The sequence below is a fragment of the Marseilla massiliensis genome, from assembly GCF_016899955.1.
GTDB lineage: Bacteria > Bacteroidota > Bacteroidia > Bacteroidales > Bacteroidaceae > Prevotella > Prevotella intestinigallinarum.
Genome location: NZ_JACJJL010000010.1, coordinates 57,672 through 113,874, shown reverse-complemented (window position 1 = coordinate 113,874; position 56,203 = coordinate 57,672). Strand labels below are relative to the sequence as shown.

At 51.4% G+C, this 56,203-nt stretch carries 57 protein-coding genes and 2 pseudogenes (2 of these 59 only partly in view); 14 read left to right on the top strand and 45 right to left on the bottom strand.

Features of this window, described 5'->3' with window-relative positions; all coding sequences use genetic code 11:
* The 7 genes from H6B30_RS07660 to H6B30_RS07630 form a co-directional block, all read right to left on the bottom strand.
* Window positions 1–1,884, bottom strand: partial view of a TraG family conjugative transposon ATPase gene (locus H6B30_RS07660; RefSeq protein WP_205109264.1) — the 5' portion only. 627 nt of this gene lie to the left of the window's left edge; 1,884 of the gene's 2,511 nt are visible here — the first part of the coding sequence; it begins with the start codon at window positions 1,882–1,884; its stop codon lies off the left edge, out of view.
* Window positions 1,881–2,213 carry a DUF4133 domain-containing protein gene (locus H6B30_RS07655; RefSeq protein ID WP_205109262.1) on the bottom strand — a complete coding sequence of 111 codons (333 nt, stop codon included), beginning with the start codon at window positions 2,211–2,213 and terminating at the stop codon, window positions 1,881–1,883. Before H6B30_RS07655 ends, H6B30_RS07660 begins: the two co-directional genes overlap by 4 nt.
* A gap of 42 nt (window positions 2,214–2,255) precedes the next feature.
* Window positions 2,256–2,567, bottom strand: a complete 312-nt coding sequence (locus H6B30_RS07650; protein WP_055220740.1) for a DUF4134 domain-containing protein — start codon at window positions 2,565–2,567, stop codon at window positions 2,256–2,258.
* Window positions 2,568–2,740: 173 nt separating this feature from the next.
* A complete protein-coding gene (locus H6B30_RS07645) occupies window positions 2,741–3,430 on the bottom strand; it encodes a conjugal transfer protein TraD (RefSeq protein ID WP_205109260.1) in 690 nt (229 codons plus the stop codon).
* A 2-nt stretch (window positions 3,431–3,432) separates the two neighbouring features.
* Window positions 3,433–3,786: a DUF3408 domain-containing protein gene (locus H6B30_RS07640; RefSeq protein WP_071148922.1), complete on the bottom strand. Its 354-nt coding sequence runs from the start codon at window positions 3,784–3,786 to the stop codon at window positions 3,433–3,435.
* A gap of 27 nt (window positions 3,787–3,813) precedes the next feature.
* Window positions 3,814–4,224, bottom strand: coding sequence for a DUF3408 domain-containing protein (locus H6B30_RS07635; RefSeq protein WP_071148921.1), 411 nt, complete (start codon window positions 4,222–4,224; stop codon window positions 3,814–3,816).
* A gap of 4 nt (window positions 4,225–4,228) precedes the next feature.
* Complete coding sequence (locus H6B30_RS07630; protein WP_205109258.1) at window positions 4,229–4,990, bottom strand: ParA family protein; 762 nt, start codon at window positions 4,988–4,990, stop codon at window positions 4,229–4,231.
* A 928-nt stretch (window positions 4,991–5,918) separates the two neighbouring features.
* Between H6B30_RS07630 and mobA the strand changes: the two genes are divergently transcribed.
* The 3 genes from mobA to mobC are packed head-to-tail and all read left to right on the top strand — an operon-like array spanning window position 5,919 to window position 9,631.
* Window positions 5,919–6,359: a conjugal transfer protein MobA gene (gene mobA / locus H6B30_RS07625; protein ID WP_071148919.1), complete on the top strand. Its 441-nt coding sequence runs from the start codon at window positions 5,919–5,921 to the stop codon at window positions 6,357–6,359.
* Window positions 6,338–7,585, top strand: coding sequence for a conjugal transfer protein MobB (mobB, locus tag H6B30_RS07620; protein ID WP_205109256.1), 1,248 nt, complete (start codon window positions 6,338–6,340; stop codon window positions 7,583–7,585). The genes mobA and mobB overlap by 22 nt, the downstream gene beginning before the upstream one ends.
* Window positions 7,586–7,621: 36 nt before the next feature.
* The gene (gene mobC / locus H6B30_RS07615; RefSeq protein WP_205109254.1) at window positions 7,622–9,631 is read left to right on the top strand and encodes a conjugal transfer protein MobC; all 2,010 of its coding nucleotides are present in this window, start codon (window positions 7,622–7,624) and stop codon (window positions 9,629–9,631) included.
* Between the two features lie 54 nt (window positions 9,632–9,685).
* Here mobC and H6B30_RS07610 read toward each other — a convergent pair whose 3' ends face one another.
* The 31 genes from H6B30_RS07610 to H6B30_RS07460 all read right to left on the bottom strand — a co-directional run bounded on the left by H6B30_RS07610 (window position 9,686) and on the right by H6B30_RS07460 (window position 42,044).
* Window positions 9,686–10,096, bottom strand: a complete 411-nt coding sequence (locus H6B30_RS07610) for a hypothetical protein (protein WP_204433019.1) — start codon at window positions 10,094–10,096, stop codon at window positions 9,686–9,688.
* A gap of 170 nt (window positions 10,097–10,266) precedes the next feature.
* The gene (locus tag H6B30_RS07605) at window positions 10,267–11,220 is read right to left on the bottom strand and encodes an Abi family protein (protein WP_205109252.1); all 954 of its coding nucleotides are present in this window, start codon (window positions 11,218–11,220) and stop codon (window positions 10,267–10,269) included.
* 212 nt (window positions 11,221–11,432) lie between these two features.
* A complete protein-coding gene (locus H6B30_RS07600; RefSeq protein WP_239483747.1) occupies window positions 11,433–12,056 on the bottom strand; it encodes an RteC domain-containing protein in 624 nt (207 codons plus the stop codon).
* A 200-nt stretch (window positions 12,057–12,256) separates the two neighbouring features.
* Window positions 12,257–12,676: a bifunctional DNA primase/polymerase gene (locus H6B30_RS07595; RefSeq protein ID WP_205109250.1), complete on the bottom strand. Its 420-nt coding sequence runs from the start codon at window positions 12,674–12,676 to the stop codon at window positions 12,257–12,259.
* A 315-nt stretch (window positions 12,677–12,991) separates the two neighbouring features.
* Window positions 12,992–14,302, bottom strand: coding sequence for a sigma-54-dependent transcriptional regulator (locus H6B30_RS07590; protein ID WP_205109248.1), 1,311 nt, complete (start codon window positions 14,300–14,302; stop codon window positions 12,992–12,994).
* The gene (locus H6B30_RS07585; RefSeq protein WP_205109246.1) at window positions 14,277–16,727 is read right to left on the bottom strand and encodes an ATP-binding response regulator; all 2,451 of its coding nucleotides are present in this window, start codon (window positions 16,725–16,727) and stop codon (window positions 14,277–14,279) included. Before H6B30_RS07585 ends, H6B30_RS07590 begins: the two co-directional genes overlap by 26 nt.
* Before the next feature lie 96 nt (window positions 16,728–16,823).
* Window positions 16,824–17,669: a helix-turn-helix transcriptional regulator gene (locus H6B30_RS07580; protein ID WP_205109243.1), complete on the bottom strand. Its 846-nt coding sequence runs from the start codon at window positions 17,667–17,669 to the stop codon at window positions 16,824–16,826.
* Between the two features lie 132 nt (window positions 17,670–17,801).
* A complete protein-coding gene (locus tag H6B30_RS07575) occupies window positions 17,802–18,206 on the bottom strand; it encodes a hypothetical protein (RefSeq protein WP_205109241.1) in 405 nt (134 codons plus the stop codon).
* Window positions 18,207–18,236: 30 nt separating this feature from the next.
* Entirely contained in the window at window positions 18,237–18,650 is a 414-nt protein-coding gene (locus tag H6B30_RS07570; protein ID WP_205109239.1) for a hypothetical protein, read from the bottom strand.
* Window positions 18,651–18,735: 85 nt separating this feature from the next.
* Entirely contained in the window at window positions 18,736–19,614 is an 879-nt protein-coding gene (locus H6B30_RS07565) for a WG repeat-containing protein (RefSeq protein ID WP_083380899.1), read from the bottom strand.
* Between the two features lie 21 nt (window positions 19,615–19,635).
* Complete coding sequence (locus tag H6B30_RS07560; RefSeq protein ID WP_205109237.1) at window positions 19,636–20,208, bottom strand: DUF4948 family protein; 573 nt, start codon at window positions 20,206–20,208, stop codon at window positions 19,636–19,638.
* 229 nt (window positions 20,209–20,437) lie between these two features.
* Entirely contained in the window at window positions 20,438–20,887 is a 450-nt protein-coding gene (locus tag H6B30_RS07555) for a hypothetical protein (protein ID WP_205109236.1), read from the bottom strand.
* The gene (locus H6B30_RS07550) at window positions 20,863–21,294 is read right to left on the bottom strand and encodes a hypothetical protein (RefSeq protein ID WP_205109234.1); all 432 of its coding nucleotides are present in this window, start codon (window positions 21,292–21,294) and stop codon (window positions 20,863–20,865) included. Before H6B30_RS07550 ends, H6B30_RS07555 begins: the two co-directional genes overlap by 25 nt.
* 22 nt (window positions 21,295–21,316) lie before the next feature.
* Window positions 21,317–21,571: an immunity 17 family protein gene (locus H6B30_RS07545; RefSeq protein WP_071148906.1), complete on the bottom strand. Its 255-nt coding sequence runs from the start codon at window positions 21,569–21,571 to the stop codon at window positions 21,317–21,319.
* A 76-nt stretch (window positions 21,572–21,647) separates the two neighbouring features.
* Window positions 21,648–22,613, bottom strand: coding sequence for a hypothetical protein (locus H6B30_RS07540; RefSeq protein WP_071148905.1), 966 nt, complete (start codon window positions 22,611–22,613; stop codon window positions 21,648–21,650).
* Window positions 22,614–22,681: 68 nt separating this feature from the next.
* Window positions 22,682–23,344 carry a hypothetical protein gene (locus H6B30_RS07535; protein ID WP_205109232.1) on the bottom strand — a complete coding sequence of 221 codons (663 nt, stop codon included), beginning with the start codon at window positions 23,342–23,344 and terminating at the stop codon, window positions 22,682–22,684.
* Window positions 23,345–23,421: 77 nt separating this feature from the next.
* The gene (locus H6B30_RS07530) at window positions 23,422–23,799 is read right to left on the bottom strand and encodes a hypothetical protein (protein ID WP_205109230.1); all 378 of its coding nucleotides are present in this window, start codon (window positions 23,797–23,799) and stop codon (window positions 23,422–23,424) included.
* 75 nt (window positions 23,800–23,874) lie between these two features.
* Window positions 23,875–24,369 (bottom strand): SMI1/KNR4 family protein, encoded by a 495-nt coding sequence (locus H6B30_RS07525; RefSeq protein ID WP_087339918.1) that lies wholly within the window; start codon window positions 24,367–24,369, stop codon window positions 23,875–23,877.
* Window positions 24,370–24,446: 77 nt separating this feature from the next.
* The gene (locus H6B30_RS07520) at window positions 24,447–24,881 is read right to left on the bottom strand and encodes a hypothetical protein (protein ID WP_087251719.1); all 435 of its coding nucleotides are present in this window, start codon (window positions 24,879–24,881) and stop codon (window positions 24,447–24,449) included.
* An 80-nt stretch (window positions 24,882–24,961) separates the two neighbouring features.
* Entirely contained in the window at window positions 24,962–25,573 is a 612-nt protein-coding gene (locus H6B30_RS07515; protein ID WP_205109228.1) for a DUF6707 family protein, read from the bottom strand.
* A gap of 67 nt (window positions 25,574–25,640) precedes the next feature.
* A complete protein-coding gene (locus H6B30_RS07510; protein WP_032952384.1) occupies window positions 25,641–25,904 on the bottom strand; it encodes an Imm32 family immunity protein in 264 nt (87 codons plus the stop codon).
* Between the two features lie 79 nt (window positions 25,905–25,983).
* Window positions 25,984–26,472, bottom strand: a complete 489-nt coding sequence (locus H6B30_RS07505) for a DUF2004 domain-containing protein (RefSeq protein WP_032952383.1) — start codon at window positions 26,470–26,472, stop codon at window positions 25,984–25,986.
* A gap of 84 nt (window positions 26,473–26,556) precedes the next feature.
* A complete protein-coding gene (locus H6B30_RS07500; RefSeq protein WP_205109226.1) occupies window positions 26,557–27,450 on the bottom strand; it encodes an immunity 22 family protein in 894 nt (297 codons plus the stop codon).
* Between the two features lie 78 nt (window positions 27,451–27,528).
* Window positions 27,529–27,963, bottom strand: coding sequence for a hypothetical protein (locus tag H6B30_RS07495; protein WP_205109224.1), 435 nt, complete (start codon window positions 27,961–27,963; stop codon window positions 27,529–27,531).
* A 96-nt stretch (window positions 27,964–28,059) separates the two neighbouring features.
* Window positions 28,060–28,629, bottom strand: a complete 570-nt coding sequence (locus H6B30_RS07490) for a DUF4274 domain-containing protein (protein WP_205109222.1) — start codon at window positions 28,627–28,629, stop codon at window positions 28,060–28,062.
* 69 nt (window positions 28,630–28,698) lie between these two features.
* Window positions 28,699–29,814 (bottom strand): tyrosine-type recombinase/integrase, encoded by a 1,116-nt coding sequence (locus tag H6B30_RS07485; RefSeq protein ID WP_071148900.1) that lies wholly within the window; start codon window positions 29,812–29,814, stop codon window positions 28,699–28,701.
* A gap of 595 nt (window positions 29,815–30,409) precedes the next feature.
* The gene (locus H6B30_RS07480; RefSeq protein ID WP_205109220.1) at window positions 30,410–36,466 is read right to left on the bottom strand and encodes a helicase-like domain-containing protein; all 6,057 of its coding nucleotides are present in this window, start codon (window positions 36,464–36,466) and stop codon (window positions 30,410–30,412) included.
* Window positions 36,453–36,905, bottom strand: coding sequence for a DUF1896 family protein (locus H6B30_RS07475; protein WP_205109218.1), 453 nt, complete (start codon window positions 36,903–36,905; stop codon window positions 36,453–36,455). The genes H6B30_RS07480 and H6B30_RS07475 overlap by 14 nt, the downstream gene beginning before the upstream one ends.
* A 313-nt stretch (window positions 36,906–37,218) precedes the next feature.
* Complete coding sequence (locus H6B30_RS07470; RefSeq protein WP_205109216.1) at window positions 37,219–39,321, bottom strand: type IA DNA topoisomerase; 2,103 nt, start codon at window positions 39,319–39,321, stop codon at window positions 37,219–37,221.
* Window positions 39,322–39,666: 345 nt separating this feature from the next.
* A complete protein-coding gene (locus H6B30_RS07465) occupies window positions 39,667–41,376 on the bottom strand; it encodes a DUF4099 domain-containing protein (RefSeq protein WP_205109214.1) in 1,710 nt (569 codons plus the stop codon).
* A 176-nt stretch (window positions 41,377–41,552) separates the two neighbouring features.
* Window positions 41,553–42,044 (bottom strand): helix-turn-helix domain-containing protein, encoded by a 492-nt coding sequence (locus tag H6B30_RS07460; RefSeq protein WP_205109212.1) that lies wholly within the window; start codon window positions 42,042–42,044, stop codon window positions 41,553–41,555.
* Between the two features lie 436 nt (window positions 42,045–42,480).
* Between H6B30_RS07460 and H6B30_RS07455 the strand changes: the two genes are divergently transcribed.
* The 4 genes from H6B30_RS07455 to H6B30_RS07440 all read left to right on the top strand — a co-directional run bounded on the left by H6B30_RS07455 (window position 42,481) and on the right by H6B30_RS07440 (window position 45,234).
* On the top strand, window positions 42,481–43,032 hold the full coding sequence (locus H6B30_RS07455; protein WP_205109210.1) for a hypothetical protein: 552 nt from the start codon (window positions 42,481–42,483) through the stop codon (window positions 43,030–43,032).
* Between the two features lie 213 nt (window positions 43,033–43,245).
* Complete coding sequence (locus tag H6B30_RS07450; RefSeq protein WP_205109208.1) at window positions 43,246–43,758, top strand: hypothetical protein; 513 nt, start codon at window positions 43,246–43,248, stop codon at window positions 43,756–43,758.
* 167 nt (window positions 43,759–43,925) lie between these two features.
* Window positions 43,926–44,606, top strand: coding sequence for a hypothetical protein (locus H6B30_RS07445; RefSeq protein ID WP_205109206.1), 681 nt, complete (start codon window positions 43,926–43,928; stop codon window positions 44,604–44,606).
* 214 nt (window positions 44,607–44,820) lie between these two features.
* Window positions 44,821–45,234 carry a hypothetical protein gene (locus H6B30_RS07440; protein WP_239483745.1) on the top strand — a complete coding sequence of 138 codons (414 nt, stop codon included), beginning with the start codon at window positions 44,821–44,823 and terminating at the stop codon, window positions 45,232–45,234.
* A 145-nt stretch (window positions 45,235–45,379) separates the two neighbouring features.
* Here H6B30_RS07440 and H6B30_RS07435 read toward each other — a convergent pair whose 3' ends face one another.
* Entirely contained in the window at window positions 45,380–47,263 is a 1,884-nt protein-coding gene (locus H6B30_RS07435) for a P-loop NTPase fold protein (protein WP_239483743.1), read from the bottom strand.
* Window positions 47,264–47,276: 13 nt separating this feature from the next.
* Window positions 47,277–48,224: a ComF family protein gene (locus tag H6B30_RS07430; protein ID WP_205109202.1), complete on the bottom strand. Its 948-nt coding sequence runs from the start codon at window positions 48,222–48,224 to the stop codon at window positions 47,277–47,279.
* 420 nt (window positions 48,225–48,644) lie between these two features.
* Between H6B30_RS07430 and H6B30_RS07425 the strand changes: the two genes are divergently transcribed.
* Window positions 48,645–48,959: a helix-turn-helix domain-containing protein gene (locus tag H6B30_RS07425; protein WP_205109200.1), complete on the top strand. Its 315-nt coding sequence runs from the start codon at window positions 48,645–48,647 to the stop codon at window positions 48,957–48,959.
* 51 nt (window positions 48,960–49,010) lie between these two features.
* On the top strand, window positions 49,011–49,313 hold the full coding sequence (locus tag H6B30_RS07420; RefSeq protein ID WP_205109284.1) for a helix-turn-helix domain-containing protein: 303 nt from the start codon (window positions 49,011–49,013) through the stop codon (window positions 49,311–49,313).
* A gap of 128 nt (window positions 49,314–49,441) precedes the next feature.
* Here the strand turns inward: H6B30_RS07420 and H6B30_RS07415 are convergent, their stop codons facing one another.
* The 3 genes from H6B30_RS07415 to H6B30_RS07405 all read right to left on the bottom strand — a co-directional run bounded on the left by H6B30_RS07415 (window position 49,442) and on the right by H6B30_RS07405 (window position 52,418).
* A complete protein-coding gene (locus H6B30_RS07415) occupies window positions 49,442–49,825 on the bottom strand; it encodes a virulence RhuM family protein (protein WP_071148885.1) in 384 nt (127 codons plus the stop codon).
* Window positions 49,826–49,850: 25 nt separating this feature from the next.
* Window positions 49,851–51,059, bottom strand: a complete 1,209-nt coding sequence (locus H6B30_RS07410; RefSeq protein ID WP_204434980.1) for a site-specific integrase — start codon at window positions 51,057–51,059, stop codon at window positions 49,851–49,853.
* Window positions 51,060–51,188: 129 nt separating this feature from the next.
* Window positions 51,189–52,418, bottom strand: a complete 1,230-nt coding sequence (locus tag H6B30_RS07405; RefSeq protein ID WP_205109198.1) for a site-specific integrase — start codon at window positions 52,416–52,418, stop codon at window positions 51,189–51,191.
* Between the two features lie 288 nt (window positions 52,419–52,706).
* Here H6B30_RS07405 and H6B30_RS07400 point away from each other — a divergent pair.
* A pseudogene (locus H6B30_RS07400) lies at window positions 52,707–52,889 on the top strand (tyrosine-type recombinase/integrase); the annotation flags it as partial.
* Between the two features lie 5 nt (window positions 52,890–52,894).
* Window positions 52,895–53,268, top strand: a pseudogene (locus H6B30_RS07395) (virulence RhuM family protein).
* 93 nt (window positions 53,269–53,361) lie between these two features.
* On the opposite strand, the gene H6B30_RS07390 reads toward H6B30_RS07395, so the two are convergent.
* Both H6B30_RS07390 and H6B30_RS07385 read right to left on the bottom strand, forming a co-directional pair.
* Window positions 53,362–53,664, bottom strand: coding sequence for a helix-turn-helix domain-containing protein (locus H6B30_RS07390; protein ID WP_205109197.1), 303 nt, complete (start codon window positions 53,662–53,664; stop codon window positions 53,362–53,364).
* Window positions 53,665–53,712: 48 nt separating this feature from the next.
* Window positions 53,713–54,024: a helix-turn-helix domain-containing protein gene (locus tag H6B30_RS07385; protein ID WP_205109194.1), complete on the bottom strand. Its 312-nt coding sequence runs from the start codon at window positions 54,022–54,024 to the stop codon at window positions 53,713–53,715.
* A gap of 549 nt (window positions 54,025–54,573) precedes the next feature.
* On the opposite strand from H6B30_RS07385, the gene H6B30_RS07380 reads away from it, so the two are divergent.
* The 3 genes from H6B30_RS07380 to H6B30_RS07370 form a co-directional block, all read left to right on the top strand.
* Window positions 54,574–55,005: a DUF3408 domain-containing protein gene (locus tag H6B30_RS07380; protein WP_205109192.1), complete on the top strand. Its 432-nt coding sequence runs from the start codon at window positions 54,574–54,576 to the stop codon at window positions 55,003–55,005.
* Between the two features lie 192 nt (window positions 55,006–55,197).
* On the top strand, window positions 55,198–55,563 hold the full coding sequence (locus H6B30_RS07375) for a MobC family plasmid mobilization relaxosome protein (protein WP_205109190.1): 366 nt from the start codon (window positions 55,198–55,200) through the stop codon (window positions 55,561–55,563).
* Between the two features lie 9 nt (window positions 55,564–55,572).
* Window positions 55,573–56,203: the 5' portion of a relaxase/mobilization nuclease domain-containing protein gene (locus tag H6B30_RS07370; RefSeq protein ID WP_205109188.1), read on the top strand. The gene runs 320 nt beyond the window's last position; only the first 631 of its 951 coding nucleotides appear in the window; it begins with the start codon at window positions 55,573–55,575; its stop codon lies off the right edge, out of view.

Sequence of the window (56,203 nt, the reverse complement as noted above, 5' to 3'; positions counted from 1 at the left end):
GTGCAGCAGGTCGATGTTCTCCGTGGAGTTGAGCAGGAAGTCGTACCGTCCGCCCTTGTAATACTGCCGGAGCGTGGTCAGGAGGTTGTCGATGTTGAAGTCCGTCTTCGCCACCTTGATGTAGCGTTCCTCCATTTCCTTGCGGTACACGTCCCTCATGTACTCGTAGAACGAGTTGAACGACGGCGCGATGCTCCTGTCCTGCTGGATTTTCAGGATGTATGCGTTCACCGCGCTGCCCAGTTCCGCCGACTCCGTTTTCGTGGCGGGTTCGTTCTCGCTTTTCCACAGGGTGAGCAGCAGCGTCTTGATGCTGTCCTTCTTCTCCACATCAAACACCCCGTCGTCCGTGTAGAACGGGTTGAACGAGATGGGCTTTTCCTCCGTGTAGGTGAAGTAGATGCCGTCCTTTCCTTTGGTCTTGCGGTGTATCATCTCGCACAGCCCTTGGTAGGAGTTGCCCGTATCGACCAGCACCACGTGGGATCCTTGTTCGTAATACTGCCTGACAAGGTGGTTCATGAAGAATGACTTGCCGCTTCCCGAAGGGCCCAATACGAACTTGTTTCTGTTCGTTGTCACGCCCCGCTTCATCGGCAGGTCGGAGATGTCGATGTGCAGCGGCTTGCCGCTGATACGGTCCGCCATGCGGATGCCGAAGGCGGAGGGCGAGTCCTTGTAGTTGGTCTCGCCGGCGAAGAGGCACACCGCCTGCCCGATGAACGTGTGGAACGCTTCTTCCGCCGGGAAGTCGGCGGCGTTGCCGGGGATGCCCGCCCAGAACAGCGTCGGGCAGTCCGTCGTGTTGTGGCGCGGCACGCAGCCCATTGAAGCCAGCTGGCTGCCCACGTCGTTCTTGATGCGTTTCAGCTCCTCCGCGTCGTCGCTCCACGCCATCACGTTGAAGTGGGCGCGGACGGACTTCAGCCCCTGTGAGTGCGCTTCGTTCAGGTATTCCTCCACCCACTCACGGTTGATGGCGTTCTGGCGGCTGTACCGCGAGAGCGACTGCATGTTCCTCGCCGTCTTCTCGAAGCGGCGCAGTTCCTCGTCGCTGTTGCCGATGAACACGTACTGGTTGTAGATGTGGTTGCAGGGAAGCAGCAGGCCCACGGGAGCGGCGAACGACAGGCGGCAGTCCGAGCGGTCGGTGGAGAGCCGCTCGTAACGGCAGTCCGTCGCCACCGCAGCGGGCAGGTCTTCCGTGTCCGACAGGGTGTGCAGGCACAGCCGGTTGTCGCCGATGCGCATCTCCCTTGCCGTCATTTCCATGTCCTCCAGACAGTCCACATTGCCCGGCGAGAGCGCGAAGTACCTGCCTATGATGCCCGTTTCCTTTTCCGTGCCCGTAAGCTCGTCATCGGAGAGCCGGCGCAGCCGGATGTTCCCCGAATCGTTCAGGATACGCGCGAACTGCTCCACCGCCTCGATGAACTTCACCGCCGTTTCCTTGTCCTGCATCTCCTTCGGCACGATGTGCCCCCGGCACAGGGTGTTCCAGTTGCTCTGCTGCCTCATGCGCTCCTTCGTCGTCTTCGTCAGGAACAGGTAGCACTTGTGGTGCAGGAACGGGCGCTCGTTGAAGTGCATCTCGTAGCTGCGGGCGAGGAAGCCCATGCCCTCCCTGCCTGTGCCGGGGCGGTACCGCTCCTTCACGTACCAGTCCTGCTTGTGCAGCACCGAGTAGTCGGGCAGCACCTTTATCGCCTTGCACCACGTGGCGTGGATGGCCTCGTACTCCTCCGCCGTGACGGTATAGACCTCCGGCAGTTCCACCTCGAAGGCGGCGGTAATGTCCGCGTCCTTCGAGACGATGCAGCCGTGCTCCACCGAGAGCAGCGGGAAGCGGCTTTCCAGCGTGGTGGCTTTCATTACATTTCTCATACGTTTTTTCCTTTCTTTTTTCGTCTTAACAGATTGGACACCCGTCTGCGGTGGAGCACATGGCGGGGGCGCATCCGTGCCGCGCCCAGCTTCATCAGCCCGTGTTCGCCGTACTTCGCGTTCAGCCGGAACGTGAGCCAGACGGTGGCGGAAGCCGACACCACACCGAAGCCGATGCAGAGCCACTGGCCCGCGCCTGCCATGTACAGGATGACAAAGAGGATGAAGGCGGCAAGCAGCCCGCCTGCGAAGATGAACAGGTATTGCGCCTTCAGTCCCTTGAACTCCACCGGACGGCCTATGCCCTTGTTGATAGGGTATTCAGCCATTGTCCTTACACCTTATTATATATGTATGGGAATGTCCGTTTATTAAAGGAAGAACGAACGGAGAATCGTCGCGCTCACAATCAGGAAGATGCACGCCCCGAACCAGCTTGCGGCGGTCTTCGAGGTGTCGGGGTCGCCCGACGAGAACTTGCCGTACACCTTGATGCCCCCGATAAGCCCGACGACCGCTCCGATGGCGTAGATGAGTTTCGTGCCGGGGTCGAAATAGCTGGTCACGAGGTTGGTAGCCTCATTGATGCCCGCCATGCCGTTGCCTTGTGCGGACGCTGAGATGTTTGCAGCCAGCAGAAGGGCTGCGAGAATGATTTGTTTTTTCTTCAATGTCTTTGTCATAATCGTTTCTTTTTTTGTGCCTCCGGGTTGGATAGTCCCTTTGGCGGTTGATACTTGTTTTTACTTCTTGCGGCTTTGGATGAAGCCGGCTTGTGGATTTAGTGGTTCGGTGGCAAGCCGAAATTTAGCCGTAGTCGATTTTCTTTTTTCGCATCATTGTTTCGTTTTACTTGTTATACAAAATCACGGATATTGAAATCCTCAATATTGTCCGGCACGTTTGGGACTGTAGTCCGTACCGCCATCGGGGTCGGTTCCTTCCGTATGGCGGCGGAAACGCTGTCCATATAGAAGTCCATCAGCTCGTTCAGCTTCCTGCGGGTCGCTTCCGAACTCTTTTCTATCATCGCGAACAGCTCGTTGCCCTTCATGTCGCAGAACACCATCCCGGCATGGCGACGTTCCTCCCTTGTGGCTGCCGGTTTCTTTACCGTCCGCATGGCAAGGTCGATGTCCTCGAAAGTCAATCCTCCCGCCTCATGGGGTTCACCGTCATATTCCTCGTCCTCGTCATATTCTGCCATGTCCGACACGCGGCTGTCTGCAAACACCTCGTCCAGTTCCCCGTCGGGCACTTGGCGAGGATGGCGTTCCGGTGTTTCGTCGGCAAAGGTAACGTCCTTTTCGTCCACATCTTCACTTTGGGCATCCGTGGCAGCATTTGGCTTCATTGTGGCAGCTTGTGGCTTCCTTTCCGCCATTCGGAACCGGCTTTTCCCCACAATATCGTCGGGCATTCCTTTCATTTCGCAGTCCTTCCCCTTGCCGTCTTCCGCCTTGTTGTCTTCCCGGCGTTCCCAAGTCAGGTAGATGACCATCCACAGGTTGAAGGCCATCATCAGCACAATCAACAGCTCGGCCATGATTAAAGCGGTTGAGAGGATTCACGGCGTATCAGGGCATTGATGTCGTCCCCGTAGGTCCGGAGGTGTTCCTCCAGCACGTTCTCGATATACCCGCCGATGGTACTGCCGTTCACGCCCAATGTCCGCACGATACGGGAGAGTTTCCCGTGCATCTCGCGGCTGAGGTAAATGCACTGGCGGTGGGTCCCCTGCCGGGGCTTCAGGTAGCGGAGGAAGCCGGCAGCCTTTTCCGTCCGGGCGTCGTCCACGATGTGGATGACCACATCCGCCGCTTCCGGGTTCTTCACTTGGGGTGTGTCCGCCTCCGGGCAGCCATTCCCCTTTTTCTTTGTTCTCGCATTAAAAAATCCCATCTTGTTTTCGTTTTTAAGGGTGAATAATCAATAAATGTCCTCGTAATTTTTCCGGTATAACCGGCGGATCACTTCCTCGTACTCGCGGAAGTGTTGCTCCAGCACGCGGTCCACATAGACCGACAGCGTTAGCCCGTTTTTCCCGATGACTTGCACGATGCGCTGTATCCGTTCATGGTAACTTTTGCGGATGTAAGCGGTCTTGCCCGAACACACGGGAACTCTCGGAGCGTATAGGAAGCGTTCCAGATAGGCCTCTTCTTTCTTCGCCTCTTCCTTTCTCGTCTTTGCCTGCGGCTTCTCCGCCGCGCTTGCCGCTTTCTCCGGGGCATTTCCTTCCGTCACGGCCTCTTCCGGGGCGGCGGGCGCGGGCATCTCCGGACGGAACGAGTCCAGGAACTTGCCGGGGTCAATATCGACATCGAGTTTCTTCGCCATCGGTTCAACGCTTTACGATGCCGAGTATTTCTTCCGCAAGGGCGTCGATGCCGCTCCCTTTTGCCAGCGCCTTGTCCGGCGGCAGCAATGTGGAGCGGAAAAACGGGCGGTCGCCTTCCTCCGAGCCTTCCTTGCGGAAACGCTTGCTGTCGGGCAGGCTGGTGTTCAGCACTTCAAGCCCCATCCCGGCTATCACCTTGTCGTAGATGTCGTACAGGTCGGTCTTCTCGCGCTTGTCCACCATGTTCCACAAGAGGCGGATGCCCTTGATGTTCGACTTGCCGGTGGTGATCAACGTGTCGTTGATGATGCTTGCATATTTCAGCGAGCTTTCCATGATGAAACGGTCGGCGGCTATCGGGCAGAAGATGTAATCCATTGTCGCTACTGTCTTGATTAGTCCGAGGTTGTTCACCGTGCCCGTCAGGTCGAAGAAGATGAAATCGGGCGGTGTCGCCGACTCGATGAAAGGTTTGACCGTTTCTATCGCATTGTCGGGTCGGCTGCCCACGATCGGGTAGGCACGTTTGCCAATGCGCTTGAACTGGTCGTATGCCAGCTTGCGCAGGTACGGGTTGCGTTCGATGTTCTTCAGGTCACGCTCGCGCATGTCCTTGATGCTGAACTGGGGATAGTCGCAGTCCACGACCGCCACGTCATACCCCTTCACGTAATACAGGTAACTCGCCATCAGCACGGTGAGTGTCGTTTTGCCGGCCCCTCCCTTCTGGGTGGAGAAGGCGATGAACAAAGGTTCTTTTTTCATGCTTTCTTTTTTATTTATCGTTAAACATCAGCTCATGGTCTGGCAGGCAGCCGCCCGTGCAAACAGGCTGGCAGTCCGGCATCCTGTCCTGCCCTTGTGCCTTTCTGCCGGCAGGCAGGCACGGGGGCAGGCAGGAAGGCAGGCGGGAGGGCAAGGATGCCAGCCCGACGGCAGGAAGGCGTGCCGGCCATTCCGACTGCAAAGGAAAGGGACTTTCGCCAAGGTTGTATCACTCCGCCGGTGCGTGGCAGCATTTGGCGCCGATGTGGCAGCTTGTGGCGTTGTTCGCCCGCCTTTGCCGCCGCTTTCCCTGTCGCTTCCTCCGTTTGCACATCTTTTAATCCCGACCGTCCCGTTGCGTTCTTGCCTGTATGCCCCCGTGCCGGCAGGCAGGCACAAGGGCAGGCAGGGATGCAGGCGGAAGGGCAAGGATGCCAGCCCGACGGCAGGAAGGCGTGCCGGCCATTCCGACCGCAAAGGAAAGGGACTTTCGCCGAACTTATGTCCCTTTGCCCTTGCGTGGCAGCATTTGGCGCCGATGTGGTAGCCTGTGGCGTTCCTCAGCCCCTTTCCGACCCGGATTTACCCCCTACCTTTGCACCCAAGCGGCAGGGCAATGCTCCCGGCGCGTACCGCAGGCCCCGGCTCCGTCCTTCTTTTGGGCAGCCGGAGGGTATCGGGCGACCGATACCCGGCCAAGTCGGGAATGACAGGTTTACTCCAATCCGTCTGCTACGGATTTTTGTGTCCTCTAAGACACAGCAAGGTGTCCTTTGAGTTACTCAAAGGGTTTCGGGTTACTCCCGAAACGACCTTGCCCCTTGCGGGGAGGGGCTTCCTCTCCGAAGTCGGGAAGCCTGTTTTCCTACCTGCGGTGCGGTTGCCGGAAGCTGCGCTTAGGCCGTGAAACCACTAAATCCATTGTAATATGAACGAGAACAAGAACGGGGCTGCAAGCCCCAAGTGGGGGCGGCACCCGAAAGAAAGCCGCAAGTCGCACTGCGTGATGGTGCGTTTTGACGACGGGGAATGGCTCAGGTTCCTCGCCATGTACGAGAAGTCCGGCGTGTACGCGAAGGCGGTGTTCCTGAAGGCGCACTTCTTCGGGCAGCCCTTCCGGGTATTGGTCACGGACAAGGCTCTGCTCGACTACTGCACGAAGCTCTCCGCCTTTCATGCGCAGTACCGTGCCATCGGCAACAACTACAACCAAACGGTCAAGGAACTGCGTTGCCATTTCTCCGAGAAAAAGGCGATGGCATTGCTCTACCGGCTGGAGCAATGCACGAAGGAACTGGCGGCATTGATGCGCCAAGTCATGGAACTGTCCAAAGAGTTTGAGGGAAGATGGTCGCAAAAATCAATGTAGGCACGTCGCTGTACGGCGCACTCGCCTACAACGGACTGAAGGTGAACGAGGGCGAGGGCAAGCTCCTCGCCGTGAACAAGGTCTTCGACGACGGCAGCGGACGGGTGGACATCGCCCGTGCCGTGGAGGACTTCCGGCGCTATATGCCGGAGAACGTGCGTACACGGAACAAGGTCATCCACATCTCCCTCAATCCGCATCCCGACGACCGCCTGACGGACATGGAGATGGAACAGCTTGCGCGGGAGTATCTGGAAAAGCTGGGCTACGGCGACCAGCCCTTTCTTATCTTCAAGCACGAGGACATCAACCGCCACCACCTGCACATCGTTTCCGTCAATGTGGACGAGCGGGGCAGGCGGCTGAACAAGGACTTCATCCACCGCCGCAGCAAGCGCATCACCACCGAGCTGGAACGCAAGTACGGCCTGCACCCCGCAGACCGCAGGCAGCACCGCCATGACAACCCCTTGCGGAAAGTGGATGCTTCGCAAGGCGACGTGAAGCGTCAGGTGGCGAACACCGCCAAGGCGGTCATGGCGACCTACAAGTTCCAGACGATGGGCGAATACCGCGCCCTGCTCTCCCTCTACAACGTCACGGTGGAGGAAGCCCGTGGCAACGTGGACGGGCGCGAGTATCACGGACTGGTCTATGCCGCCACCGACGATGCCGGGAACAGAGTGGGCAATCCTTTCAAGGCATCCCGTATCGGGAAGTCCGTCGGCTATGAAGCCGTGCTGCGCAGGTTTGAACTTTCCAAAGGGCAGATCCGCGACAAGCGTCTGGCGGACAGGACACGCAAGACCGTCGCCGCCGCGCTCGCCCGGACATACCGCAAGGAGGAGTTCATCGGCCTGCTTCATGCAAAGGGCGTGGATGTGGTGTTCCGCCATACGGACGAGGGACGCATCTACGGGGCGACCTTCATCGACCACCGCACGGGCTGCGTGCTGAACGGCTCGCGCTTGGGCAGGGAGTTTTCCGCCAACGCCTTGCAGGAGCATTTCACCCTGCCGTATGCCGGCACTCCGCCGATACCGTTCACTTTCACGGAGGACACGCCACAGGCAGACATCCGTTCCTATGAGGAACACGACGAGGGGCACTCCACCGGCTTGGGGCTGCTCGGTGGCGATGCATCGGGCGCACAGGCTCAGGAAGCCGCCTTCGAGCGTGACCTCAAACGCAGGCGGAAGAAACGCCGCAAGGGTTTGGGGCTGTAATCCATTTTTTCATCAACTTAAAAAAGAAACAGATTTATGTCACAACAGGAAGACGATTTGAGGGCATTGGCGAAAATCATGGATTTTCTGCGTGCCGTAAGCATTTTAATGGTGGTCATCCACCTCTATTGGTATTGTTACGAAGCCGTAAGGCTGTGGGGCATCGACATCGGCGTGGTGGACAGGGTACTGATGAATTTCGACCGCACCGCAGGGCTGTTCCGCTCCATCCTTTATACGAAACTCTTTGCGTTGGTGCTGCTGGCACTCTCGTGTCTGGGCACGAAGGGGGTCAAGGAGGAAAAAATCACGTGGGCAAGGATTTGGACGGTGCTTGCAGCAGGGCTGGCGCTGTTCTTTCTGAACTGGTGGATATTGTCCCTGCCGTTGCCCGTAGAAGCAAACGCGGCATTGTACACCGCCACCGTTGCGGCGGGCTATGTCTGCCTGCTGATGTCCGGCACATGGATGAGCCGCCTTCTGCGCACCAACCTCATGGAAGACGTGTTCAACGTGGAGAACGAGAGTTTCCAGCAGGAAACGCGGCTCATCGAGAACGAGTATTCGGTGAACCTGCCCACACGCTTCTATTACAGGAAGAAGTGGAACGACGGGTACATCAACGTGGTAAACCCGTTCCGTGCGTCCATCGTGTTGGGCACGCCGGGCAGCGGCAAGTCGTATGCCGTGGTAAACAGTTTTATCAAGCAACAGATTGAGAAAGGTTATTCAATGTATATCTATGATTTCAAATTCAGCGACCTTTCGACTATCGCCTATAACCATCTGCTGAATCATGGCGATTGTTACAAGGTCAAGCCGAAATTCTACGTGATAAACTTTGACGACCCGCGCCGCTCGCACCGCTGTAATCCCATTCACCCCGATTTCATGGAAGACATTACCGATGCCTACGAGAGTGCCTACACGATAATGCTCAATTTGAACAAAACTTGGGTGCAAAAACAGGGCGACTTCTTTGTGGAGTCACCGATTATCCTGTTTGCCGCTGTGATATGGTTTTTGCGCATCTACAAGGACGGCAAGTATTGCACCTTTCCCCATGCCATTGAACTCTTGAACCGCCGTTACGAGGATGTTTTTCCTATTCTCACCAGCTATCCCGAACTGGAGAACTACCTTTCCCCGTTCATGGACGCATGGCAGGGCGGCGCGATGGAACAGCTTGCCGGACAGATTGCGTCGGCGAAGATACCGCTATCCCGTATGATTTCCCCGCAGCTCTATTGGGTCATGTCCGACAGCGAGTTTACCCTCGACATCAACAATCCCGACGAGCCGAAGATACTCTGTGTCGGCAACAACCCCGACCGACAGAACATCTACGGTGCGGCGTTGGGGCTGTACAATTCACGCATCGTGAAGCTCATCAACAAGAAGGGCAAGCTGAAGTCGGCGGTAATCATAGACGAGCTGCCCACCATTTACTTCAAGGGGCTGGACAACCTTATTGCCACTGCCCGAAGCAACAAGGTGGCGGTCTGCCTCGGCTTTCAGGACTTCTCGCAGCTCAAGCGCGACTACGGCGACAAGGAAGCCGCCGTAGTGATGAACACGGTGGGCAACATCTTCTCCGGTCAGGTGGTGGGCGAAACCGCCAAGACCCTTTCGGAGCGTTTCGGCAAAATCTTGCAGAAGCGGCAGAGCATCACCATCAACCGCGAGGACAAGTCCACCTCCATCAACACGCAGATGGAGAGCCTTATCCCGGCGAGCAAGATTTCCACGCTAACGCAGGGCATGTTCGTCGGTGCGGTGGCGGACAACTTCAACGAGCGCATCGAGCAGAAGATTTTTCATTGCGAGATAGTGGTGGATGCCGAGAAGGTGAGACGCGAGGAGCAGGCTTACAAGCCCATCCCCGTCATCACGGACTTCACCGATGCCGACGGCAACGACCGCATGAAAGAGATGATTCAGGAGAACTACAACCGCATCCGTGCGGAGGTGCGGCAGATTGTCGCCGACGAGTTGCAGCGCATCCAGTCCGACCCCGAACTGCAACACCTGTTGCAGAACAAATAGGTACGCCATAGGCGAAAAGAGAAAATCCGTAGCTCGGTTCAATTCACGACCGGGTTACGGATTTTCCTTTTCTTGTATCTTCTTTTCCGCTTTGAGCAGCTTGTTGAGGGTGGAAATGACAAGGGTCATCAGATAGTTTTTCAACTCGCTGTCTTCCTTCATCAAGATGCCGTATTCTTCGGCGAAGGCTTCCAACATCCATTTCCGGATGTCTGCCATATCCTCCCCGAAAGGTATCAGCCGGTTCTCATTCCAATAGGAGGTAACGGCAGACACAAACATTGACTTGAAAGCCGCCTTTTGTTCCGCGTTCAGTTTCTTGTAGCGTGTCCTTTCCGTAATGGGCGGTTCGCTGTATGGCATGACGGATACCGGGTCATAGACGGACACCAAGTCGCCGCCGTAATCAATGATTATCGGCAAGTCTGGCTTTATACCATGTTTCCGCTTTTTCTTTTTCGCCATCGTGTTTGGGAGAATATGCCGCTATAAATGAAGAACGCCCCCCAAGTATGCTGCCTTGCGGCTCGCCTGGGAGGCTTATTATCTTTTAGTTTATAACTGCCTTGTTAATCTTGTGATGCAAAGGTAGGCATTTTTTCTTGAACGACAAGCGTATGAAGCCGGAAATATGACTATTTCCAGATTTTTTCGTTTTCCCAACCCTCGGCAAAGCCCATTGCGGAAAGTGGAGCTACGCTTTTGTATTCATTGACCAACGCTTTTAGCCTGTCTTTGAACGAGGAAGTAGGATTGGCTGTTTGTAAGAGATACCCCAACATACAGAAAAAATAATATGCCTTGCCACGCTGTACCGTATCCGGATTGCTTATCCATACCAAATTTTTGGAAAAATGCAGTTTTTCAGGAACGATGCTCATATCCCTGTTCCAAAGCCTTGCATGGTGGGCGCACAGGTTACGCACGTAGTTCATGGTATGCAACCATGAGCAGAATGTCTTGGGAGGCAATCCGAAATAACCGGCTATACCGTTGATGTCCGCTCTATTCTTCAATCCCGTACAGATACGGGACAGATGGTTGAAATACATGATTTCCACACTCATCCACGAAGGAGGATTGACCGGATTGTCATATTTGTTCCGGTAGTGCTGGATGAATACCTCCGCACGGTTGCTATGCAATTGGTCGCTGATATGTTTCTGGATTTCGGCATACACATCGAATGTCACGATTGAACCGTCACGCAGCACACGCCGTTCCGGGGCTTTGAATATGGAGGGATTGTCTTGCCAATGGGAACCGTATTTGTGGCTTAACTGGTAAATGATTTGTGTCCGGACGGCGATTTCCAGCCGTTCAATGGCATCGAACACGAGCAGGCGCAATTTCCGGTCGAATACGTACAGGTCATACACCATGTCCCATGTCGTGCCTTCCTTGAAGTTGTCAATGATTGTGCCGTTCTCCTTTTTCTTATAAGGCAGCATATAGGCACTGATCCGGTAATAGCTGATGTTGGCGAGCAGTCTCTCCGCCCGTGGTATGTCCGAAACAGACATGCCCCTTGATTGCAGAAGGGCGACTTGTTCCGTATAGCTCAAAGGCGGTTTCTTATATGTTTCCATTCTGTATGCTTTATAAAATTGAGCCACCTTTTAAGGTGGCGAGCCTTAGCTTTTTCCATCTAAGGGGGATAATTGTTACAAAAGTAATCTTTTTCACGAAGAAAACAGGCAAGGAATAGTCTTTTCTTCACGGATGCGTATAAAAACAGGCAAGGAGACGCCTCACGCGCCCCCTTGCCCGGTCTCAAAAGAAAATATATGAATGAAATGATTTATCTTTTCCGCATCCGTTCCCGCTCCTCGTCCTCCTGCATACGCCGGTTCAGCTTCTCCGCCGCCTTGTCGAAGAAATAGGTGCGGCTGTCGCTCTTACGCCGCTTGATGTCGGCATAGGCGTTGTAGCATTGCTTGTCCTTCAGCTTCAGGCCAAACAGCTTGCCGAAGCCCAGCAGCAGCTCGGTCACGCCCGTCTCGCCGCCGTTGATGCACTTCAGCGAGTCCAGCCCATACACCATCTCCACGAAGTCGGAGAGGTTGCCCGTCCACCGCATGAGCAGGGCATCGGCAGGAGTGTCGTCTTTCTTTTCGTCTTTGGAGGGGATGGAGGATAGTGGCGGCACTTGGGTCTTCACGCCGTCGAGCAGGTGGCGCACCAGCGACAGCGCCTTTTCCACGCAGGGGCTGGCACGCCCGCCGGCATATTGGCTGACGGCACACAGTTCCGCTTCTGCAAAGGCAAGCGTGAAATGCAGGTGGCGGGGGCTGCCGCCGCCCGTATAGACGGCGAATATCTGTTCTGAAAACTCGGTATAGGCGGCTTCCTGCTCCGGGAGGCTCATCCCTTTCTCTCTGGCGAGGCGAAGCAGCCCGCCGCTGGTCAATGTTCGGTAATCCATATCGGTTATTCTTTTTAGTTCGTTGATGACGGTCGGTTGCCGTACCGTAAAGAATAAGCCAAATGGTATGCCGGTTATGCCCGCACGAAGTGAAAAACAATGTAATATACTGATAGATAAGCAGATAAAAATTTTAAGTTCGGAAAGTCGGAAAAATAAAATCCTCTCATTTGAGAGGACTGACAGAACCGTTGAGAGAATCATTCCGCCTTTTTCCGATAGACCAGCCGGCAGATGCCGTTGCCGAAACTCCGGCTCTGGCGGAGCGTCCATGCCGAGGCATGGGGCAGGTCTGCCAGCGGCGAGAGGCCCCCGCCGGAAAGCTGCGGCAGCAGATAGACCACCAGCTCGTCCACCATACGGTAGAGGAACAGCCCGCGAAGCAGCTCCACCTGACCGGCGTCTGTCACCTCGGCCACATAGGTGCAGCCCTCGCTCATGCTTTTCAGTTCGCACATCAGGTCGATGAGCGGATAACCGGGAGGAAGCGTGAACGTGCAGCGGCTGAGCCACAGCGGAAGACCTTCCCGGTCGTGCCGGAACCATTCCATCCATTGCCCGCCAGCCGGCGGAAGATACCCGTCGAGGGTGAGTGCCGTGATTACCTGTATCTTTGCCATACCTCTTTCCGTATTAAAAGCCGAAAGCGTGAAACCCACGCGACTCCGGACAGAGGCTCTGGTAAGCCCGAAAACAGAAGTGCATGGGCTCACGCTATAAGGTATAGCATAAGCCTCACGCAACAGCTTCCGTTTCTTGAAATGTACCAGATTTCTGTCCGAAACTCTTGCGACTTATGTATAATATCGGCAACAGACACCGTCCGTCACCGTTATTCTTCTATGTCTTTGGCCCGGCCATTGCCATGAACAGCCAAACCGGTTACAAATGTACGAAATCCGACCGAAATTCGGGCAGGATACGCCGTTTTTATTTCACTTCACCCCGTACTTCTTCATCTTGCGGTACAGCGTCGCCTCGCTGACGTGCAGTAGCGCGGCGGCGTGACCCCGGTGTCCGCCGCACAGGGCGAGTGCCTTCTCTATCGAGGACTTCCATTCCGCGTCGCCCTTCGGGTGCGGGTAGATGCCGCTGGCAAGGGAGGACGTGCCGCCGTCGGGGAGGTCCAGTTCCTCCGTACCCACCAGCGGGCTTTCCGCCAGCAGCACGGCACGGCGCACACGGTTCTGCATCTCGCGGATGTTCCCCGGCCACGGGTAGGACAACAGACGTTCCTCCGCCTCCGGCGTGAAACCCTCCGTCGGCTTGCGCAGCTCGGAGGAGAAACGCTCCCGGAAGAAACCCGCCAGCGGCAGGATGTCCGCACGGCACTCGCGCAGCGCGGGCAGATGTATCTCGAACTCGGCGAGACGGTGGTACAGGTCTTCCCGGAAACGGTTCTCGCGGATGCCTTGCGCCAGATCCTCATTGGTGGCGGCGACGATGCGCACGTCAGCCCTCCGTTCCCGGTTGCCGCCCACCGGCGTGTAGGTGCCCTCCTGCAACACGCGCAGCAGCATGGACTGCGCCTCATAGCCCAACGTGCCTATCTCGTCGAGGAACAGCGTGCCGCCTTCGGCCATGCCGAAATACCCTTCCGTGTCCTTCTCCGCACCCGTGAACGAGCCTTTGGCGTGCCCGAACAGCAGCGACGGGGCAAGTTCTTTCGAGATGACGCTGCAATTCACTGCCACAAAGGGCATCAGGCGGCGGTCGCTCTCCTCGTGTATCCGGCGGGCGACGGACTCCTTGCCCGTACCGTTGGCGCCGAGGATAAGCACGGACACCTCCACCGGGGCAACCAGTGTGGCCATGCGTTCTACCTCACGTGCCGCAGGGCTGCCAAGCCGGAACAGGGTTTTTCCGCCTTGCGGCAGCGATAGCGAGGGACGCAGCAGCTCACGGACGGTATCGAGCAGACGCTCCGGATCTACGGGCTTGGGCAGATAATCGTCCGCACCCGACTTCACGGCACGCACCGCGTCAGGGTAGTTCGCATACCCCGTCATTACCACAAAGGGCACGTGACGGTGCCCGCCGTTCAGCCACTCCAGCAGCGACAGCCCGTCGCCTTTGGGCAGGCGCACGTCAGCCAGAACCAGGTCAAAGCCCGACTTGCGGATGAGCCTGCGGGCGGAAGGCTCGTCGATGGCTGTCTCCACCGCATACCCGCACCGTTCCAGACGGTCGCGCAGACGCTGTGACAGGGCGATGTTGTCTTCAACGATCAGTATCTTCTTTTTCATCTTCTATTCTTTTTATTTCAGCGGCGGCCTCGGTTATCAATGCGCCCAGACGCCCGATAAGCCGTTCCGTTTCCTTATTTATCTTGCTTTCACCGCCTTCCCCGTCGTGGAGCGTCCGGCGGTAAGCGTCTAATTCGTTCTCGATGCGCAGCAGTTCCCACATGGGGTACATCCGGTGTACGGTCTCGCGCAGTTCCAGCCGGTTGGAACATGCCGCCGCTTCTCGCAGGGCGGCGATGTCGCGCCGGCTTTCCTCGATGAACATCTCCAGCAGTTTCCGTTTGTCGCTCACCTCGGCGGTCAGCGAGGCGAAATCGGCGGTGGAAGCTGCGTCTTCTTGGGGCTCGCCCGTCCGCCATGTGACGGAGGAGAGGAAGACCAGCAGTTCCGGCGAGGAAAACGGCTTGCGTATGTACCCGGCGAACCCGGCTTTCAGGTAATTCTCACCGTCCGTGTCACCCCGTGCGGTCATGGCAGCCACCGGCAGGCTGCGGGACTGCCCGATGTGGGACTGGCGCAGCAGCCGCAACAGGTCGAACCCGTTTGTGCCCGGCATCTGGATGTCGGTCAGCAGCAGGTCGAACTCCCCGCCGCGCAGTTCCCGTACCACCTCCTTGACGGTGCGGCACGTTCGGCAGCAGATGCCGTTGCGTTCCAGTATCTCGCCCGTTATCGTCAGTTGCACGGGGTCGTCGTCCACCACGAGGACACGTTGGGGAAGACGACCGCCCGTGCCGGGCGGGGCGGACGGCTCTTCCACAACCTCGTCCGTTTCCGCCAGCGGCAGCGTGACCGTGAACGTGCTGCCCGCACCCGGACAGCTCTCCACGCTGATCTCACCACCCAGCAAACGCACCAGCCCCTGCGTGATGGACAGTCCGAGTCCGAACCCTTCCGCGTTGGTCTCCGGCGCGGCACGCTCGAAGGGGGCGAAGATCCGCCGGGCGGTCTCGCCGTCCATGCCGATGCCCGTGTCCGACACCCTGAGCCGCAGGAAACCGTTCCCGTAACAGGTCTCCAAGATGATCTTCCCCGCCTCGGTGAACTTCACCGCGTTCGAGAGCAGGTTGTCGGCGATCTGCTCGATGCGGTCGGCATCGCCCCGGACCGTCACGTCCGTGCCGGAACGCTCGTCCGAGAGCAGCAGCCCCTTGCTGTTGGCCGTGTGCGTATATTCCTCCACGATGCGGTCCAGCAGGCCGCCGAGACGGAACGGCACCTCGTTCAGCGTCTCTTTCGACTCGTTCAGGCGAGACAGGTCGAGCAGGCTGTTGGCAAGGCGCATGATATGGCGGGAAGCGTCGAGGATGTTCTCTAAATAGGCGTTGCGCCGGCGGCGGTCACGTGTGTCCATCGCCAGCTCCGCGCTGCCGCTGATGGCGTTCAGCGGACCCCGGATGTCGTGCGACAGGGTCACGATGATGCGCTTGCGTATCTCCAGCATCTCATGCCCCTTGCGGTGTGAGTCCTCCAATTCACGGCGGTCACGGTATTTCCGGCGGATGTCACGGTAGATGAAGATATACAGCAGCAGGGCGCACAGCAGTCCTGCCGACGAGATGGCGCATATCAGGGCGAAGGCCTGCTCACGCAGGGCGGACACCCGTTGCAGGCGTTCCTCCGTGCGCAGCATGGCGTCCCGCTCGAAATCGTTTACCAGACGGTTGATATGGCGGTTCAGCAACCGGTTACGACGCTCCAGCGAGTCCGACAGGGCGCGGTACATCTCCTTCTGTTCCCGCAGGGCGGCGAACACGTCGTCGCGGAACTGCCGCATGTCACGCACATGACGGGAGTTCGGTACGACACGCACGGTACTCGCCCCATGCGTCCCCTCATTTCCGTCCTTTCCCTTTTTCTTCTTGGGCTTGAACCAGTTCCAGAAACTTTTCTTGCTTTTCTTTTCGCTTTCCTGTACCGGTGCGCTGACCACACGGTCCGGCACCGAGGCGGACTGTTCCAGCGGGGGCAACCGCTCGCTGAGCAGACTGTCCATGCGGCTGACGGTCGAGGGAGTTTCCGCCAGACGGAGTATCTGGGTCTTTTTCTCGGCAAGCAGCAGCCGCACCGTGTCGATGCGGCTCTGTTGCAGGGAGTCGGGATAGGCGTCGCCTAACCTTTCCAGTATCTCCGACATCCGGCGGTCCTTCTCTTCGTAGGAGCGCAGGTCATCCTTGTCCCACAGCAGGGCGCCGTCGCTGTAAAGCAGCAGGGCGATAAGGCTCTTGAAGGTCTCGTTCGTCAGTTTCCGCTGTCCGAGCATCGCCCGTTCCTCCTCTTCGGCTTGCTGGAACACCCGTTTCTCGTACCACACGGCATAGACGATGCCGCCTACCAGCAGGGTAAGCAGCAGATAGCCCGAAAGGATCTTGACCTGCAAGGTTCCTTTCGGGCGGGGTGTGGGGGTTGTATGTCGTTTTCCCATGAACTTTGCGGATTCTACAAAAGCGCAAAGTTAGGAGGGTATGGGTGAAGCCTTGTTCTGATTTTCTGCGGAAAATTTCTGATTTCCGGCGGACGCTCATCCGGCTGCGTCTTTCCGCATTTGCGAGGGGGATTTCCCGAAGTTCCGCTGGCAGTAGTCCGACAGGGTCGAGGCGGAATTGAAGCCGTTGCGTTCGGAGACATCGGACAGCGGAATGGCGGGATCTGAGAGCATGGCGAGGATGTCCTCCTTGCGCCGCTCCCGCAGCCATTCGGCCACCGGCTGCCCGAACTCCTCCTTGAACCGCTCTCGGAACACCGTTTCCGACTGGTGGCAGCGTGCCGCCAGTTCCCCGGCGGTCAGGGTACCCACGGGCATGCGCCCGGCCATGAGACGTACCGCCTCCCGGAAACCTCCGCACCGGAAATCCGGCAGGCTGCGTTCCACCCGGCGGAAGTCCGCTTCCGTCAGGAAGCAGGGATAGTCCTCGTCCCCTTCGAGCAGACGCCGCCATTCCCTCAGCGCCAGACCCATCATCAGGTTGTACAGGGCGTTCAGGTGCGGGTATTCGTCATGGAGCGTCATCCGCCCGACCACCTCCATGCAGAACAGCGTCCCGGTGCGATGTTGGGTGCGGTAGCTGTTCACGAAGGTGTCCGTCACATAGCCCGTTACGGTGTTGTCCCGGCAATGGGCGGCCAGCAGGTACAGGACGCACCATGTCCTGTCGTCCGGTGACGGGGCGGTGGCTGCCTTGCGCAATTCTTCGGTGAGCCACCGCACGGCGTGAACATTCTTCGCTGGCTGTTCCAGCACCGTCCATGTGTCCGCGCGGCGCAGGTCCACGAGGTCGGCCGTCTTCTCCACTTCTTTCAGCCATTCCCGCCACTCCGTGCCGAGGGCGGCATATTCCAACATGTCAAATAAATTATCACTCATCATATATGTTTCGTCTTTATTTTAATCCTTCCGTTTTTCCTTTCTTCATATTCCATTTGACTTTATTGTCATGCTCCAACCGATGCCGTCTGTGTGAGCCAAATGATAATCCGGACTGGAATACAATAAGGCTTGTCAGAATGGTATGAAGACCGGTATCATCTTTTGCGACCACAGGTACATTGACAAGGCTACAAATGCAAGCGCAAATAAAACAAACAGCAGCGAGAGTGTTCCCCACAAAAACTTTCTGGGTTCGTCCTCCACCTCTTTTTTTATACGTTCAAAAGCCCCATTTTTACGCAAGGAATGATTACGAATCATCCAAAGAATAAAACCTCCACCAAGTAAAATAAGTACATACAAAAGCCCGTAGCAAGGAATTAAATTATAACCTGTTAATCCATCTATCAAAAATACAATCCCCGAATATACGCAAAAGTCAAGCTCTACAACAAACAACATTGCCGTATAATCTCCTGCAAGTGTCTCCCGCCGGAATTGATAAAACTTTATATAGGTATATTTCCAGACATTCATATCATTTGGCATTAAAGGTTATTACCGTTGTTACAAGGGTTCTAAAAATCTCAACCCATTTTTGCCAACATAGCAGCAAAACAAGAAAAAGAGAACCACAAATATAATATACAGGATGGACAAAATCCCCCAGAGCATCTTCCGAGGCTCCGCTTCGACTTCTTTCCTTATGCGCTCGAACGCATCTCCTTTGCACATGGAACGGTTGCGAAGCCATCCAATGGTTAGCATCCCCAATATATAAAGAGCAAAGAAGAATGGCTCGTATTTCGTGGACAATACATTATCCACTAATCTGTCGATAAGTATCAGTATTCCAAAATACAGGAACATATCAAGAAATGCCACAAACAACATGGCCGCAAAATCGTCCGCGCCGTCTTTTCCGATTACCCTGCGGCGTATCTTGAAGAACTTGATATATATGTATTTCCAGACGTTCATATCAATTCACTAACGATACCGACTTAAAAAATGCCGCCCAGGTCAATATCCAATATACTATTTCTTTCAACATAAGCTCTAAGTTTTAGTGTCCTTCTGTTTGTTTCTTATACTTCGGAGAATCGACGGTTAAAGGCTCCAATATCTTCCTTACCTTTTGCACCGCCTCTTTTCCGTCATGGAACAGGCTGCACCACACGACGACCAGTTTCCTTTCCTCTGTGAACACAAGGCATTGTTCCGGGGATTCCGGCGCCCATTTCAAGGCGTAGTACTCCTTTTTCCCAATGGCATTCAAGCAGCGATTGAAATCCGGGTTATTGGACGACAGGATGTCCACCGTTATCCAGATATTTCCTCCCTGCAGGGAATCCGTTCCGGGCACTTCGAGGTAATGGCGGACATCGCAGTATCCAGCTCGGTCGGCCATGCGCTCCGCTTCTCCGCATCCGTTCAGGGAGGATGCCAGCTCTGCCAGGACAGGCCGTATCATGTTTTCATGGATGCCTGCGCATTGCTCTTTATCTGCATCGTCTGTTATTATGATGGAATCACCCGTATAAGTGTACCGTAAGCTCTGCAGCAGCCGGTAATCCGGCAGCTTGTTCCCGTTCCGGTCGATATAATACCATCCGTCGCTTTCCCAATAATGGTACTCTCCGCCGGAACCGGGCACCTCTTTCCGTTGGCCGGAATCCGTTACCTTTGCCCTGCCTCCCTCAAAGGGATAGCCGAAAGCAAAACGGGGGCGGATGACCGTCTTTCCCTCTTTGTCGGCATAGCCGATGCGTCCTTTCCTGTCCACGATACGGTACAGCCCCTCACTGGAATAATCGTCGCCGTTGTCGTATTGGAAGACCGTGTAATGCCGTGCGCAGCCGCAGCCGCACAGAATCATGGCGACACACAGGAATATTATGTTTCCCTTTGTTTTCAGCCCGTATTTCCGTTGTCCCTTCTCCATATACGTCAGTTAAGTTATCGGTCAGTTGTCATGCTCCAACTGAATGTACCAGTCTCCCTTAATCCGTTTGTACAGCGTGGTGTCGTTGTATGCCCTGCGGTATATCTCGTTCAAATCTCCGTGTTCCGTGACGTGCCCGTCGGGATGGTCTTCCAGTCCCGGATCGTACACGAAGTCCTTGCTTGTCCCGCCAATCGAGTAGCCGTGCGAGAAGTACGGCACGCTAAGGCTCGTGTAAATGGTGTCCTGCCCGTCCCAACCGGACTTCTTCATCGCCTCTTTCTTCGCCTCCTTCCCGTAGTAGAACACCCGCTCACAAGAGATTGCCGCCAGCAGCGAGTCCAGCCTATGCCGGTCTTCCACGGAGATTCCTTTCAGGCAGGCGGTGTCCCGCGTGTCGTAGGGCGGATAGTACATCCCGTAGGGACAGCGGGCGATGACCTCCCGAAGCGTCTCGAACGCTGCTTCATGCGCGAGGAAGTACTGTGCCATCTCCTCGTCGGACGGTGGCACGGGAGGAGCGCCGCACCCTGCCGCAAGCAGCAGCGCCGTCCACATTAAAATCGGTATGTATTTTCGTATCTTGCCTTTCATTTGCATACAAAATTATAAAAAACACCTCGCAATCCTGCCGTAAAAGCCGGAAAAATGGTACATTTACGCTCGGTTTTCAATATGTTCCCTTGGAGTCTTCCTGATGATTCATTTCGGCTTTTGGAAGTTATGAAGCTGTTTGTGACCCGTTTCAACACTTTAAGTTTTCCGCTTATTTCAATGAACCTTTCCACCGTTGTGGAACTTCAGCGCTGACTCCGGCTTAGTATTATAAGTAGGGAAACGCAATGTTCACCGCTACCACCAACGCCACGATAGCCGCAATGTAAATCACCATCGCCCGTTTCCAGTAGCGGGGACGCTCACGGAGTTCCTGCCGGACTTCCTTGCGGATTTTCTTGTCATCCAGAAATCCCCAAGGGATGGCCATCAGCAGCAAAGCCAGCACCGACACGCCGTAAAAGACGACCTTCTGACAGTCGGATTCCAGATGCACATACTCGTCTTGTCCCGCCGCCGCGAACAGAGTACCGTTCAGCAGGAGCAATTCGGGGAGGATGGTCAGGGCATATATCCCGGCCCCCAACGCCTTGCGCTTCCTTTTGTTGTTCCAGTCGGTGAAATGGCTATGCATGATTTTATGCAGCATCACTAATATGTAGAAGAAGCGGCAAAACACGTTCCGACTGTCTGTCATTTGATAGTTTTGTCTATCCATTTTAGTACTGTTCCCCATAAGGGTATATTGGCGATAAGCAAAAAGGCAAGAGAGAACAGGAAAAAGTAACACCGGGCAGGGCTGAACCTGCGTCCTGCATAGTGCCGCATGACCGCCTTCCGCCGGGAGGGTGGATATATCCTGCCGGGCAGATCGACTATTACCGCGCTACAGGCAATCATGGCGATTACAAGGAAATCGCGTACAGGAGGGTCGAAACATAAGACGATGGTAATTATCGGCCCAAGGACAACAACCATGATGCAAAGCATCAGCATACTATCCCCGTCGGGCCGACGTGGCTCGCCTTTGTAATGCTGCTGCGCCATTTCTCCCAACCAAAACAAATAGTCGAAGAAATAGTAGCGTCGTGGCCGCTCTTGCTCTTTATATTCCTGTTTCCTCATAAGGCATTCCGTTTTTCGTTTCCTACGCCGTGGCAAAATAAAGGCACGCCACACCTGCCAGGGCGATGACCAGCAATGCGCCCACACAGATACGCAACGCCTTTTCGCCGAAAGTGTCGCGCACCCAATACCATCCCCACCGGTTCGGCTCGTAGGTCCATTTCCACCCGCATATCACGCCGATGAGCCACAGCAGCAGGATGCCGCCCGCTATCAGATAGCCGTAGCGGGGATTCTCGGCTATCCACTCAAAATGTCTGTCTATCTGTTCGTTCATTGTCTGTATTATTATAACGTTTGGTAGCTAATCACCCTTTTCAGGAGAGGTTGAGCCGCTTGTTATAAGCTGTTTTTTATTCATTTGCTTTTTCTATATAGCCAAATTTGATTTTCTTAATAACTGAATTAGGCAATGTTGAATTTGATAAAAATAAGACATCAAGAATCCTATCTTTATGCTTACAATAACAATCAAGTTCTGACATGACTATATCAGGACTTGATATTATAAACAAGCTATAATTATAAACAAATGCCCTTTTCATAAAAGTAGCTTTACCATCCACACTATTATCCAAATACGCATAGAATAGAGCCTTGTTATTCTGATACAATTCGATAAAGTCGGTGGGATGAAAATAATAATACGAATAGATATCCTTTTGAGGATGATAAGGCATAAATAATTTCTCGCCTACCATATATGAATATGTCGTTTTTAGTATGCTATTTATGCCGTCAATCATAGCACTCTTGTCCGTTTCGTTTTCTTCTTTCTCTACATTAAAGAATTTAGATAGAATATCCTCAATATTATTCCCATTGTATGTGATACAATTTTTTGATAGTTTTATGTGTCGGCTAAACTCCCAAGAATATGGTGAAGAGAAAAGAAACGATTGGAAGAGTTTATTTCTATAATGCGCCTTGTTTTTCAAATTTGACCGATTCACGTTAATAATATTCAGATATGAATATAGTTTTGTAAATTCATTAAAATATGAATTTGTATGAATAGGTGCAAATATCAAAGATTGTAAGCATTGTGCAAATTCCCAAATCGCCAAATAATCAGAATACATAGGCTCTGAATCATAGTAACACCTATCAATTAGTGTTTTCACCTTCTCCCCATATTCAAACAAAAAGAAGCTGGGGGTTATTTGAAATAGGCTTATGAATTGTTTATCAGATAATCTGAATAAGTCATTTCGACTATCCGTTCTTTGAAAGATAGCCGCCAGAACTGCCAAGTCTATATTGCCATGGCAATTATATGATGCGTTTTCAGAAATACCTGTTATCAAATTTGGTTTCATTGTTTTCTGCTTATAATGTTCAGCGGGTAATCGACCATTATAGGCGATTCATCCGCTTGTTATGCGCTTTATTTTATAATACAATTAAATTCTTTTATAAAATGACTTCCTTCAATATCTTTTGATGCAGTAGGACTTATCTTTATCTTAGTTCTATGCACATTTTCACCTATCGTAATCGTCAGATTTCTGCATAATTGCTTAATCCTTTCTACCACCACTTGGTACACATCATTATAATTTTCCAACTCATCACATAGTATTTCTCTATTTTCCTCTGTTGAATATATTTTCTTAGGATATTGTAATTGAACCCCCATGATATTCTCCGGGGAATTTATGTAACTGAATTTGGTTTGTAACTTACGTTCTTTGTCAAGGTATAGAGCAAATATATTAAACCCAACACAAGGCTCACTGAAATCCATTGTTTTATACCATAATTTATCATTTGAATCTTGAAAGGGAGCTCCATAGGCACACTTACTTAGATTATTCGAAAAGCCTTTGAGCAAATTGTTGAGTATAATATGATCGATTCTTTCACCGGACGTTAGTAAACGGTAAAAATTTTCGTAATCCCTTACAAAATCTGCAAAGTTGCTTTCTATATAATCCGCAGGTACTCTCCTGCAGTGTTCCACAATGTGAAACCCTCGCAAAATGTCTTTCAATTCTTGCGGTGTAACCAAGAAATTGTAAATATGCCATCCTTTTGGATAATATTTCATGCTCATATTGTATTAGCTTCTAAGCAGATAATGTTTGGTGGCTAACCGACCCTTATCTGGGGAGGTTAAGCCGCTTGTTATTCGCTAATTTTCTCTTGATAAGGCAAAAAACTAACATTAAAAGTTTCACATACAAAATAAAAATTAGATTTGCGGATTTGGTTAATGTCATAATTTACCTCCACACAGTCTAAATTGAAGCAATATAGACCATCTATTATTTGTATATCCATATTAAAGATGACTTGTAAATCTTCATTTCGTTTTTGCCTTATAGTAAATTCAGATATATTTTCTGCAATGATTTCAAGGTTAAACCACCCTTCTGAATTTTCTACGGATAATTCCAAAATGATTTTGTATTCCGCCAAATTAATTCTAATTTGACGAATCAAACCATCTCCGGCGTTATGCAGATTGTTTTTCAAATAGTCTATGAAATCATTGTTATTCATTTTTTTATTTTTAGAGCGAATAATGTTTGGTGGCTAACCTACCTTTTCGGGGCGGTTAAGCCGCTTGTTATAAACCTATTTGAAATTTGTCAGTATATCCTCTTTCTCATTAGAAGACAACATTTCCAACAATTGATTGAAGCTATCACAAACCAATTCCGCCGATTCTTCAAATTCGGGTTCAACTCCGCAATAGATTTTACCATAGTTTTCTGATGATAAATCTATGCTCAAATATCGGTATCCGTCTTTTACAGATAAAGCAATAGGTACATGAGTGTCCCAAAAGCAACGTATTATTTCAGTTTCCTCTTCATCATCATCAAATGTCTCAAGTCCCATCAATTCAAATTCATTCCAACGAAATTCGCTATTGCTATCCCCATTAAAGTCCTCTATGGAATTAAACCATACGTTTTCACATTCATTCGTAATGACTTGAAATTGCTGTAAGAACTCCAGATAATCGGCAGGAAGATTTGAATACCGGTTAAGGAAATCAGGACTTAGTTCTTTTCTTTCCAATCGTTCCGTGACGATGAATCCTATCTTTTTTAATGCTTCAATCATATTTTCTTACTTTTTACTGGTTTATAATGGTTTGGTGAGAGACAATGTTAAGTTGTTTTCTCGACCTTGTTATAAACTTATCTTATTCCTTTTAACTCCTCTTTCATTTTCTCTTTTAGGTAGAAGAACAACAAAACATGCCAACACAAGTCAAAGGAGAATACGGCTTCTTCCTTTCTCCCTAATGCCTGATAGAACTTACATACATTCCGATATGCCATAAAAACAAATACAAGATAGATAGGTACCAGCATACAAAGACTTAATACCAAGACACAGACAGCTATCAGTGAATTTCTACAATAAGCTTTGTATTGTATCAATGCTTCTTCGTAATCGGAATTTTCCCAATAACCGAATGTTTTCAAATCCTCAATGCTCCAGCCTCTTTCTTCCAATAAATTAATAGCATAATCACGAATTTCATCATCATAGCCGTAACGCTTATAATTTTTCACAACATCTATTAGCTTATCATTGTCAAATCTCTTTAGAATATCAAAATCTTCCATAAAAATTTGTTTTATTGTTTATAATGTTCGGTGGCTAACCGACTTTTCGGGGAGGTTGAGCCACTTGTTACCCACATAATTCATTTTTCTTTTGAAAGAATAGATACATAGTTATCTATATCTTGCTGTAATTCATTCCAATGTGCTGATAAATTTGGATAAAGCCCGGTTGCGCCACACCCTACCATCCTGATAAGTGCTAAAAAACGATATTCATTGGCATTTCGTTCATTTTCTTCTTTTTCAATCTTCTCTTGAAGCAGTACATCTGGATAAACAACACGTTGATATAGTTTATCAATAAATTCTCTGCGTTTTTCTGGGGTATTGAATATACTATCCACTGGTTGTGCTCTAATAGAATCTATTTCTTTTGCTCTTGCATTAGCTTCTTCATGTTTTTCTTGCTTATACAAAAGAAATACTTCAAGTCCCCATATATATAATATGAAATCCCATACACGATAAACCCCTTTTCCCGGAAAGGGGATGTCATGCGTATAGCGACAAACTGCAAAAGTTTCTTCAATATACCCATACACAAAAAGCCGATAAGCTAAGTGGCATAGATTTTCGGCATCTGCGCCACTATTAAAAGAACATTTCTTTACTAACTTTTTGCACAAACTCGCTACCTTCTTTTGGGGGCAAGAGTTCATTATTGATTCAAACAATTCTATTCCTGTTTCCATCTTCTTCATTCTTTTGTGGGTAATGTTCGTCGGATAATCAACCGTTTAGGGGAGATTAATCCGCTTGTTATTCGCTTTTACTTATTGTAAATGTTTTATCAGCATTGTTTATTTTGTAAAGGTCATCAAGATGAATATGATAGCCATCACTATTTACATATTCAGCCATGCCAAGCAACGCTTTAGCTAATAGAAGAAGTCCATCTTGATTTCCCTCGATATAAAGTTCATTAGGATTTCCTAATCTAAAAGAAAGATACGGGTTTCCTAATCTTTCAAGAATAGGTAATCCATTTGCGTTATATTCTATTTCTATTTTTACTTTATTCATTTGCAATTCAATTTTATAAGCAAATGTTTAGTGGGCAACCGACCTTTCAAGGGCGATTGATATGCCTGTTAGTCGTTTTTCAATTCTCCCATGTTACATAGTTGATTTTACCTGTGCTATCAGTATTTACAACCACTAACAGATCTGTAATTTCTCTACCTATGGTATAATCCCATACGGCATAGTTTTCGTTGCCGGGATAGAAACCGATGCGTTTCAATTTTAATGCAGTCAATAACCTTTCTTCTTTGGATTTAGAGGCATCTGTACCTACTAAAACTTTATCAATTATAGAAGCGTCCAATTCTTCAAGATGAAAATCGACATATTCCTTAACATCACCTCCATCTTCGTAATCGGCACGAATGGCTGCTTCCACATCGGCTTTATGTTGTTCCAAGTCCTTGATATAGTTTTCATATTCTGCAACCCAGTCATATTCAGGCACACCATCATAGAAATTCAGATCTAATTTTATCTGACGATTGTCAATAACTATTTGTCCCTCATTATATTCTTGGGGAGAGTTGATTTCTACTTCTCCGAAGTAAGTAATGTTCTTTTTCATATTTCGTCTTTTTTATTCTTTCAAGCGATTAATGTCCAGTGGATAATCGACCTTTAAGGGAAATTTATCCGTTTGTTAGTCGCTTTATTCTGCAATATAAGTTTCCAAATATTGAATACCGTTGTAACTGTCTAATTCATCCACAAATTTTTTAGGTGTTTCATATGAATCATAATTTTTCTTCTTAATAAAGATTTTCTGATTCCTTTTGTTGTCCTTGAAACCATTGGGTATATAGCACACAATACAATTTGATGGCTTTATGTGGTATTCATCAATATCGGATTCAATATACCAGTCAAGGACAAGTTTGTTATCAATCATCATTCTAACAAGATTAAAAGGATTTTCGGGTTCATCCTTAATTTCCACAGTTAGAAATTCTGGATAGTAATACTTTATATTAACGTCTTTACAAAACTGACAGCGATGTTCCGGATTGGGACGTTTCTTTGTACGACCTTCTTCGTAATCTCGTATTTCTTTCATGTATTCATCTTGATTGAAATACTCCATAAACTCTTCCCGGCTTTTATCGGTCGTGCCAATCCAAATCATATATTCTAATCCGGCATTAGACCCTTGCACTCCTTCAGGCGACAGTTCAAACTCGAACGTACCAAGATAAGTCATGGTTGTGGTATTCTCTGCCTTCTTAGGAGATATACCTTCACGACAATTATAGCAGACAACTGCATTTGCCATAGCTATATTTTTATCAGCCATCGACAGACTTATCTTTTGGGTATCAGCAGGAATAAGGTTAAGCAATCCAGCCAAGCCATCAGATGTGAATTTCATAATAAGAAAATCCTCATCATAGCTCATTACACCAAGCTCCTTACAGAATTGGCAACGAAGTTCCTTATTGTCTTCATCGTAATCTTTCCACCATTGACGGAAAGCCGATTGATCCATATATTTCTCAAAGTCAACTTCGGAATTGAATTGACCGACCCATATCATTATCTTACTCATTTTCTTTTTTTATTTTTCAAGCGACTAATGTTCGGTGGATAATCCACTTTAAGGGTGATTTATCCGTTTGTTAGCCACCTAATTTATTACACCAAATCTGATTTCATTTTCAAATGATATGTAAATAATCTTTTTGAAATCTTTGAACAATACATAATGATGCTGGGGAATCTTGCTTACTAAAAAAGGAATAATCTTCAACAAATCATTCAAATAAAACTCGTAACCATTATTCGTTAAGCTATCACCTATATAAATTACAACATCATCACTACGACATATTCTTTTGTCTAATAAGCTTTTGATAAAATTGACAGCATCAAAAGAAATATGCTCTTGATCTGAATCTACAAATTTGGTGTTATTTAACAGACGAAAATTAATGCGTTCTCCTACAAATGGAAAGTACGTATTTATATTTTCTACGCAATAAGATATATCTGAAATCAGTTTATAATTTATTGCCAGTTCATCCGCATATTCAATCAAAGAATTATCGTAACTACTATTCATAAATTAGTTTTATCTTGATGAAATATTATATTTCTTTTTTCAGGTGGCTAATGTTTTGCAGCTAATCGCCATTTGTGGCGATTGAGGTGCGTGTTATCAATCTTTGCCTGCGAATAAAGAATCTGGTATCCTATTCTTATATTCATTCGAACTTGGAACTTCTACATCTTCATATTCAGATGTTAAACTATGTACGAATCCGTCTGATAGAACTTTTTCTTCAATAAATTTCAATAGCTTGGGAGTTCCTTCATATATATCAGAATCGGGAACGTGTTCGAGGTCTGCATAATTATCATAGAAGTAGTCTGGGTTTAGAAGCCAATAAACCATTCGTGCAGTACGAATATCACAGTATGGATGGTTTATACACTGCGTAATAGTCCAATTTCCATCATCGTAGTTATAGCTCTCTAATAAATAATGCAATTCTTCTGAATTGTGAATTGATGTTATTTGCCTTGATATTTCATTGGCAAATTCTTCCATCCCAATTTTTCGTTGGCGTGAGTACGCCTTAAAAAATTCTTCATCCTTACAACCTTCCATATGCTTGTCAAAGTCGGATTGAGCCATTGAAAAATAGTATTCATTTCCGGCGCACACTGCCCATTCTCTCAATGTGTCCAACTCTTGTTTCCGTTTCTCACTTAAATTTTCGTACATAGTATTATAATTTATTTTGATTGATAACGTTATACTATCAGCGAAATCCGCTGTTATTTTCTTTAAGTATCAGACCTCGTTGTCCTCCATTATTAAGTCGTCCAACGGGCTTTTGATATTGCTCTTATAGGTGTCGGCGATGTGGACATACCGCTCCGTTGTCTTGATGTTGTTATGTCCCATCAGCTCCTTCACAATCTTGATGTCCGTCCCTTGCTCCAGCAGATGTGTGGCAAAGGAGTGGCGCAGCAGGTGCGGATAAATCCGTTTCGTGATGCCCGCCTCCTGTGCGGCGGCTTTCAGCCGTTTCGACACGATGCTTTCCGTAAAGGGTTCGCCCGGCCTGCGCTCGAAGAGCCACACTTTCGGCTTATACAGACGGTTGTATTCCGTCAGCTTCTTCATCAGCGGCCTCGACAGCAGCGTGTAGCGGTCTTTCTTGCCCTTGCCCTGCCGCACCCGTATCAGGTTGCGGGACTCGTTGATGTCGCCGGGCTTCAGTTCCAGCAGTTCGCTGATGCGCAGGCCGGCGGAGTAGAGGATGGAGAACATGCAGAAGAAACGCAGGTCTTTCGCCGCCACATCGAGTATCCGCTTGATTTCCTCCTTGCTCAGCACGTCGGGCAGGGTCTTCTCGCGCTTGGCACGGTTCACCTTGTAGCACCGCCGTTCCTGGCCGAGCACTTTCTCGTAGTAGAACTTGATGGCGTTGATGCGCTGGTTCTGCTGGCACGAGGATATGTTCCGCTCACGGATGAGATACAGCAGGTAGCCGTTTATCTCGTCGGACGTGATGGCCTTTACCTCCCGTTCCCTGAAATGCTCCTGAAAATCCCGGAAGTAACCGGTATATACCCGTACCGTGTGGTCGCTGTATCGCACCTGACGGAGTTTTTCCAGATAGCCGGCGGGCAGCGGCGGACGGCTGTCCTCCTCTTTCCGGGGCGTGTAGCCCTTTATGGCGGAGTAGTCGATGAACGCCATCTTCACATAGCGGTCGAAGAACTCCGCAAGCACGAAGCTCTCTTCCGGCAGATAAGCCCTGCCGCCGACAAGCTGCACACCTTCCTCCTTCGACAGCGGCAGGCGCAGGCCGTCGTGGTCGAAGCTGACTTCGATGAACTTCCTGCCGTGCCGGACGGTCGGCGAAAGTTTTATTCGGGGTTTATTCTGATATATTTCCATAATGAACCGCTTTTAATGGTTGTCCGGAAGCCATGCCTCCGCATGGGATTCCCTTGCCCGGCACATAACAACATCCGGCGGCATTCAGGCACGGGAAACCCGTTGAGTGAATACCGCCGGACATGGCTTTTCCTCCGCTTTGCTTTTGAGAAGGAAGAGGGCAATGGGATATGGATAGGGGGCAGCGATGCGGATGGTCAGAACCGGTTTCTTGGAGAAAATCCGCAGCAGGAAACGGCACGCGGTAGAAGTCCGTCCCCGGCGGGACGGATACGGCTGCTCCCTTGTATGTCGTCGTTTCTCTTGCCATGATATGCTTTCCTATTAAAATTAATCCTGTTCATCGCATTCAATTTGGGGGCGCACAGCCCCTATACCGCTCCAAAGTTAAACAATTCCATTGAAAACAGAAGAAAAAACAGCCGTTTTTTTGCTGGTCTCACAGATTTTTCTTATAATACCCCGCGCAAGACGGGCAAGAATGCTCAGGCGGACAAATCCTTAGAGCGCTATCATAAAAAATTAAAAACGGGAGTGTGTCAAATATAAATTGCTACACTCCCGTCAGGGGTACACCGCCTTTCCCGGCTTCCGCTTACAGCTTCACTCCCCGGTATTCCCTGTGTTCTATCCCCGGACTGCCTATGATGACATGGCTGCGGATATAGTCATGCGCTGCATCGTCCGGCTTCGGCACATGTTCCGCTTTCGGCATTGTCTGACCGCCTTGTTCCTGCCCCTGACCGGGCGTTTCCTCTTGCTTGGGTGCCAGCTCCAGCTGTATCTTGCGGTCAAGGGCGGCAAGTTCGGATTTCAGTTGCTTCAATTCATCCTCTTTCTTCCATGTCTTGCCCGCTATCTCCCGCAACTGCGGTATCTCTTGCTCCAGCACTTCTTTTTTCGCCTTGTACTGGTCGATGACCGAGGGTATCTTCTCCAGCGCGTTCAGGAAGTTCACGGCGGCGGCATGGGTATCCGCCATCGCCAGATGCCCGTTGTTGTAGCTGTACCTGTAGTTGCCTGCCACCACAAAGCGGTTGTCGCAGAACTCCAGCCCGTCTTTGAGTGTCTTTTCGCTGACCACCTCGATGGGGAAGCCATACAATTCGCCCACGCGCTTGTACTGTCCTCCCGTCGTGGCGTTCTTCGCTATCTCCTGTAACCGCTTGCCGATGGCCTTCTCGTCGGTGGTGTCCAGCCCGTCAATCTTGATGGGATTGAGCCGGTTGCCCTCCTTGTCAGTCTGTACGGCGGCGGTAAACTTCTCCCAGTCCTCCGTCATGCCGGCGATGACCGCTTGGTTGTTCCTAAGCGCCGAGGTCTTGCTCTCCAATTTCAACTCCGAATCCCGCTTGCCCTTGTGGAACGATTTGCGTTCGCCCTCCAGCGAGGCGATTTTCTTTTCGAGCTTCGCCTTGTCCAGCAAGTCCGTGTTGCCGGAGAGTATCGCCATGTACTCCGAAAAGTTCATGCCCGACTTCTCGTCCATCGCCCCCTCGTCGATGGTTCGTGCGCCCAACGCGCCGCTTTTCAACTGCGAGATGAACGTCTGCTTGCAATGCAGCAGGTTGAACTTGTAGCTGTCCAGCGACTTCTCCACCGCATAGATAATGACATCCACCTTATTATCCGCATACAGCTTGGCAATCTCGTTGCCTTTCCGCACTGCCCGTCCGTCACGCTGGGCGAGGTCGGACGGGCGCCACGGCGTGTCGAGGTGATGGATGGCCACCGCCCTCCTTTGGGCATTTACTCCCGTGCCGAGCATACTCGTCGAGCCGAACAACACACGCACATAACCGCTGTTCATCGCCTCTATCACCGCCTTCCGTGCCTTCTCGTTCTTGCACTCCTGAATAAAGCGGATTTCGCTTGCGGGAATGCCGTAGTCCTCCACCAGCTTGCGTTTGATTTCGGTGTACACGCTCCAGCCGCCACCGGGCTGATACGTGCCCAAATCCGAAAAGACGAACTGCGTGCCTTTGTGCGCGTCGTATTTGCGGTAGTATTCCGCTATCATCTTGGCGCAATGGCTTGCCTTGTTGTCGGGGTGGTCTTCGTAATTCGGGTCAATCATGCGCATATCCAGCGCCATCTTCCGTGCGTAGTCCGTGGCGATGAGCATCTTCGCCTTCTCCTCCGTTTCCGAGAGCGGCGGTCTGCCCAATATCGTCGCATCTCCCGACTTGGCGAACTGCATCAGCTTCCCGATAAACACCTCTTGGTCCGGGGTGGGCGGTATGTGGTGCAGTATCTCGTTCTTCTTCGGACGGTCCACGCCAATGTCCTCCGCCGTGCGGTAGTCGGTTATCTCGTTGTAGAACGCCGCCAGCTCCGGCACCTTGATGAAATAGCGGAAGCGTTCCTTCTGCACGATGTTGTTCGTCACGTTGAACTCGAAGTCGGTGGTCTTTTTGGCGAATATCGCCGCCCATGCGTCGAAGCAGCGGATGTCCTGTTTCTCCAGCGCCTTCGGGCGCAGGTATTTGAACAGCAGGTACAGTTCCGTCAGCGAGTTGCTGATGGTCGTGCCAGACAGGAACGTCGCCCCCAAGTCCCTGCCCGTCCTCTCCTGTATGGTGCGGATGGCGAACAGCAGGTTCAACGCCTTCTGGCTTCCTTCGGAGTTGCCCAGCCCCGCCACACGGTCATGGCGCGTGTTGAACGTCAGGTTCTTGAACTGGTGGCTCTCATCGACAAAGAGGTGGTCGATGCCCATCTGCTTGAAGTCCACCACATCGTCCGTGCGTGACTTGATGGCGTGTTCCACCTTTTCGAGCTTCGCCTGAAGGTTGATTTTTCTTTTCTCCAGCCCCCTCAGCATGGCGCGTGACACGTCCTTGCCCTGATTGCGCAGCACTTCGAGGTTTTCCTCCACCGAGTCCAGCTCTTCCTGCAAGATGCGCTGCTGCAACTCCGGCGACTGCGGTATCTTGCAGAACTGGTCGTGCGACATGATGATGCAATCCCAGTCGTTGTTCTTGATGTCGTTGAAGAAGCGCACACGGTTGGCTGCCGTAAAGTCTTTTTCCGAGGCATAGAGTATTTTCGCGTTGGGATAAGCCTTGCGGTAGGTCTCGGCAATCTCGCGCACGTTGGCTTTCAGCCCGATAATCATCGGCTTGTGAACCAGCCCCAGACGCTTCATCTCATAGGATGCGACACACATTATCAGCGTCTTGCCGCCGCCCACTTCCTGGTCGGCGATACCGCCGATGTTCAATTTCAGCATCCATACGCAGTCCTTCTGCGAAGGATACAAGTCCTTTATCCCCAAGCCTTTCAGGTCCAAGTCCGGGAACTTCTGGTGCGAGCCGTCGTACTTCGGGCGCACGAAGCAGTTGAACTTGTTGTTGTACATGTCCGTCAGCCGTTTCTTGAACTCCGGCGACTGTTCCTCCAGCCATTCGGTGAAGCCGTTGCGAATTTCATCAATCTTCGCATTGGCAAGCTGTATGCCCTCGCTGTCGCACACCTTGATGTCATTGCCGTGCTCGTCCTTGCCGATGCTTTTCATCATGTCCGGGCAGGTGTTGTGCAGGGCGTGCTTCAGGAGGTTCATGCCGTCGTAGTGGCGGTAATAGCCTTTCACCAGAAACTCGTCCGTGATTTTCATCGTCTTGTGGCTGCACGCCACCGCATACTCGTCGATGTTTTCCGAATAGGTTATCCGCACCTCCGTATCGAACAGGCGGCTCATGTAGGCGGCATACACTCCCGTGGGTATCCAACGCTCCCCGAAGTTGAAGTCCAAGTCCTCGAAGGGGATTTGTTCGGGCACGGCATCTTTCAGGGTTTCAAGCGCCTCTTTCGCCTGCGGCAGCATTTCGTGTCCCTCATGACTATTCACCCAATTTTCCACGTCGGCGACTTTCTGCACCACGTTTCCGGCGATGAAGCGGTCGGCAATCTCATAGCTATTCTCCAGCGGATTGTAGAACACTCGTCCTTTCAGGGCTTCGAGTATCTCCGCCTGCGGCAAATCACAAAGCGACTCCATGTAGGGCAGGTTCACGCCGCCGTACCGGTTCAGCGAGGCGGACAGGGCTTCTTCGGGCGACTCCACTCCGGCAAGTGTTTCCTGCGAGAAGGCGACGGGATGGTCGAAGATGTCCGCCTTGACGAACTGCCCGTTCTCGCCGCGCTCCAGCGAGAGCATGTTGCGCCCCGAAGCGTCCATCAGGATGAGCTTGGCGTTGTGCTTGGCGTTCAGGTTGCCGTAGCGCATGACAAACTCGTCATAGTAGGTGTTCAGGTTGCGGCGCAGCAGGGCGTTCTCCTCGTGGTTTTCCGCTTCGTGGGTGTAGAGCCGCTCGTAGGTGTTGCGCAGGTCGATGTACAGTTGTGCCTTCTGCGCCTGCATCCCCTCCATGTCGAGCGGCTGGAAGGTCGCCCCGTACTTGGTGACATCCTTCAGCACCCCGATTTGGAAGCGGACGCCGCCGGTATGTTCCCATACCAGCGAGCCTTCCTTCAGGTGCGGCTCCATAATGCCCTTGAACGGACGGGGCATCATCGCTTCCTCTTTCCTGCGCTGCCGTTCTTCCGGTGTCAGGGCTGCTTCCTCCTCCCGCATCTCCCTTTCCACACGCTCAATCCGTCTTCTTCCCTCTGCCTCAAAGCCGTTCTCTACCGGATAGGTCGGGCGCACGGACGAGGATTGTTCCGTTTCCCTCGCCTGTACCTTTTCTTTTTTCGTCTCCGACAGCCCTGCCGTTTGCTTGGCGGCATTGGCATCCATTTTTTCCTTTCCCATCTGGCGCAGTTCGGCACGCCTTTCGGGTGTGAGTGACATCATCATCTCATAGAATCCGTTGATGGGCGGGTTGGTTTCCCAGTCCAGACTGCGGTAAACGGCATCCTCCGGGTCATCGTCTTCGGCTGGGGCGGTAGCGCCTTCAGGATTTCCGTGCATGGGTATTGGCTCTTCGTGCCGGCTTTCCGGCATTCCGCTCGCCTCTTGACGGATGATTTCCTCCATCTCCCGTACCTCTTCGGGGCTGATGGCAGGAGCCGTTTCCGCGCTTCTGCCTCTTGCCGCTTCATTTTCTTTTTCCGCCGTTACCCGCTGCCCGTCAGCAGGCATCGGGAACAATGACGGTTGCACCGGCTTCCGGCGTTTGGACTTGGTTCCTTTCTTCCTGTCCGGTTTCAGTCCCCGTTCCGCCAATCTGCGCTCCTCCTGCGTGTAGCCGAACAGGTCGTACAGGTCCATTACAGGAGCCTCGGACTGCTTCGTTTCCGCTCCCTGCGCTACGGCTCTCATCGGCTGTACCGGATTCCCTTCTCTTTTCGTTTCCGTCTGTTCACCCGTATCCGTCAGGGCATTTCCTTTTTTCACCTCTGTACCCTGCCCGGCAGCAGTTTTGATGTTATTTTCTCTTTTCACCTCCGCTTCTTGCCCGGCAACCTGCCTGATGTCATTCCCTTTTTTCGCCTCCGCCTGTGCAGGCTGTACGACAATTGCCTGCCGGGGTTCCTGCCTTTCCCCCTTGACACCGTTGTAGCGTTCCAAGTCCAGCCGTGCCGACAGGTCCGCCGACAATATCCGGTACAAGTCCGTGGCGATGCCCTCCACGCCGCCGCTGTGCGTATATACCATAGCCGGCTTGCCGTAGGGGTCGGTATCCCTTTTCGCGTCGGTGTGGATGATGTATTCCGGGTGGTCGAAAAAATACCCGTTGGTGGAAATTCCCGTATGGTTGTTCTTTACGACATCGCCCAACCTCTTGTCCTCTTCGGAAAGCTCCTCCTTGCCCTCGTTCTTTTGTAGGATAATCAGGTCGCACCCCACCTCCGTGTTGGCATTGTCCGTGAACAGGTTGTTCGGCAGGCGGATGGCGGACACCAGATCCGCCTTTCTCATCATCATGTAGCGTGTGCCGCCGTTGCCCTCCGTGTCCAGCACGCCCTGCGAGGTGATGAATGCCACGATACCGCCGTCACGCACCGCGTCCAGCCCTTTCAGAAAGAAATAGGTATGCACCTTCCTTGCCGCTATCTTTTTGAATACCGAGCCATTGGTGTATTCCGGGTCGAACACCGCTATATCCCCGAAAGGGATGTTGGAAACCGCAAGGTCAAACCGGTTCAGGAACGGCTTTTCTATCTTCTCGAAGCCTTCCGTGCGTATCTTCTGCTGCGGGTACAGGTGTCCGAGCATCTTGCCCGTCAGCAGGTCTTTCTCGAAAGCCATGACCTCCGCCTGCGGATTGTCCGACAGTACCGGGGCGATGAACGCGCCCATGCCCGCCGACGGCTCCAGCACGAGCTTCGGGCGCACCTTCTTGTCGTGGAGCACGTCCACAATGGTGTCCGTGATGGCTTGCGGCGTGTAGAACGCCGTCAGCACCGAGGCTTTCAGCGAGTCCACATACCGCTTGTACTCCGTTTCGTCCCTGCTGTTCTCACGGATGATACGGTGCAGTTCCACCGTCGGGGCGAACAGTTCGAGGTCGGACTTCACCCAATGCACGGCATCCGCCAGTTCCTTTGCCGGGTTCAGGATGCACTTCAGCCCTCCGAAGCCACAGTACCGCTCCAGCAGCGCACGTTCCCTTTCCGTCGGGGTGCGCCGTTCCCGGTCAAGCGTGAACGCCGTGCGTACCGCCTCGATGTTGTCCCTCAGCTTCTGTTTTCTATTGAACGCCATAGGACTCCAGATAAAGCATGACGGTTCCTACCAGCTCCGTGTAGAGCAGGTCATGCGCGGGTGACAGGGCGAAGGTGTCATCCGACGTGTCGTAACCGGCAAACAGGTTGTTCAGGTGGGGGTAGAGCCTGCGGCAGAACGGTTCACGCTCCTGTTCCGCCACCTCGTCGGCAAACTCCCTCTCCACGACCTCCGTCAGCAGGGCGTAGGGAGAGAAGTGCAGCCCTTCGAGCAGCACGCGCATGGCTTCCTCGTGGGCGTCCTCCACCGTGCCGCCCGCCAGCCTTTCCTTCTCGAAAGTGGCGGTGGCGGCTTCTTCGCGTCCGGCAATGAAACCGGTATCCGATGCTTTGTCAGGATGGTATTTTCTCAGGTAGTCCAGCAGGTACAGCCCGTAATAGGACAGTTCCACTGGAACGGTTTTCTTGTTCTGTTTCATCTTTTTATGGATTTAGTGGATAAATGATTATAGATATGTCCGTTACTCTTTTCACCGGCTGTGTGAGGCTGAGCCCGCCGACCTGTACCTCCCTTTTTGCCGGCTTGTCCGGCATTTGCCGGAAAGAAAGAAAAAAGGCACCCGGTATCCCTCCGAGTGCCGCCACTAAATCCATGTAAATAAACAGTATCAACGAATTGAAACAGATTATTACATGAATCAGTGGCAAAAGTAATGCAAATCGAGGGGAGAACAAAATAAGTTCGCTTATTTTTATTCCGAGATGCTGCTTACTTTATCAAAAAGTAGTCATTTATTTTCTTCTTCCTTTCATGTTTGTCCCTTTTCTTGTTCTTTTCGCCTCCGGAAACTCGAACACGGTGTTGAAATCCGCGTCGAAGGCGACCGCCGCGCTGAACGGCTTGCCCTGCTTGCTCTTGAAGCCGCTGAGGACATCCGTCCTTCCTTTTGCCAGCAGGTCGGTCATTTCCGTGTCGGTGAGCGTCCTGCCCGCTATCTGGCGGAACACCGGCAGGGCGCAGTCCGGGTTGTCGCAGCGCACCACCTTGCCGTAGAACTGCATCGTGCCCGTGCCGCACTTGGGGCAGGCACAGCCCGATGCCTTGTGACCGAAGATTTTATCGCAGGCGAGCAGTTCGGTGGTTATCTTGCGGGTGTAGCCCTCGATGTCACGCAGGAAAGCCTCGTGCGGCGTCCTGCCTTTTTCTATCTCCGCCAGTTCCGACTCCCAGCGCCCGGTCATTTCCACATCGGCGATGTCCATGCCCTTCACGATGGAATACAGGGCAAGCCCTTTCTCCGTCGGCACGAGCGATTTCTTCACGCGCACCATGTATTCGCGCCGGAGCAGGGTCTCGATGATGGCGGCACGGGTGGCGGGCGTGCCGATGCCGCAGTCCTTCAACGCCTGCCGCGCTTCCTCGTCCTCCACACCCTCGCGCCCGGCGGTCTCCATTGCCGCCAGCAGGGTGCTTTCCGTGTGCAGCGGCTTCGGACGGGTCATGCCCGAACTCATCGTGCAGCCGTTCATCGCCAGCGTGTTACCCTCCTTCCAGTCGGGCAGTACGGTGTCCTCCCTGTCCTCGCCATAGACCGAACGCCAGCCCACCTTGCGGATGATACACCCTTTGGTTTCAAACGCCACGCCTTCGCACTCCGCACGGACGGTGGTCGTGTCCTTGACGCACTCCGGGGAAAATGCCTCAATCATGCGCCCCACAATCATGTCGTAGATGAGCTGCTCGTTCTTGTAAAGAGCCAGCGGACGGTTCGGGGTCACCAACAGCGCATGGTGGTCGGTCACTTTCGATGCGTCCACGCTGCGGCGGTTCAGTTCGCCCATATCTGCAATCTTCTCCGCAAAGGACGAATGACCTGCCAGACGGTCGAACAGCGCAGGCACTTCGTCAAACACGTCCTCCGGGATGTAGCGGCTCGACGTTCTCGGATAGGTGACGAGCTTCGCCTCATAGAGCTTCTGCACGAGGTCGAGCGTCTGCTCCGCCGTGAAGCCGTGCTTCGTGTTCGCCTCCTTTTGAAGTGTAGTTAAGTCATATAATAATGGAGGGTTCTCCACCTTCTCTTTCTTTTCGACTTTGACAACGGTTGCCGCCATTTGTGCCTTTACCTTATTATATAATGCGGCGGCTTCCTCCTTGTCTTTCCATTTCTCCACCGAGGCGAACTTCACAAGCTCATCCACGCTCACCGACGGAGTGGAGAAATGCAGCTGGTGTACCGGTTCGGGCGTGAAACGCTTGTTCTCCCAGAAACGCTTGCAGACCATCGCCAGCGTGGGTGTCTGCACACGCCCTACGGAATACGTGCCCCGTCCGGCGGCGACGGTCAATGCCTGCGTGCCGTTGATGCCCACCAGCCAGTCGGCTTCGCTACGGGCTTTGGCGGCATGATAGAGACAGTCGTATTCGTGACCGTCCTTCAATTCTTTCAATCCCTTGCGGATGGCGGCATCGGTCAGCGAGCTTATCCACAGTCTTTGAAAGGGCAAGGTACAGCCGGTATAGGCATAGAGGTAGCGGAATATCAATTCTCCTTCACGGGCACAGTCGGTTGCCACGATAATACTGTCGCTCTCGTTCCACAGCTTGGTTATCACCTTGATTTGCTTCACCGCCGCTGCGTCCGCCTTGTAGCCCTTGTCCGTCTTCACCTGACGGGGGATTAACTCGAACCTTTCGGGGATGACGGGCAGGCTGTCACGCCGGAAGCCCTTGATGCCGTACCCGTCGGGCAGGGCAAGTTGTACCAGATGCCCCAATGCCCATGTCACGTGGTAGCCGTTTCCGGTGAAATACCCTTCTTCTCTTTTCATTGCGCCGACAATCCGTGCTATCTCACGGGCGACGCTCGGTTTTTCTGCCAATATGGTAATCATGTCTTTTTCTATTTAATCTGTTGATACTTTTGTTTTTTTAGAAGCTGTTTTGAATTTATCGTGCGATGATTTGGGATAAGTTTTTGAGGCATTTTCGCTTCTGTGATGAGGAAGATAGCGGGCTATCTGACGAAGAACAGGAGCGAAAAGGACCAAAAAATTGCCCAAAGCACACACGGAAACGGATACATCAAGCCAAGAAAAACTTTTTGGAGAAATTCAAAACAGCTTCTTAGATGGAAATGAAACGGGGCACGTCCTTGTCCGTGGGATATGCGGCACAGGGCGGTGTTCAAACCCCGTTTCAATCCGTTGATTATTGTCGGATGGATTTAGTGGCGGCAATCAGGACACCTTCATGCCTTTGGATTTCTTGGTCTGCCGTTTCTGCTGGGTTTCGTCCTTTGGTGCGGTCTGACCCTGCTGCAACGGCTCCTTCACGTGCTTGGTGGCCTCGTTGGTCTTGCCCTCGTTGTTCACGGCAAGCTGCGTCCTGCTCTCGTTCGACGGGGCGACGGTCTGCGCAAGGTCGGGATTCTGCGAGTAGGTCAGCGGACGCCCTTTCTCGAAGCTGAACTTCAGGTACTTCGTGCAGGGCTGCCCTTGGTCGTCCTTCGCGTTGGCAAGCACCACCGTCTTGCCCGCCACGTAATCCTTGATTTGCTGTTCGGTAAATGTGTCGTCTTTCCATTTTTTGATGGGACGGATGCTGCCGTCCTCGTTCGTCCACGAGCGGTTGCGGCGTTGCCGCTTCCCGTCGCTTTCGTTCCCTTGGTTCTGCTGCGTGTCGGACGGGTCATTGTTTTGCCCCCGCCTGCTGTCCGCCAGCCGTTGTGCCTGATTCTGATTTTTCTGTCCCGGCACGAACTCCACATCGCGCTTGTCGGCGTTCACTTGGAGCAGGGCATGGAACTTACGCCCGTTCTTGAGCGTCACTTCCTTGGGCAAGGCAAGCCCGGCACGCAGGATGTCCTTCTCCGCCGATGACACGGGGGTCAGCCCGATTTTGTCCGGGATGCGCACCTTGTTCGCCGGAACATCCACGATTTCATTCGTCAGGCGGTCGATGCTGATGTACGAGGGGCGGAACTCGCCGGTCCTCTCATCCGCCACGCTCACCATCTTGCCCAGATTTCCCGTGTGTTTCAGGTTGTTCCTGTCCTCGTCCGTAAAGGAATAGCCCTTATAGGGAACATCCAGCCTTGGCGCGTCACGGATGAAATGCGGAGTGAGTTTCAGCTTGCCGTCCTCCGTTTTTTGGAATGAGAGGCGGGCTTGCAGCTCGTAGCTCTCATAGGCGAAGGTCGGCTTCACCGTCACCAGCCCCGTCTTGCCGTAATTCATCAGGGCTTTCAAATCCTTTTCTGAAAGCTTTTCCCTGTCAATGCCGCACTTGCGCAGCTCCTCCCAGTCCACATCGCCGTCCGCTATTAGGTTCTGCTTCTCCGGCTTCTGTTGCTGTTGCTCCTGTGCAGGCTCCTGCACCTGTTCCGTCGGCGTTCCGCCCTCTTGGGACGGCTGTACGCCCTGTTCTTGTTTCAGTTCTTCCATTGTCTCATCTGTTTTTTGTTGTACACTATTTTCGTCAGTATTCTCTTTTTTCGTCTCCTCCGTAGCCTGCTGTTCCACAGCCTCCGTTTCGGCGTTTTCTCTTTTCGCCTCCTCCGTTTCCGGAGCCTGCCCACCGGCCAGCGTTTCCGCCTGCTTTTGGTATTCGGCGGTGTCCACCTTGTGCGCCGCGAGCATTTCCGCGTTTGCCGCAGGGTCTTTCAGCAAATCCTTGATGACCGGCAGCACCGCATCTGCCATGTCCGCCGCCACCCGGTAGAAGCCGAAGCGTGTCGGCTCCTTGCACTGGCGGTAGAAGTTCCTGAAGAAGTTATCCACCATGTCGCCGTGGCGGTCGAAGCGCAGGAAGTCCTGCGAGTGTTCTGCCTTTGCTGGAGCCGTCTTCGGATAACCCTTGCTGTCCAGCCCGGCTACTACGCTGATTTCGCCCGTCTTCTCGTCGCGGACGACCAGCACGTCTTTCTCGTTTTTCTTTTTCTGTTCCATTTTTGATGTTTTTTAATTGATAATTAACACTACGGCTTGCACCGCTTATCCGTTTTCTTGTCGTATCGCTTTCCCTTTGTCCATGTCCGCAAACATTGGGCGGGGCGGGATGCCGGGACTGCCGGGACTCTGCCCATGCATCCCTTTTTCCTTCTTTTCGCCTTTGCGATATACTCTCAGCGGTGTACCGCCACACGTTTCCCGCCGCCTTTTCTTTTCGCCTTGTCCGGTTTCCTCTTTGCCTCGTCCTTCATCTTCAGCACCTTCTCGCCGTCCTGCACCACCTCCTCCATGTTCCGGCTGATGAACTCCAGCACGTCCGACTCCTTGTAGTAGCTCTTGCGGCTGATTTTCCGGTAGCGCAGCCCGTACTCGCTGCGGAAGCGTTGCAGCGACCGCTTGCTGGTGCGCAGCATCTCGCACAGGTCCTGGTTGTCATACAGCCGTTCCCCGTCCATGTACTTCACCCCGGCGGCATCCTTGTTTATCAGCACCGAGATGATTTTGTCCTGACGGTCAAACCGCTCCATGATGCGTTGCATCCATGCCTCGAACTGTTCCCGTGCCACGGCCTCCGGGTCTTTCCCCCTGACGGTTTTCCGCCCGGTCTTGCCGCCGTTTCCCGTGCCCGTCCTGCCACGGGCTTGTTCCATTGTCATTGTGTCCATAACTGTTATTTCTTAATGATTACGGTGCAAAGGTCTGCAATCCTCCGCAGGCGCATTCCATAGTATGGGAAGGGTATGGAATGATTTTTTCCGTTTTCCTCCCGCCGCCCCCTGTTTTCCCCGCATACGGGCGCAAAAAAGGCGGCTCTGCCCGGCATTCAAGCACGGGCGAAGCCGCTCTTGTTTTCTCTTCCGCACCGTTCGAAATGTTAAATCCGGAGCGGAAGCCTGCGCCTCCCGAATATTTTTGTACATTTGAATTTATTGTGTGCAATACGCCATTGTCGAAGCCTGCCCGCCCCGTTTCCGCAAGTCCAGCGGCCCGAAATCGTGAGTTGGGCAACTCAGCCCGGCGAGTTGAGCAACTCACGGAAACGAGTTGGGCAACTTGGAAAAACGAGTTGGAGAGGATTGACAATAAAGGAAACAGAATAGTATGAAGAAACGAACGATACTTCTCCTGACCATCCTCGCAGTCGGTCTGCTGATGTGGAAATGGTTGGCTTGCGGGTACAATCCTGACAAGCCGACGGAGTTTTATCCGATTCTCACAAGACTGAACGATGGCATGAAACACGAAGCCTTTGTAGTAAGCAATGCACCCTGCGACACCTGCGAATTGCGCAAGATTGTGGAGAAATACGACATTGAAACATTGCCGCTGGACACTTTGGAGAAATACGAATCCATATCCCGCACCTATTACAAAGAAACAAAGTATATGACGAAGGATTTCAAGGAGGGCGAGGAATACGACCCGGTGTTCTCCACTTGGGACAACATCCAAGATTTCAGGAACCACATTGACGACATCCTAATGGAAACGCACCACTATTCGGTGGATACGAACCAGAAATACCACACGGTTTGGGTACATTGGGATTGGGACTACAAGAAAGGCAACAAATATGTGAACCGCATCAAAGAACTTTTCCAGGATTGGAATTCTTTTGTCTGCGCCAAAAAGAAGCTGTACGGTATTGAATGACATGAAAATACTTGTCCATGTCATATTGAATATAATCTGCTGTGAGCATATTGCGTGTGCCTCAATTTATTCATTTGCAGGTATTTGACCAACCGGAATAGGTAATTCGCAAAATTTTCCTGCCCTGCGGTCTGCCTTTCTGTTATTTTTCCGTATCTTTAGGCGGTGAGATTAGGATTGCCAACTCATTGGCTTAATAAAATAGGAACAGACATGAAAAGTATGAAGGTTATAATAATGGAAATGTTAGCCCTTGTTTTCGGGCTTTCAGGGTGCAGGAACACGGGCAAGCAGGCGCAGCAGGACTGGAGCGCCGTTCTTCCTGTACCAAGTGCCGCACGCATCACGATGGACAAGCTCCCCGAAGTGTTGAGGAACGTGCAGGCAGGACGCACGGAGTTTGACTTCACGGGCATCTGTAGCAACGGTACGGACTGCATCTATTTCATGCAGGAAAACGGGAAGTTCTACATCGACTTTGAAGCCATGAGCAAGGAGCAGCTCCCTTATCTGGACTCGTTAAAACGCTTCGCCGGGGAGCACGGCTATCCCGTTGTCGAAACGACCTATAACAATATCCCCGTTGATTACGACCATCTGGAATTTGCCCCCGTCCTCAGCCTGAAGGTCAATGCGGACATTGACAGCATCGTGAAAGTCGGGCAGCAGATTGAACAGGACATCTTCCGCAACGACAGCCGGACGGTTTACGAAATCGTACCGTAGCCCGGATAACCTATTCAAACAGACAAATGGACTGGCAGCAGACAACCATGTAACAGACATCTATGAGAATACCTTTATGTCTTATATTGCTATTGTTACCTTCCCTGATAATAAAGGGACAAACAGGACAAGATTCTATCATCTTTCATGGGAATATAGTGAACGACATGAAGGAGGAAGAGGATATTGTAGCACAGTACAGGTACAATCTATTTTGTAAAAGCAATCCACAAAACAGGATTCCATTAGATACGACTGTTTTTGCAATCAAATGTTTGAGAGGGGATACTATTGTTTTGGAAGTGTTGTCTGCTTCTCCTTTCCGTTTTCAAGTAGAATGTATCGCAAACAGCGATGACCCGACTGATGTTCATGTTTGGAATTTTCCCAAATCATATAATGGTTGGCATCGCTTTGGTGATAATAGGACAGAACAGCTGCCCGTTAAAAAAGGGGATTACCTTTCAACATTAGTTGGAACTTATCAGCAGACATTACATATCGCAGGCGAAGAGCTTGTATGGACGATGATGAAACTTGTCTCTGATGGTACTTTTGAATATATCGGTAATATCTTTAACTTGGACGGAGAAGGTGGAAATTATCTTATTGGAAAATGGTATGTAAACAAAGATACCCTTGTATGCAATGTAGAACCTGAATTATTCCCTCCGAGAACACAAAGGCGTTATGACGGACAAACTCTTTGTTTTCTTTATCCCGCATGGGAAGAGAATAGAAAAGAAGCGTTGAGTCATAGCGTCATTTACGAGTTCTTAATACGCAAGACAGGTTTGATTGAGATTGATGGCAAGCAAAGAATATTCAAAAAAATAAAGCATCGGTAGCTACCGGATATGATTAGATACAATGGTAACAAAGAACAGATTTTTCAATATCGCATTATGCGTTCATGTCCTATGCGGAATTTTAGGCGTGATGATAATATGCCTTGTTCCGGAGAAAGACCATGTGCGGTGGGGTCTCGGATACCTTGTCGGTTATCTGTTCTTTTTCTCGCTCGTCCTCTTGTCTTTCCTCCCGAAAAGCTTGCCCCGACGGATGAAAATTGCCCTACGGATTTACAGGGCGGTCTATTGGGTGGGAGCATTGGTCTTGATGTTCATACCCAAAGGCCTATTCTTTCTTTTCGTCTTGCTATATGAATGCGGAAGTAACAGTACCAAGATTGCGGAAGACGGACAATACATCATACGCCTTTACGTTACCGCATCCCTTTTTGACGATTATAATGAAAAGCGAATATACAGGAAGCAGGGCATCTTGGAAAAATACATAGGAAGTTTTGACGCTGGGGACATATCCCCCCATGACCGGTATCACATCGAATCCTTCCGCATCGACGAAGAGCGGAAGACATTTACCGGCAAATGCCGCCCGCTGGTTGAAATGGAGGACTGGCATTATCCCCACGACAGCATCGTGTTGTTCCCCATCGTGCAATCCATACATTGATATTGCCTTGAATACGCAAACCGGCTATCGCTATCCATTTGAATTCTACTTCTCAAAGGGTAGATGACCTTTTTCCACTAAATGAAACATGCGTTTTAATCTTCTTCTTGAACTTACAGCAATTCATTCTGAGAATGTGCATTCATTAGTTCATTGCTTTTTGGAAAATCTTTTCTATCAATGCTACTATTTGCCTTAAAGCAAATCTTTCAATCAATTTTGTATGCTCTGCGGCATCTTTCAGATGTTCACCTATCAATTTTAGATTAGGCATATCTGCCATATACATTGAAGGCACACGGACAATTTCACTACCGTTAGATGTCCTATCATACCGATATAGCAAAAACTGATAGAATGTGTTTTTGGCTTCATTGGATAATCCAATGATTCGATTTGCTACTCTTTCTGGATTTGCCGACTCGAAGAATGGAGTTTCTTTATATAAGACCTTTTTCATTGGTACAACTTCGTTTTGTATGACCCCAAGACGTTCACAACTTTCGTCATCCAAATTTTCTAAAGCAACAGACATTTTATTTGGGCATTGGTGTATCCTTTCGTCAAATATAGATTTGAAATACTGCCACAAAACCGCTTGTATATGATTTTTTTCATCATAAATAGGTCTCAGCCCTCTCTGTGCCGTTTCAAGGCTCTGTAACAAATCTTCTATTTTAGTGACATTGGTCATCAACCTATTTATGGATTTCTTACCTTGCGCAATTATTTCATCCTTGGAAACAGATACGAGTTCTAAACTGCTCAGGACGGACAGAATGCTGATAATGACAAATAATTCTTTCAAATCTTGGCATCTGTCTTCCAAATAGTAGATTATGGTTTCATGATAATACTGTTCAAATTCTTCATTATCCAACCGCCAATAATCATATAAATGTTCCCAACTTTCAATATCGGCATCTTCTATGGCAAAATATTGTTGCATGTATTCCGTATCAAAGAATCCGCAATCCAAATAATGAACGATTTTGCCTACAATGAAACTGTCAAGTATTCCTAAGCCTTGACCGATTCCTATGAACTGGTATTTAGATAGGATTTTTTCTCGTTCTTGGTTATATTTAGAATCATTGAACATGATAGATATGCCGTCAAATAATTCAGCAATACGCGTATTCCCACTTTTGTATTCGCAATACACAGCAATAAAATTTGCCAATAACGAGGTTATAATCTTTTTGTATTTGGGTGAATTGTGGTATGATTCCGGCAAGGACATTACAATTCTGTTATAGTCATTCAAGCATTGTCGCAATATTCTTAAATTATTAAGTTTGGACGCCTGAAAGATTTGCACAATAAGCTCTTTGTTTTCCGATAATAAATTCCGGTTGTTAGACGATAATTCCTGAATGAAGAAATCAACGGTTTCATTAATGTTTGTTTTTATTTCAAACGTGCGGCCAATCGTTTTCTCCTTAAAATCTTTGAATTTCAGTCCCTTATTCTCGCTTTCTTTTTCTTGCAACTTAGCTTCATCACCGATAATGATTATTTTGCATTTGCAATGTTCTGAAAAGTAATTGATGTATCCCAATAAAGTATCAAAATTGACATTACACCGTTCAAAATCGTCAAAAATGAGAATTTTGTTACCTTTTATTTCTTTATTATCCCCCTTCAGCAATAGGATGGAATCTAAATTATAAGTAGCAGTTGCTTCACTCTTTCCGTCATTATCCGCATCTATGTCATATTTCAGGGCTATTTTTGATGCTGTTTTTAAGATATTCTTGATGAGTTTTGCTCCTTTACTATATAACCAAGGATATATTTCCTTGTTTATGCTTTCTGTAATCTGCTGAACACTCGTTAATCCGTACAAGGATACATAAATAGGATTCCATTCGAGTTGTTCCTCTCCTTTTTCTTTTGATGCTTCTATCCATCGCTGGATGAAAAAGGTTTTTCCACATCCCCAAGTTCCTTTTAACATAACGGCATATTGCGGATCTGGAATTTCTACATATTCATTAAGGAATCTGACAATTTCTTCGTTCATCATATATTGTGTTAGATTATGACACCGTTTTCCCTAAAAATACCCCCGTGACCGATACCGCCCCAAGCTCCTTCATCTTCCGGGACAGGTGCAGGAAGTTGATCCCTGTCGTCAATACATCATCCAGCAGCACGATATGCTTCCCCCGGATGTACCGCCGCGTGAATTGCAGGTTCGAGAGTATCTCGCCGCCGCTCTTCTCCCGGCCTTTCAGTTGTTCCCGGTCTTCGGCTATCCATATCGCCTTGTAGCCGTCCTCGATGCCGAGTTCCCTCGACAGGTAGTAGCAGGCTACCGGAAAACGCTTCCGCTGCCTCTCGCGCGTCGAGGCGGGGACGGGTATCAGCACCGTGTCTTTCCGTCCTTTCTCAAACCCGGCATGGAGCAGGGCAAACGCAAGGATCTGCGCCACCAGTTCCCCGCAATGCCCGCCTTCCTTGAAACGGAATATCAGGTTGCTCACCCGCTTCTGGTGTTCGTCCTTCTTCTCCATCCACGTGGGATGGTAGTCGTGCAGGTAATGGCACGTGCAGCCGTCAATCACGCATTGCCCCTTGAACGAGGTCTCGTAGGGGTAGAAGTCCTGCCGCTCGCTGCGCTCGAACGTATATTCCAGCAGTTCACGGTACACAGCGTTGCGCTCGCTTGAATGTCCCAACGAATACCACCCGGCGTGCCTTCCGGCCTCCATGATGCACATCCCGATTTCCAGCGTAGCGCTGAACGGGTGATGCGACACAACATACCATCCATGCAGGCGGCACAGTTCCTGAAACTCCGGCAGGTCGGCGCACAGGAAATATAGGATGCCCTCCTTGCGGATGACCAGCGTCAGTTCCGCTGCCGGCTTCTTCCGGCAGAACAGGCTCTCGCAGTACCCCACGCCGTGCCACACCGACTCCGCGCAGTCGCTGTCCTCAAACTGCACCTCCGCCTCTTCGAGCAATTCAAATTCTTCCACCATAGGCATAAAATTTTAGGCCGGGCAACCTTCAGCAACCCGTGTTTTGACATTTAGATGCCTCTAATGTACAAAAATCCGGCGGTATTCACCTCCAATCCGCCCCCTTTTATGCTTTTTTTCCGATTTTCCCCGTTTCCATACCGTTGTCGTTCCTCCCGTAAGCCTTGGCCGTCGCTTTTACTTCCCTTTATCCTACATTCCTCCGACCCGTCCATGTTCCCCCTGCAAATCCATCATCCCCTACATGATTTTCTCTTTTCGCCTCCCGTATTTCGGATGGGGCCACCCATTTGCTGCCGGCAAACGGAGCCACAGGCTTCCACACCGAAGCCAAATGCTGCCACGCAAGGCCCGGATGCACCATATCCCGCCGGAACCCTTTTACTTTGCGGCAGTATTCACAATTAAAGCAACAGATTTATGGAAACAGTAGTAGTTATCGAGAGAAAGACCTTCGAGGAAATCATGGCACGTTTCAACCGTCTCGTAAACCGGGTGGAGGAAATCCGGCGCAAGTCGGAGGCGAAGCGTCTGGGCCAGTGGCTGGACAGCGCGGAGGTGTGCCGCATCCTTCAGGTCAGTCCCCGTACCTTGCAGACCTTGCGCAGCAACGGCACGTTAGGCTATTCGCAAATCGTGCGCAAGGTGTATTACCGTGCGGAGGATGTGCAACGCATCATCCCCGTCGTCGAGGAGCGCCGCAGACGGGCGGCCCTGAAAGGGAAAAGCATCTGACCCCGCACCGAATGATTGTACCACTAAATCCATCGTAAAAGAATGAACGAACTGAATGAACTGATGACACGGGAAAGCGGGCCGGTGGTCCGTCTTCTCGAAAAGTTGGAGCGGACGCTGGCGGAGGTCGGGCGGCTGACGGAGAACTACCGCCCCGTGCTGGGCGGAGAACGCTACCTGACAGACAGGGAGGTGGCGCAACTGCTGAAGACCAGCCGACGCACCTTGCAGGAACACCGGGATGTGGGACGCATGGCCTATATCCAGTTGGGAGGAAAAATCCTCTACCGCGAGTCGGACATCGAGCGGATGCTGCGTGAGGGCTACCGCGAGGCGTTCCATCACGGGGACTGACCGTCTTCCAATGACTGCTTTCGACCTGTTCCTTCGGATAGGAGGAGCGGAAGACAAGTGCGGCGCACAGGCAGGGACGATACTCCCGCCGTGCGCCGCGCTTGCTATATAGGGGTTGCCTTATCCTTTCATGCGTAACCCGTATGCCGGATGTTTGGCATGATGAGCAATTGCATCCCTTTTCCTCCTTTGCCGTCGTCGCCGAATCTGCCGGTGACATATTCCCGCAGTCGCCGGGCCCCGTAGGTATCGAGGCGGAAAGCGAGGGCGAGAATCAGGGAGAGGCTGTACACCACCTGCCTGTTCCCGTCGGGCAGGCTTATGCGCCGTTCCGTTTCGTGGGGTGTTACGATGCCGCTTTTGTACACCGCCTTTACCGCCGCGCGGAGTGTGGGGGCAATCACCCCGAACAGTTCCACCAATTCCGGCTCGTCCATCCAGATGGAAGTGCCGGGAGCTTCCGGCACATGGAGCGTGCCGCGCTCATCCAATGTAATGATATGTCTTTCCATACATTTGTTGTTATTTTATTCAATTTCAATTCGTTTCCGCTTCTTTCCGGCTGTTGCGCCGTTCCATCAGTTGGTCCATATCCTTGGATATTTTCCCGTCCGTCACCTGCGCATAGACCTGTGTGCTGTTGATGTTGGCGTGTCCCATCATCTTTGCCGCGCTCTCTATCGAAATGCCTTCCGAGAGCAACAGGGTCCCGAAGGTATGACGTGCGCAGTGATGGGAGAGATTCTGCTCAATGCCCATCATGACGCCCAAGGCGTGTACCTCGAACCAGTGTATATCACGGATGGGCAGCGGGAACACCGGACGTGAATAGTCTTCCGTGTTGTAGAGCGACAATATCCGCTGCGCTACCGGATGCAGCGGGATGAACGCCTCCACATTCGTCTTCTCACGCTGCTTGCGGATATAGGGCCTTCCTTCCGCCGTCTTACCGATATGGCACGGATAGAGGTTGCGCAGGTCTGCGTAGGCCAGTCCCGTGAACGAGCTGAAGATGAACATGCGCCGGGCAAGCTCCACTTTTTCGTCCTCCATCGGCGTGGCCATGATGCGCCGCAGTTCGCCGCGGCTGATGTGCCGCATCTTGGGTGGGTCCTTCTTCTCGTAGGGCACATCCTCCAGCGGATTGCACCTCAGTACCCCTTCGTCCACCGCGATATAGATAAGGCGGTTCAGCCAGCACAGGCAATGGTTCACGTGCGTCGTCGCATAGCCCAGATCTTTTTTCAGGAAGAGCTTGAACGAGTGTCCGAACTCCTCCGTGATGTCGGCAAAGGCGATGTCCTCCATGCCTCTGGACTGGAGGAACTGTTGCAGGTTAAGCTGTGTGGTCTTCGACTGCCGGTAGGTGGAGGTGGAGTGTATTTCCTCCGAGCGTATTTTGAGACGTTCCCTTTCCGCCTCGCCGCCTTGGAGCAGGGTCTGCGGGATTCTCGCCACTCCCGTTACGGCGTTCTTCAGCAGTTCCGCGCTGACCGCTCCCTGCTCTTTGAGCAGGCGGTCGTAGGTCCGTTCCAGATTCTGGCGGAACTCCGCCAGCCGGTTGTTCTCACGTGCCGTGCGGATGCCTCCTTTCTTGCTGTCCCAATCCTCCGGGCGGCAAGTGATTCCCGTGGTGATAAGGATGTTCTTCCCGTCGATGGACACCCGGCAGAGGACGGCGCACGTGCCGTCCGGTTTGATTCTTTTCTTGTTGATGTAAGGCAATATCTTGAATGTGCTGCGCATAGAATTATTTTTTAGATGATACAAATGATAATGATGTTTTATGGAATGAGCGGCAAGGCCATTGAATGCCAATGCCTAAAATCCTGTTCGATATATCCTTTGACGATGATAAATCCGTTCCTGTTCCGCTCATAGCGCCAGTTCCAGATCGCCGGTTGCTTCGATGAACCTGTCCATGTCCTCGAACAGCTTCTTCGGCGTGACACGGGCATAAATCTGTGTTGTCCGTATATTGCTATGTCCCAACATCTTACTGATAGTTTCAATGGGCACACCTTCTTCGAGCGTAACCAGCGAGGCGAACGAGTGCCGCCCCATGTGATACCAGAGGTCGGTCTCCAGTCCGGCGATGACACGCAGGATTTTCATGTTCGCCCGGAGAGTGCGGTAATGCTGCGGGGGCAGCAGCGTTTCCCGCGTGTCGTCCTTATACTTCTCTATCAGGGCGACGGCCTCCGGCAGCAGTTTCACGCGGGCTTTCAGTTCGTTCTTCTTGCGCCGGTACTTCAGCCACAGGCTGCCCTCGTCGTCCGTGAACAGGTTCTCCCGTGTCACCGACACGGTGTCCGCATAGGCGGTTCCCGTATAGCACGCGAACAGGAACAGATCCCTCGTGATGACGACGGAACGTCTTTTCTCCGGTATCTCCACATCCCGCAGCTTCTCGAAGTCCTCCCGGCTCAACGCCTTCGGCGTGCTTTCTTTCTGCTTGGGCAGCTTGAAATGCACGAAGTGCCACACCTCCGACAAGCCCTCCTTGTAGGCTGTCCGGCAGACCTTCTTCAGCAGGGCGAGGTAATGCCGTGTGGTCTGGTTGGAATAGCCCCGTTCCCCCTCCGTGTAAGCCTGGTATTCCCGGATGAACTGTTCGTTCAGAGCGCCAAAGGCGATGTCGTTCATCTTATACTTCTTCTTGACAAAATCGCCCAGTGTCAGCCGTGCGTAATGCCACGTGCTCATCGAGGTCGGGGACACGTCGATACCGATGCGGCTTTTCCGCTCCTCGATCATCCTGTCGAACAGGCGGAGCAGCGTCATTTGTGTCTCCATGCTGCCTTGCAGCAGTTCCTTCACCGCCTTGGCGTCGAAATCGCGTTTCCGTCCCTGCAACTCCTCGAATGCCGTGTTCACGGCGAGCAGCAGTTTCTCTATTTTCGCGTTTGTCTCCACCGCCTCGCGGCTCTTCCCGTCCAGACGGCTTTCCCGTGCGTTCCACAGCTTCGGGGTGCAGGACAATTTCGTCCCGAACTGCGCCATTGTCCGGTTTACTGTAATTCTTCCCATGATGGGAGCTTTGCCCGACTTGTCGGGTTCGGTCTTCTTCAGGTAGAGCAAGACCTTGAATTTCTCAATTTTCATACGCCTACATTTTTTGTTTGCAAATTTACTATTGATGTAAGCGTTCATCGCTACGCAAAATGCTGTGTTTCACAGAAAAAGAAACCGTCGCCAAACTTTTTTCGACCCTTCGGTTAACACCGTCATTTTTCGGTAACAACCTGTTAACGGTTTGGTAACTGAACCAATTCAGCATTTCTCCAAAATCCGTTTCTGCGACTTCTTCCAGATATTGAAAATCCGCTCATTATTAACCGCTTGCGTTTTTAACTCACCATTCTGTACCCACTTGCTTCGTCAATGATTTCCCACGCCGCGCGACACTCGTATGCGACCTCGGTCTGCCTCGCCAATGGTGTGAGCATAGAGAATGTGGCTAAGATGCTCGGTCACTCCAATATAAAAATGACACAGCACTACGCCCGTGTGTTGGACAGTTCCATTTTGCGTGATATGACCAATGTACGGAATGTGCTTTCTAATACAAGATAAGGACTATGGACAGAGGAATCATTACAATCAGTGAAAACAGGACAGTCATTATGCCGACTGTTCCCGTATGGATGACACAACAGGAAATGTCCGATGCGTTCAATGTATTCGGTTGCGACATCCGCAGGGCTATACGCGCCATTTACAAGAACATGGAGTTGTCGGAAGAAGAAACGATGCGGCATGTCAGGCAGGACGGCAGGATTTGCTATGACGTGTACAGCCTTGAAATGGTCATAGCATAGCCTTCAAATTGCGGACTAAGGAATGCATGGCTTTCAGGCGGTTCATCATGGACAAGCTCTGTTCTGCCAACCGTGAAAAGCCAGTCCATTTGTTCTTTTCGCTATCCGACACCCATCCACAATGCACGTGTTAGGGTAAAACAAGACGGACTTTCCACAAAGAGTAAGCCGATGGTTGGGCAGGTATTCTGTCACCATCGGCTTGCTCTGTTTTTACACGTGTTACATCACGTTTCCAAGCGGTAGGCATTCCGATACCCGCTCATCACCATCCTTTCGATGTCGGACTCCTTGTACAGAATTTTGCCGCCCAACTGGTAGTAGGCAATCATCCTGTTGTTGCGGTAGTCCTGCAAGGTGCGGCGGCTCACCTTGAGCCATGCCGACACCTCCTTGTCCGTCAGGAACTGTTCTTTACTTGGCGAAGCCTTACAGCTTGCGCCCATTTTCTCGATGCCTTCAAGCATAGCATCCAGCTTTCCGATGAAGCCGACTTCCAATTCTTGGTCGGCAAGAATCAACTCATTCATAATTTGCAGTATTTACAATGGATTTAGTGGTACATTAAATTCTACTTGTCAGATTGTCCTGCCACGCCAAGCAGCATCCTTGCGTCTGTCCTCCACGAGCCGGACAATACTTTGAACATCCTCCGGTTTGTAGAAAATCTTATGCCCAATCTGGGAGTAAGCCAGTGTTCCGTTGTCGCGAAGCGTCTGCAAGGTACGTGGACTGATGCGCAGCTGCTGGCAGACTTCTTGGTTATCCATCCAACGGCTGAGCTTCCCTTTTTCGCGTTTGCCAATGATTTCATTCACCCGGTCGGACAAGAGGTTGAGCTTGCCGACCATTTCCTCATACTTTTCTTTCGAGATAATCACTACGTTCATTTTTTATCTTGTTTTTGTTGTTAATAATCCGTTTTGCCTGCAAAGTAAAACCAGTGTTTGCATTAAACAATGGCTTTGCAATGGGCTGGCAGCTTGTGGCAGCAAGTGGCAGGGAGTGGCGTTGTCCGCCGACCTGTAACGGCTGTTCCAAGCGTCCGTGATGCAAAGGAAAGCGGAACCCGGCATAATCCAATCACTTCATACCTGCGTGGCAGTATTTGGCGTCGGTCTGGTAGCCTCTGGCGTTCTTTAATTTCACAAAGCAGCTGTCATGGCAACCTACATCACCCCGGACTTCATCCTACATCAAGTCCGGCCTTATCCTACATGACATCCGGACTGATGCCACATCCTTTACGGACTTATCCTGATGGCAAATTGGTGCAATATCCACCGTCAACCTAATGCGTATAATGCAAATCCGTACAATGTTGCCACACCGAACCCAATCGTTTGACCGCCTGTAATGTATCCGCTTCCTTTGCGGTCGATAATCGGTCAGATGTGCGCACTGTGACCACTATTGTTAAACATTTAATTCAAGCATGTATGAAAAAGAACATAAGCAATCAGTCAATGGATGCAACATTGCAAACATTTTTGGAAAATCTGTCAAGCAAGGAAACACCGAAGTCAGAACCGCAGCCTGCCGACACGCAGGAACAAGCAAGCGAGGCTGTACAGGAAACGGCTAACGAACCTATGCCTGAACAGACGGATGAAACCCCGCAGGTGGTACGCCGCATCAGCGGCAAGCAACGCCGGGCATCTTTGGAGGAATACAAGGAAACCTTCCTCCCTGTTCCGTCCATCGAAGACCGCAAGCCCGTGTTTCTCAGCCGCAGCACGCGCGATGCCCTCGACCGCATCGTCCGCATGTTCGGCGAACGCAAGATGAGCGTGTCGGGACTGGTGGAGAACATCGCCCGGCAGCATCTTGCCATCTACGGTGAGGACATCGAGGCATGGCGTAAACTCTGAGAATTAAGAGGTGGATTGACGGGAGGTAATTCAGAGTTACTCTGAACCCATCCAACGGAGTTTTGAGGGGAGCAAGTTTGTGTTTCGGGCATACCGAAACCGCCTGCTCCCACTCCACAACTCCGTGGAAGCCGCATCCCGTTGGTCTAATGGGTAATCACATTACAATCAGTAGAAATCAATTAAAAACCAATGGAACAGAAACGGAAATTTGACAGAAGGAACAAGGGAGGCCGTCCCAAGAAGGGAGCGGCTGACAAACTGAAATATCGCCTCACGGTGAAGATGGCTACATCGGACTACTACACGCTAAAAGGCAAGGCGCGGAGTGCGGGCATGTCTGCCGGGGAGTTCCTGCGCGGCTGCATGAGGGACGGGCAGGTGAAGGAGCGGCTCACGCCGGAGCATGCGGGTTACATCCGCCAGTTATGCGGCATGGCGAACAACCTCAACCAACTGGCGCATAAGGCGAACGCGGCAGGCTTCGCCACCGTGGGGCTGGAATGCCGTGTGCTGGTCACGCGTATCGAAGAAGTGCTTAATCTTATCCTTTTATAGCGGTTGGATATGATAGCCAAAATAGTCAAGGGAAGCAATTTCAAGGGTGTGGTGAATTACATTCTTGACAAGGAAAAGGATGCAAAAATCCTCGTCTGTGACGGCTTGTTTGCCGAGAATAAGGAAACAATAGCGGGCAGTTTCGAGGCACAGGCAAGGATGAATCCGAGAGTAACGAAGCCTGTCGGACACATCGCGTTGGCGTTCTCCAAGGAGGACGAGCACCGCCTGATAGACCGTGCAATGGCAGGAATAGCGTTGGAATACTTGAAGAAAATGGGAATAACCGACACGCAAATCCTTATCGTGCGCCACTTCGACAAAGAGCATCCGCACGTGCATATCGCCTTTAACCGTATCGCCAATGATGGCAGAACTATCAATGACCGGAACGAGCGGATACGTAGCACACGCATCTGCAAGGAACTGACGCGGAAGTACGGCCTGTACTTTGCCGACGGCAAGGAACAGGTGAAACTCCACCGCCTGAAAGAGCCGGATAAGACCAAATACGAGCTTTATTCCATCCTTAAATTGGAAGTTGCAAGGTGTGGGAACTGGCAGCAGTTAATGGCTAATCTGGAGAAACAAGGCGTGGAAGTGCGATTCAAATACAAGGGCTGTTCGGACGAGGTGCAGG

Excerpts from the sequence above, each read along its gene's own strand:
- H6B30_RS07655 (WP_205109262.1), bottom strand. The coding sequence starts at position 2,213 with ATGGCTGAATACCCTATCAACAAGGGCATAGGCCGTCCGGTGGAGTTC.
- H6B30_RS07650 (WP_055220740.1), bottom strand. The coding sequence starts at position 2,567 with ATGACAAAGACATTGAAGAAAAAACAAATCATTCTCGCAGCCCTTCTG.
- H6B30_RS07645 (WP_205109260.1), bottom strand. The coding sequence starts at position 3,430 with ATGGCCGAGCTGTTGATTGTGCTGATGATGGCCTTCAACCTGTGGATG.
- H6B30_RS07640 (WP_071148922.1), bottom strand. The coding sequence starts at position 3,786 with ATGGGATTTTTTAATGCGAGAACAAAGAAAAAGGGGAATGGCTGCCCG.
- H6B30_RS07635 (WP_071148921.1), bottom strand. The coding sequence starts at position 4,224 with ATGGCGAAGAAACTCGATGTCGATATTGACCCCGGCAAGTTCCTGGAC.
- H6B30_RS07630 (WP_205109258.1), bottom strand. The coding sequence starts at position 4,990 with ATGAAAAAAGAACCTTTGTTCATCGCCTTCTCCACCCAGAAGGGAGGG.
- mobA (WP_071148919.1), top strand. The coding sequence starts at position 5,919 with ATGAACGAGAACAAGAACGGGGCTGCAAGCCCCAAGTGGGGGCGGCAC.
- mobB (WP_205109256.1), top strand. The coding sequence starts at position 6,338 with ATGGTCGCAAAAATCAATGTAGGCACGTCGCTGTACGGCGCACTCGCC.
- mobC (WP_205109254.1), top strand. The coding sequence starts at position 7,622 with ATGTCACAACAGGAAGACGATTTGAGGGCATTGGCGAAAATCATGGAT.
- H6B30_RS07610 (WP_204433019.1), bottom strand. The coding sequence starts at position 10,096 with ATGGCGAAAAAGAAAAAGCGGAAACATGGTATAAAGCCAGACTTGCCG.
- H6B30_RS07605 (WP_205109252.1), bottom strand. The coding sequence starts at position 11,220 with ATGGAAACATATAAGAAACCGCCTTTGAGCTATACGGAACAAGTCGCC.
- H6B30_RS07600 (WP_239483747.1), bottom strand. The coding sequence starts at position 12,056 with ATGGATTACCGAACATTGACCAGCGGCGGGCTGCTTCGCCTCGCCAGA.
- H6B30_RS07595 (WP_205109250.1), bottom strand. The coding sequence starts at position 12,676 with ATGGCAAAGATACAGGTAATCACGGCACTCACCCTCGACGGGTATCTT.
- H6B30_RS07590 (WP_205109248.1), bottom strand. The coding sequence starts at position 14,302 with ATGAAAAAGAAGATACTGATCGTTGAAGACAACATCGCCCTGTCACAG.
- H6B30_RS07585 (WP_205109246.1), bottom strand. The coding sequence starts at position 16,727 with ATGGGAAAACGACATACAACCCCCACACCCCGCCCGAAAGGAACCTTG.
- H6B30_RS07580 (WP_205109243.1), bottom strand. The coding sequence starts at position 17,669 with ATGATGAGTGATAATTTATTTGACATGTTGGAATATGCCGCCCTCGGC.
- H6B30_RS07575 (WP_205109241.1), bottom strand. The coding sequence starts at position 18,206 with ATGAATGTCTGGAAATATACCTATATAAAGTTTTATCAATTCCGGCGG.
- H6B30_RS07570 (WP_205109239.1), bottom strand. The coding sequence starts at position 18,650 with ATGAACGTCTGGAAATACATATATATCAAGTTCTTCAAGATACGCCGC.
- H6B30_RS07565 (WP_083380899.1), bottom strand. The coding sequence starts at position 19,614 with ATGGAGAAGGGACAACGGAAATACGGGCTGAAAACAAAGGGAAACATA.
- H6B30_RS07560 (WP_205109237.1), bottom strand. The coding sequence starts at position 20,208 with ATGAAAGGCAAGATACGAAAATACATACCGATTTTAATGTGGACGGCG.
- H6B30_RS07555 (WP_205109236.1), bottom strand. The coding sequence starts at position 20,887 with ATGGATAGACAAAACTATCAAATGACAGACAGTCGGAACGTGTTTTGC.
- H6B30_RS07550 (WP_205109234.1), bottom strand. The coding sequence starts at position 21,294 with ATGAGGAAACAGGAATATAAAGAGCAAGAGCGGCCACGACGCTACTAT.
- H6B30_RS07545 (WP_071148906.1), bottom strand. The coding sequence starts at position 21,571 with ATGAACGAACAGATAGACAGACATTTTGAGTGGATAGCCGAGAATCCC.
- H6B30_RS07540 (WP_071148905.1), bottom strand. The coding sequence starts at position 22,613 with ATGAAACCAAATTTGATAACAGGTATTTCTGAAAACGCATCATATAAT.
- H6B30_RS07535 (WP_205109232.1), bottom strand. The coding sequence starts at position 23,344 with ATGAAATATTATCCAAAAGGATGGCATATTTACAATTTCTTGGTTACA.
- H6B30_RS07530 (WP_205109230.1), bottom strand. The coding sequence starts at position 23,799 with ATGAATAACAATGATTTCATAGACTATTTGAAAAACAATCTGCATAAC.
- H6B30_RS07525 (WP_087339918.1), bottom strand. The coding sequence starts at position 24,369 with ATGATTGAAGCATTAAAAAAGATAGGATTCATCGTCACGGAACGATTG.
- H6B30_RS07520 (WP_087251719.1), bottom strand. The coding sequence starts at position 24,881 with ATGGAAGATTTTGATATTCTAAAGAGATTTGACAATGATAAGCTAATA.
- H6B30_RS07515 (WP_205109228.1), bottom strand. The coding sequence starts at position 25,573 with ATGGAAACAGGAATAGAATTGTTTGAATCAATAATGAACTCTTGCCCC.
- H6B30_RS07510 (WP_032952384.1), bottom strand. The coding sequence starts at position 25,904 with ATGAATAAAGTAAAAATAGAAATAGAATATAACGCAAATGGATTACCT.
- H6B30_RS07505 (WP_032952383.1), bottom strand. The coding sequence starts at position 26,472 with ATGAAAAAGAACATTACTTACTTCGGAGAAGTAGAAATCAACTCTCCC.
- H6B30_RS07500 (WP_205109226.1), bottom strand. The coding sequence starts at position 27,450 with ATGAGTAAGATAATGATATGGGTCGGTCAATTCAATTCCGAAGTTGAC.
- H6B30_RS07495 (WP_205109224.1), bottom strand. The coding sequence starts at position 27,963 with ATGAATAGTAGTTACGATAATTCTTTGATTGAATATGCGGATGAACTG.
- H6B30_RS07490 (WP_205109222.1), bottom strand. The coding sequence starts at position 28,629 with ATGTACGAAAATTTAAGTGAGAAACGGAAACAAGAGTTGGACACATTG.
- H6B30_RS07485 (WP_071148900.1), bottom strand. The coding sequence starts at position 29,814 with ATGGAAATATATCAGAATAAACCCCGAATAAAACTTTCGCCGACCGTC.
- H6B30_RS07480 (WP_205109220.1), bottom strand. The coding sequence starts at position 36,466 with ATGGCGTTCAATAGAAAACAGAAGCTGAGGGACAACATCGAGGCGGTA.
- H6B30_RS07475 (WP_205109218.1), bottom strand. The coding sequence starts at position 36,905 with ATGAAACAGAACAAGAAAACCGTTCCAGTGGAACTGTCCTATTACGGG.
- H6B30_RS07470 (WP_205109216.1), bottom strand. The coding sequence starts at position 39,321 with ATGATTACCATATTGGCAGAAAAACCGAGCGTCGCCCGTGAGATAGCA.
- H6B30_RS07465 (WP_205109214.1), bottom strand. The coding sequence starts at position 41,376 with ATGGAACAGAAAAAGAAAAACGAGAAAGACGTGCTGGTCGTCCGCGAC.
- H6B30_RS07460 (WP_205109212.1), bottom strand. The coding sequence starts at position 42,044 with ATGGACACAATGACAATGGAACAAGCCCGTGGCAGGACGGGCACGGGA.
- H6B30_RS07455 (WP_205109210.1), top strand. The coding sequence starts at position 42,481 with ATGAAGAAACGAACGATACTTCTCCTGACCATCCTCGCAGTCGGTCTG.
- H6B30_RS07450 (WP_205109208.1), top strand. The coding sequence starts at position 43,246 with ATGAAAAGTATGAAGGTTATAATAATGGAAATGTTAGCCCTTGTTTTC.
- H6B30_RS07445 (WP_205109206.1), top strand. The coding sequence starts at position 43,926 with ATGAAGGAGGAAGAGGATATTGTAGCACAGTACAGGTACAATCTATTT.
- H6B30_RS07440 (WP_239483745.1), top strand. The coding sequence starts at position 44,821 with ATGAAAATTGCCCTACGGATTTACAGGGCGGTCTATTGGGTGGGAGCA.
- H6B30_RS07435 (WP_239483743.1), bottom strand. The coding sequence starts at position 47,263 with ATGATGAACGAAGAAATTGTCAGATTCCTTAATGAATATGTAGAAATT.
- H6B30_RS07430 (WP_205109202.1), bottom strand. The coding sequence starts at position 48,224 with ATGGTGGAAGAATTTGAATTGCTCGAAGAGGCGGAGGTGCAGTTTGAG.
- H6B30_RS07425 (WP_205109200.1), top strand. The coding sequence starts at position 48,645 with ATGGAAACAGTAGTAGTTATCGAGAGAAAGACCTTCGAGGAAATCATG.
- H6B30_RS07415 (WP_071148885.1), bottom strand. The coding sequence starts at position 49,825 with ATGGAAAGACATATCATTACATTGGATGAGCGCGGCACGCTCCATGTG.
- H6B30_RS07410 (WP_204434980.1), bottom strand. The coding sequence starts at position 51,059 with ATGCGCAGCACATTCAAGATATTGCCTTACATCAACAAGAAAAGAATC.
- H6B30_RS07405 (WP_205109198.1), bottom strand. The coding sequence starts at position 52,418 with ATGAAAATTGAGAAATTCAAGGTCTTGCTCTACCTGAAGAAGACCGAA.
- H6B30_RS07390 (WP_205109197.1), bottom strand. The coding sequence starts at position 53,664 with ATGAATGAGTTGATTCTTGCCGACCAAGAATTGGAAGTCGGCTTCATC.
- H6B30_RS07385 (WP_205109194.1), bottom strand. The coding sequence starts at position 54,024 with ATGAACGTAGTGATTATCTCGAAAGAAAAGTATGAGGAAATGGTCGGC.
- H6B30_RS07380 (WP_205109192.1), top strand. The coding sequence starts at position 54,574 with ATGAAAAAGAACATAAGCAATCAGTCAATGGATGCAACATTGCAAACA.
- H6B30_RS07375 (WP_205109190.1), top strand. The coding sequence starts at position 55,198 with ATGGAACAGAAACGGAAATTTGACAGAAGGAACAAGGGAGGCCGTCCC.